Below are 51,679 nucleotides of genomic sequence, written 5' to 3' on the forward strand. Positions count from 1 at the left end.
CAGCTGTCGGCAAGTCTCCTGGGTCCGCAACGCCGCCAGGCCAGGCATTCGATGCTGGAGTGCGTCGGTCGCCAGTACGGCCGATCGTGGAAGACGACGGCGTGGCAATGGTAGAAATGGAAGTGAGGGTATGCGGCGCGCCGGTATGACGGCGAAGGCATGGAGGTCAGGCGGTGATTTTGAGATGCTGACCAGGCTCAGGGGCCTGCGTCTTGAAGGTCATGCAATCTGGTTGCGGGTTGCAGGTTGCGGATTGAGCGTCGACGGTTGCGGGTCGAGCGGAGGCAGGGAGGACATTGCCAAGGTGAGGCACAAAAGCAAAAACCCCACTATCGATCGATAGTGGGGTTATGCAGAATACTAGCCTGACGATGACCTACTTTCACACTGGTTGCAGCACTATCATCGGCGCGAAGTCGTTTCACGGTCCTGTTCGGGATGGGAAGGGGTGGTACCAACTTGCTATAGTCATCAGGCATAACTTGTAAAACTGCGCGCTCTCTGATGAGCAGCGTGCAATTCAATCTGGGAAGAAGTAAAGAGTGTGTAGTCTGGGTGGACTACTGGGTGTGATGCACAAAGGGCAAACACGATTTTGCTAAACTCGTCTATAACAGAACTAATGTTATAGGAACAAGCCGCACGGGCAATTAGTATCAGTTAGCTTAACGCATTACTGCGCTTCCACACCTGACCTATCAACGTCCTGGTCTCGAACGACCCTTTAGGGGAATCTAGTTCCCGGGAAGTCTCATCTCAAGGCGAGTTTCCCGCTTAGATGCTTTCAGCGGTTATCTCTTCCGAACTTAGCTACTCGGCAATGCCACTGGCGTGACAACCGATACACCAGAGGTTCGTCCACTCCGGTCCTCTCGTACTAGGAGCAGCCCCCTTCAAACTTCCAACGCCCACGGCAGATAGGGACCAAACTGTCTCACGACGTTTTAAACCCAGCTCACGTACCACTTTAAATGGCGAACAGCCATACCCTTGGGACCGGCTACAGCCCCAGGATGTGATGAGCCGACATCGAGGTGCCAAACTCCCCCGTCGATATGAACTCTTGGGAGGAATCAGCCTGTTATCCCCAGAGTACCTTTTATCCGTTGAGCGATGGCCCTTCCATACAGAACCACCGGATCACTATGTCCTACTTTCGTACCTGCTCGACTTGTCAGTCTCGCAGTTAAGCACGCTTATGCCATTGCACTATTAGCACGATGTCCGACCGTACCTAGCGTACCTTCGAACTCCTCCGTTACACTTTGGGAGGAGACCGCCCCAGTCAAACTGCCTACCATACACTGTCCCCGATCCGGATAACGGACCAAGGTTAGAACCTCAAACAAACCAGGGTGGTATTTCAAGGTTGGCTCCACAAGAACTAGCGTCCCTGCTTCAAAGCCTCCCACCTATCCTACACAGATTGGTTCAAAGTCCAATGTAAAGCTACAGTAAAGGTTCATGGGGTCTTTCCGTCTAGCCGCGGGTAGATTGCATCATCACAAACATTTCAACTTCGCTGAGTCTCGGGAGGAGACAGTGTGGCCATCGTTACGCCATTCGTGCAGGTCGGAACTTACCCGACAAGGAATTTCGCTACCTTAGGACCGTTATAGTTACGGCCGCCGTTTACTGGGACTTCAATCAAGAGCTTGCACCCCATCATTTAATCTTCCAGCACCGGGCAGGCGTCACACCCTATACGTCCACTTTCGTGTTTGCAGAGTGCTGTGTTTTTATTAAACAGTCGCAGCCACCATTTTATTGCAACCCTTTCGTCCTTCTGGCGCAGGCCAGTCAAACTACTTGGGCGTACCTTATCCCGAAGTTACGGTACCAATTTGCCGAGTTCCTTCTCCCGAGTTCTCTCAAGCGCCTTAGAATACTCATCTCGCCCACCTGTGTCGGTTTGCGGTACGGTCTCGTTAGACTGAAGCTTAGAGGCTTTTCTTGGAACCACTTCCGATTGCTTCGCGAACAAGTTCGCTCGTCTCATGCCCTTGAATTACGCTGCCGGATTTGCCTAACAGCCTTCTTTGACACAAAAACCGGGACTTCCAACACCCGGACAACCTTCCGCGATCCGTCCCCCCATCGCATCTAACGACGGTGCAGGAATATTAACCTGCTTCCCATCAGCTACGCATCTCTGCCTCGCCTTAGGGGCCGACTCACCCTGCTCCGATGAACGTTGAACAGGAAACCTTGGGCTTACGGCGTGCGGGCTTTTCACCCGCATTATCGCTACTCATGTCAGCATTCGCACTTCTGATACCTCCAGCATCCTTTACAAGACACCTTCACAGGCTTACAGAACGCTCTCCTACCATATGCATTACTGCATATCCGCAGCTTCGGTGACTGGCTTAGCCCCGTTACATCTTCCGCGCAGGACGACTCGATCAGTGAGCTATTACGCTTTCTTTAAAGGATGGCTGCTTCTAAGCCAACCTCCTGACTGTTTTAGCCTTCCCACTTCGTTTTCCACTTAGCCAATCTTTGGGACCTTAGCTGGCGGTCTGGGTTGTTTCCCTCTTGACGTCGGACGTTAGCACCCGGCGTCTGTCTCCCAAGCTCGCACTCATCGGTATTCGGAGTTTGCAATGGTTTGGTAAGTCGCGATGACCCCCTAGCCATAACAGTGCTCTACCCCCGATGGTGATACTTGAGGCACTACCTAAATAGTTTTCGGAGAGAACCAGCTATTTCCAAGTTTGTTTAGCCTTTCACCCCTATCCACAGCTCATCCCCTAATTTTTCAACATTAGTGGGTTCGGTCCTCCAGTGCGTGTTACCGCACCTTCAACCTGGCCATGGATAGATCACTTGGTTTCGGGTCTACACCCAGCGACTGAACGCCCTATTCGGACTCGATTTCTCTACGCCTTCCCTATACGGTTAAGCTTGCCACTGAATGTAAGTCGCTGACCCATTATACAAAAGGTACGCAGTCACCCCTTGCGAGGCTCCTACTGTTTGTATGCACACGGTTTCAGGATCTATTTCACTCCCCTTCCGGGGTTCTTTTCGCCTTTCCCTCACGGTACTGGTTCACTATCGGTCGATTACGAGTATTTAGCCTTGGAGGATGGTCCCCCCATATTCAGACAGGATTTCACGTGTCCCGCCCTACTTGTCGCAAGCCTAGTTCCACACTAATGATTTCGTGTAAGGGGCTATCACCCTCTATGGCCGGACTTTCCATTCCGTTCCACTATCAAAAATGCTAAATCTTGCAGGCTGGTCCCATTTCGCTCGCCACTACTCTGGGAATCTCGGTTGATTTCTTTTCCTGTAGCTACTTAGATGTTTCAGTTCGCCACGTTCGCTTCACACACCTATGTATTCAGTGAGTGATACCCTTGCGGGTGGGTTTCCCCATTCGGAAATCTGCGGATCAAAGCTTGTTTGCTAGCTCCCCGCAGCTTATCGCAAGCTACTACGTCCTTCGTCGCCTGTAATCGCCAAGGCATCCACCATGTGCACTTATTCGCTTGTTCCTATAACGTTAGCCTCTGTTGCCAGAGCGTCATAGAAAAATTTGAGTTTAGCGTTTGCCGTATTGCCAAAGTAAGTCTTCTAATTGCTAAGATCACTTCGTAATACATTGATTGATACAATCACACCCATTTTTGACGTTCACAAGAACCGAGGTCCTGGTGATTGTCTTAAATGAATCTTTACTTCTTCCAGATTGTTAAAGAACAAAAACAGCCATTGATCGTAAAAGACCAAACCTAAATCCTGGCATCTTGCGATGCAGACTTAGGTTTGATGTCTTGGTGGAGGTTGACGGGATCGAACCGACGACCCCCTGCTTGCAAAGCAGGTGCTCTCCCAGCTGAGCTAAACCCCCGAAAAACGTTGGTGGGTCTGGTTGGGCTCGAACCAACGACCCCCGCGTTATCAACACGGTGCTCTAACCAGCTGAGCTACAGACCCGCTTGGATCAGTATGGTAGCAAGTCAACGCTGCCTGACCGTGCATCTACCAAATAACTGTTCTTTGATTGACAGCCGATAAGTGTGGACGCTTAACTTCAGCGCACTCTAGAAAGGAGGTGATCCAGCCGCACCTTCCGATACGGCTACCTTGTTACGACTTCACCCCAGTCACGAATCCTACCGTGGTAAGCGCCCTCCTTGCGGTTAGGCTACCCACTTCTGGTAAAACCCGCTCCCATGGTGTGACGGGCGGTGTGTACAAGACCCGGGAACGTATTCACCGCGACATGCTGATCCGCGATTACTAGCGATTCCAACTTCATGTAGTCGAGTTGCAGACTACAATCCGGACTACGATACACTTTCTGGGATTAGCTCCCCCTCGCGGGTTGGCGGCCCTCTGTATGTACCATTGTATGACGTGTGAAGCCCTACCCATAAGGGCCATGAGGACTTGACGTCATCCCCACCTTCCTCCGGTTTGTCACCGGCAGTCTCATTAGAGTGCCCTTTCGTAGCAACTAATGACAAGGGTTGCGCTCGTTGCGGGACTTAACCCAACATCTCACGACACGAGCTGACGACAGCCATGCAGCACCTGTGTGATGGTTCTCTTTCGAGCACTCCCAAATCTCTTCGGGATTCCATCCATGTCAAGGGTAGGTAAGGTTTTTCGCGTTGCATCGAATTAATCCACATCATCCACCGCTTGTGCGGGTCCCCGTCAATTCCTTTGAGTTTTAATCTTGCGACCGTACTCCCCAGGCGGTCTACTTCACGCGTTAGCTGCGTTACCAAGTCAATTAAGACCCGACAACTAGTAGACATCGTTTAGGGCGTGGACTACCAGGGTATCTAATCCTGTTTGCTCCCCACGCTTTCGTGCATGAGCGTCAGTGTTATCCCAGGGGGCTGCCTTCGCCATCGGTATTCCTCCACATATCTACGCATTTCACTGCTACACGTGGAATTCTACCCCCCTCTGACACACTCTAGCCATGCAGTCACAAATGCAATTCCCAGGTTGAGCCCGGGGATTTCACATCTGTCTTACATAACCGCCTGCGCACGCTTTACGCCCAGTAATTCCGATTAACGCTTGCACCCTACGTATTACCGCGGCTGCTGGCACGTAGTTAGCCGGTGCTTATTCTTCAGGTACCGTCATTAGTCGAGGATATTAGCCTCAACCGTTTCTTCCCTGACAAAAGAGCTTTACAACCCGAAGGCCTTCTTCACTCACGCGGCATTGCTGGATCAGGGTTGCCCCCATTGTCCAAAATTCCCCACTGCTGCCTCCCGTAGGAGTCTGGGCCGTGTCTCAGTCCCAGTGTGGCTGGTCGTCCTCTCAGACCAGCTACTGATCGTCGCCTTGGTGAGCTTTTACCCCACCAACTAGCTAATCAGATATCGGCCGCTCCAGGAGCATGAGGTCTTGCGATCCCCCACTTTCATCCGTAGATCGTATGCGGTATTAGCTAATCTTTCGACTAGTTATCCCCCACTCTAGGGCACGTTCCGATATATTACTCACCCGTTCGCCACTCGCCATCAGGAGCAAGCTCCTATGCTGCCGTTCGACTTGCATGTGTAAGGCATGCCGCCAGCGTTCAATCTGAGCCAGGATCAAACTCTTTAGTTTAATCACTGTTTTGTGCCATTTCTGGCCACCCCGAAGGGTGTCGCTCTCTCAAAATACTGACAGGTAATTTCTTTCGAACTTACCTATATTTCTTGTGAGCATTTAATATTTAAAGTTTCCAGACCCGAAGGTCCGTCGCTTCCATTAAACGCCCACGCTTATCGGCTGTTAATTTTTAAAGATCTTTTCTGTCGCACTGCGAAGCTGTTGCCTCGCTTGCGTCACTGACAAATCGTTTTGTTTGTCAGCAGCAGAGAAACGAGATTATGAAGTTGTTTCTGAATCGCGTCAACTACTTTTTTCCGCTTTTCTTACATCGCTTGTCAGTGCTTGTGACTTCCGCTCCTGACTTGCCCTGTAAAAACCACTTCGTTCTCACCTGCTTTCGCTCGCAACCTTCGCTTCGTTCTTCACTCCGCTTTCTGCGTTGCGTCAGCAGGGGGCGAACTATAGCAACGCCGCATAGGCCGCGCAAGTACTTTTTGAACCAAACTGCAAAATAATTTAGCGCGCCGTGAATGGCTGCCTGGCCAGCAGTCTACATCGCGGTACAGCCAGCATGAGTATCCTGGACTGACTCAACCGCAAACGCCAAAAGACCAGATGCCCGCCCCTCGCGGGGCGGGCATCATTAAAGCCAAGCTATCTATATATGAATTGAATCGGGCATTGGATAAAAGTGGACGGCGCCGCCGAACAGCAAATCAGGCAGCGTCCGTCCTAGCCCGCTTTCTCATTAACTGCTCTTTACAGTGAGGTCGCTCTTGACGTCCTTGACGCCTTCAACGCCGGCGGCCAGTTGCAACGCGTGCTGCCCGGCTTCGGCGCTAGGCACCGATCCCCGTAGCGTCACGATACCGGCCTTGGTGGTCACTTTGATCTTGGTGGCCGAGACCTGCTTGTCCTCGACCAGGGCCGCCTTTACCTTGGCGGTGATAACGGAGTCGTCGACATAGGCGCCAGCGGTCTGCGCCGACCTGGAGCTGGAGTCGCTACTATTGGACGAGTCTGCGGCCTGGGCCAGCGGCGCCGCCATCAGGGCGGTCGCGAGGGATGCGGCAAGCAGCTTGGCAGTCAGTTTGGTCTTTTCCATGGCGTTCTCCTTATCTAGCAAAGAATAAACATGGGCAGCACAATCGCGGCCGATGGCTTCTCCTTCGCAAGGGCCGTGCCAGGCGAAAAAAACTTATAACTTTCAATGACTTGCCAATCCCTCCCTGCCCAAGGCCTTCAATGTAGACGCCAATATGGTCGATTTACGTCGGGTATCAGCGACACCACGCCATCGATGCACATATAAGTAATTGATTCCAAAGGGATCATTCCTGTCGCTCGACAACGACGCCTTCCTCGCCGCCGCGGAACATGCGGGGATCGAGGCCGTTCTTCTGCAGCAGTCGATAGAACTCGGTGCGATTGCGGTCGGCCAGGCGCGCCGCGTCGGAAACATTACCATCGGTCAACTTCAGCAGCCGGATCAGGTAGTCGCGCTCGAATTTCTGCTTGGCTTCGGCATAGCGTAGCCGGTCCAGCGCCGGCACCTGCAACGCCCGCTGCACCAGCGAGGCCGGAATCAACGCGCCCGTCGACAGCGCACACACCTGTTCGACCACGTTGTAGAGCTGGCGCACGTTGCCGGGCCATTGCGCCAGGCTCAGCATCTCCAGCGCGTCCGGCGCAAATCCGGTCAGGCGCTTGGCATACCTGGCGGCAATGGTCTTGAGGAAATGGTTGGCCAGCAGCGCGATGTCCTCGCGTCGCTCGCCAAGCGACGGTAGCTGCAGCGTCACGACATTGAGCCGGTAATACAGGTCTTCGCGGAATTGGCCGTCGACCATGGCGACCTCCAGGTCACGGTGCGTGGCCGAGATGATGCGAACATCGACCTCGCGCGCCTGGTTGGAGCCGACCTGGCGTACGCTTCTTTCCTGCAGCACCCGCAGCAGCTTGACCTGCAGCGGCACCGGCATGTCACCGATCTCGTCCAGGAACAGGGTGCCACCATCGGCCGCCTGGAACAGGCCGTCGCGATGCTCCACGGCGCCGGTGAAGGCGCCCCGCACGTGGCCGAACAGCTCCGACTCCAGCAATTGCTCGGGGATGGCGCCACAGTTGAGCGCCACGAACGGCTTGGCCGCACGCGGACTGGCGCGGTGGATCGCGCGCGCCAGCAGTTCCTTGCCGGTGCCGCTGTCACCACGGATCATGATGCTGGCGTCGGACGCCGCCACCAGGCGTGCCTCGGCCAGCAATTCGGCCACCCGCTGGCTGCGACTGACGATGTCGGCGCGCCAGGCCTGGTCGTCCCCTTCCACGGCCGGCGCCGACAGGCTCAATGCCTGGGCGATCTTGTCGAGCAGCACGGCACTGTCGAACGGTTTGGTCAGGTAGGCGAAAGCGCCTCGGGTGGTGGCGTCGACGGCATCGGGAATGGTGCCGTGGGCGGTCAGCAGTATGACCGGCAAGGTCGGCTGGCGGCTGCGGATCTCGTCGAACAGGGCCAGGCCGTCCATGCCCGGCAAGCGTACATCGGTAATCACCAGCGCCGGCAAGGTGATGGCCAGTTGCGCCAGCGCCGCTTCGCTGCTGCCCACTCCCACTACCCGATAGCCGGCTGCATTGAGTCGCAGCGTCAGCAGGCGCAGCAGGTCGGGGTCGTCGTCGACCAGCAGAAGGGGCGAGAACTGCGTGTTGTTTTCCATCGTGGCTCCAGTGCGGAACGGAGCCGACGCCAGCTCACTTGCCTGCGGCGGGCAAGCTCCGTTCGATGTTTTTGAGGGCTTCGAGCTTTTCGTTGAGCAGGTCCACCTTGCGTTGTGCATCGCGCGCCTGCCCGGCAGACTTCTCGGCGTTGTCGGCCACGCGGCGCAGATCGCTATAGTGGCCCACCAGCAATTGGACGAACGGCTTGAGCTTGTCTGCTTCGACGCTGTTGTCGGCCATCACGTTCCATAACTGGGCCTCGGCACGCGCCAGGTCGATCGGATCGCGGGTGGCCGCCAGCAACATGGCGCGCCGTACGGCATTGGCCGGACCGCTGGGGTTGGCATTGGCGCGCTGCAGTTCGCGCGCCACTTCGGCGGCCGACATCTTCCTGACCTGGATGCCATAGGCCAGCAATTCATCGACATTGCTGGGCGAGTGGATCAACTTGATCGTCGCTACCGGCGGCTCCGCCGGCGGTGTCGTGCAGGCCGCCAGCAACACCAGCGCACCAACGGCCGCCGCTCGCAGCGGGCGCTCAATCTTGTTTTTCATCGGGTAACTCTATTCTGAAATGGGCGCCGCCCTCTCGCGGCACCAACTGCACGCGCCCGCCGTGCGCATGGACATATTCGCGCACCACCGACAGGCCGATGCCATTGCCGCGCCGCGCGCCGGACGGCTGGTGCAGGCCCTGGTAGAACGGCTCGAAGATGCGCGCGGTATCGGTAGGCGCCACGCCCGGCCCCTGGTCGATGCATTCTACCCGGACCGTGCCCGACACATCGGCCAGCAGGAAACGGATGAATCCACCCTCTGGACTGAAACGCACGGCGTTGGACAACAGGTTGGCCAGTGCGATGGCCATTTTTTCCGGGTCCACCTGCACCATGCGCGCGCTGCCGTCGACCTCGACCTTCAGGTCCCGCGCCAGCCACTGCAGGCGCTGGTCGTCGATCACCTTGTGCAGCAACGCCCGCAGGTCCACCGGCACCGGATGCAGGCGCTGGGCGTCGAACGCCAATTCGTTATAGCGCAGCAGGTCTTCGATCTGGGTCTGCAGCGACTGGGTATTGTGGCGCAGGATGCGGGCGATTTCGCGCTGGTTGTCCGAAAGCTGCCCGGCCACTCCGTCGTCGAGCAGGGCGGCGCCCTCGCAAAGCGCTGCCAGCGGCGTTTTCAGTTCATGCGATACGTGGCGCAGGAAGCGCGACTTCTCGGCCTCGAGATCGGCCAGGCGCAGGCGCAACCAGTCCAGCTGCTGTCCCAGGCGGCGAATGTCGGCCGGGCCCCGGACATCGATGGGCTGGTCGAAGCGGTTATCGCCCAGGCGCCCGATGGCATGCTCCAGCCGCGCCAGCGGGCGCGACAACCACAGCCCGAAACAGAATGCCAGCAGTACCGCCAGCAGGATCGCGCCCACTACCTGCAGCGTGAGCATGCGGCGCTGCTGTTCGAGCGCGGTCGACAGGGCATTGTTGCGGCGGTCGACTTCGCGCCGGCTCTCCAGTGCCAACCGGTCATTGAGCGCAGGCAGGCGGGAGAAGTCCTGGAACAGCTTCAATTGCTCGCCCTTGTCGCGACGTTGCTCGGATTCGAGCACCGCCGACGCCTCGTCCACATAGAGCGTCCACTGGCCATACAGCTCGCGCGGCGCCATCGGCAGGGCGTCGGAGAGTTCATTGATGGCGCCGCGCGCCTGGTCGCGCGCCTCGACGAAGCGATCATGGAACACCTCGTCGTCCAGCACCAGGTATTGGCGGGCGCTGCGTTCCATGGCCACCGTGCGCTCGGCCAGACGTTGCGCAGCCTCGGTCAGTTGCACCGCCTGGCGGGCGGTCTGGCTGCTGTTGCTGGCCATGCGTTCCAGCGTGAACAGCGCGTGGATCGAGGTGGCACTGAGCAGGGCAGCAATCAACAGGAAGGCAGCAAGCAATAATTGCCTGAACGACAAGCCCAGGTACCCCGGCTTCTGCTGCGGTGTCGAATTCAGGTGTTCGATGGCATTGTGCATGCGCTTGGTCCGGCAGTCGTCAGGCGGGATGCTGCTCTGGCCCGACAAAATCCAGTAGCGTCAGGGCCACCACCTTGGTGGCACGCCGCAGGTCTTCCAGCGCCAGGTTCTCGTCGGCCTGCTTGGCATTGGATTCCATCAGCGTACGCGGGCCGGCGCCAAACAGCACCACCGGGATGCCATGCTCGCCGTACAGGCGGGCATCGGTATAGAGCGCCGAACCAAAGGTGGTCAGGGTCTCGCCCATGACGTCATTGGCATGCCGCAACAGGCTCTCGACCAGGCGCTCGTGGCCCGGCAGCGGGCGCAGCGCCCTCGCCAGCAGCAGCCGCCGGATCTCGACCCGGATACCGGGCAGGTCGGCCACTGCCTGTTCGATCAGGCCACGCACACCGGCCTCGACCTCGGTCGGATCTTCTTCGGGAATCATGCGGCGGTCCATCTTCAGCACCACCTTGCCCGGCACCACGTTGGTGTTGGTGCCGCCATCGATACGGCCTACGATCATGGTCGGGTGGGTGATGCCGGGGATCGCCGAGCGGATTTCCTTGAGGCCCGGCAATGCGCCATAGATGGCATTGAGAATGGCGTTGGCCGCCTGCAACGCATCGTGCCCGGTCTCGGGCATCGAGCCGTGGGTGGCACGGCCGTGCACCGTCACCTCGAACTGCAGGCAGGCATTGTGCGCGGTCACCACGTTGTAGCTGAAGCCGGCCGCCAGCACGTAGTCCGGCCTGGTCAGCTTCTGCTCCAGCAGCCATCCCGGGCCCAGCAGGCCGCCGAATTCCTCGTCGTAGGTGAAATGCAGTTCCAGCGCGCCGCGCAAATCGATACCGAGCGACTCAAGCGCGCGCACGGCAAAGATATAGCTGGCGAAATCGCCCTTGGACACGGCGGTGGCGCGCCCGTAGATACGACCGTCGGCAATCTCGCCGCCGTACGGATCATGGGTCCAGCCGTCACCCGGCGGCACCACGTCGCCGTGCGCGTTGAGGGCCACGGTGGGGCCGCCGTCGGCATACGGGCGTCGCACGATCAGGTTGGTCACGCTTTGCATGCCGTAGTCCACCACCTGCTGCTGCGGCACCACGTGTTTTTCGGCATGCCAGCCCCAGCGCCGGACCAGTTCAGCCACCGCATCGGCATGCGGTGCATTGTTGCCCGGCGGCGTGTCGGTAGGAATCCGGACCAGTTGCTGCAACACCCCGACTTCTTCATCGAAATGCTGATCGATCCATGCGCACAGGCGCTCCGACAACTGCTGATTGGCCATTCCCACTCCGTCTCGATAAAAGCGCGCCGGCCACGCCAGCGCAAAACAGCATGATAACGTACCGGCTTGCCAGCAGGGCAATGGCCAGCGTGGCCGGCGTTTCCCCGCTATCATGGGAGCCGGCCGCCAGCCGCCGCGGCCACGTCGTCTCACCACTATCACTATATAAGAGCATCCGGCCGCGCTGGCCTGCCAGCGGCCCGGGTCGCTCCCCTTGCCAATCTCACATGTCTTCGCTGCCTTCATCCACCGACGTCCCCCGCCCCTCCCCCCAACTGGTCGTGGCCGGCGACGGCCTGCCGCCGGACCAGCGTGGCCGGGCGATCCTGACCCTGTTGATCGCGGTCGGGCTGGCCACGCTGGACACCGCCATTGCCAATACCGCCCTGCCCGCCATGGCGCTCGACCTCAATACCACGCCGGCAGCGTCGGTATGGATCGTGACGTCCTACCAGTTGGCCATGATGGTGTCGTTGCTGCCACTGGCGGCATTGGGCGAGATCGTCGGCTATCGGCGTATCTATATATGGGGCCTGGTGCTGTTTACGGTGGCATCGCTATTGTGCGCCGTGGCCTGGTCGCTGCCGTCGCTGGTCGTGGCGCGCTTCCTGCAGGGGCTGGGCGGGGCCGGCATCATGAGCGTCAACACCGCCCTGATCCGTTTCATCTACCCGACCCGCTCGCTGGGCCGCGGCGTCGGGCTCAATACGCTGATCGTAGCCGTCGCCTTTACCGTCGGCCCCAGCGTGGCCTCGGCCATCCTGGCCATCGCTCCGTGGCCGTGGTTGTTTGCAGTCAACGTTCCATTGGGCATCATCGCAGTGGTCCTGGCCATACCGTCGCTGCCGCATACCGCCTTGTCGGCCTATTCGTTCGACGTACGCAGCGCCGTGCTCAATGCCGCCACCTTCGGCTTGCTGATCCTGGCCATCGGCGAAGGGGCGCACCAGGCCCAGGGCCATGTCGTCGGCCTGGAGCTGGCGGCAGCCTTGGTCTGCGGCGCGTTCCTGCTGCGCCGCGAGCTGCGCCACCCGGCCCCCATGATGCCGGTCGACCTGTTTCGCCATCCCATGTTTTCGCTCTCGGCAGTCACCGCCGTATGCTCGTTCGCTGCCCAGGGCCTGGCATTCGTGTCGCTGCCCTTCTTCTTCCATCACGACCTTGGTCGCAGCCAGGTCGAGATCGGCCTGCTGATGACGCCATGGCCGGTGGCCGTGGCGATCATGGCGCCGATCGCAGGCCGTATGTCGGACCGCTATCCGGTGGGCATCCTGGGCGGGGTCGGGCTGGCGATGCTGTGCACGGGCTTGCTCACCATGACTTTCATGCCGGCCGCCCCCACGGTCTGGGATATCTGCTGGCGCATGCTGATCTGCGGCATGGGCTTCGGGTTCTTCCAGTCGCCCAACCTGAAGGCACTGATGACCAGCGCGCCGCCTCATCGCAGCGGCGGCGCCTCGGGTATCGTCGCCACCGCGCGCCTGCTGGGCCAGAGCATCGGCGCCTCGCTGGTAGCACTGTGCTTTAACCTCTCCGAAACGCACGGTTCGCGTTTTGCACTGGGCTTCGGCGCAGCCTTCGCCGGGCTGGCCTGCCTGGCCAGCTTCCTGCGCTTGCTCACCAGCAACCCGTATGCGGCGCCGCTGAAAAAATAGGCGCCGCAGCGGATCGGCGAGCAACATCGACGGCGGCTCAAAGGCCGCCGTTGCGCATCCCGGCGTCAGCCAGCAGTCAGGAACGTGCAAGAAAACATCAGAAGTCTTCCCCTGCATAACTATTCGTCGCCGCCGCATCAAATTTAAGTGCCGGCGCACTGCCGCGCCTGTCTCAAACAAAAAACATTCTGCTACGATGGACTCGTTTTATTAAGACCGGCTGTAGGCGAAAGTGCTGCGACAGGCGTTGCTTCACACAGGGGTCATTGAAGCCGATTTGCGGCGGGGCACGACAACACCGGGCATGAGACCTGGTGCATCAGATATGTTGAAATCGATCGCCACCGAACAATTGCGTCTGGGCATGTACGTCCACTCCATTCCCGGAGCGTGGATCAATCACCCATTCTGGCGCAAGTCATTCAAGCTGGAAAACCTCGAGGACCTGCAGGCCCTGCGCGCCAGTCCTATCCGCGAAATCCTGATCGATACGGCCAAGGGCCGCGACGTCACCCCCGAACACGCCGTCGATGATGACGTGCATGACGACCAGGGCAGCGATGAGGCCCCGGTCAACGTCGTCGAGGCCCCTGCCGTGCATGGCACTGCCCCGCGCAAACCGGTGGTGCGCACCGATACGGCCCAGGAACGCGAGCGTGCCGCGCGCATCATCTCGTCCTCCAAGTCGACCGTGCTCCACATGTTCGCCGAAGCGCGCATGGGCAAGACCGTGGACGTCAAGGACGCGGTGGGGCTGGTGTCCGAGATCACCGCCTCGGTCTCACGCAACGCCGACGCCCTGATCAGCCTGGCGCGCCTGAAGACAACCGACGACTACACCTACATGCATTCGGTGGCCGTATGCGCGATGATGATTTCGCTGGCGCACCAGATGGGCCTGTCGCACGAGCAGGCCAAGCAGGCCGGCATGGCCGGCCTGTTGCACGACGTGGGCAAGATGTCGGTGCCGCTGGATATCCTCAACAAACCCGCCAAGCTGACCGACGAGGAATTCGCATCGGTGCGTTCGCACACCGTGGCCGGTCACGCGATCCTCCAACAGATCGACGGCATCGGCCAGGCCGCGCTCGACGTGTCGCTGCATCATCACGAAAAGATCGATGGCAGCGGCTATCCGTTCAACCTGAAGGCGGACCAGATCTCGATCATGGCCAAGATGGGTGCGGTGTGCGACGTGTACGACGCAATCACCTCCAACCGGCCCTACAAGGCGGGCTGGGATCCGGCCAGGTCGATTCGCCACATGGCAGGCAGCGCCGGCCATTTCGACGCCAGCACCATGGAAGCCTTCGTCAAGGCCATCGGCATCTACCCCACCGGGTCCTGTGTGCTGATGCAGTCCGGGCGACTGGCGGTGGTGGTGGACCAGCGCCCCGACCAGCTGCTCACGCCACGGGTGAAGATGTTCTACTCGACCCTGACGAAGATGCCGCAACGGCCCGAGATCGTCGACCTGGCGCATGCCAACGACAAGATCGTCGCCTATGCGGACCCGGCCAAATGGGGCATACGAAACCTGCCCGACACCGAACTCTGATCAGTCGCGCTGGGTAAAGGCGGCGGTCGAGGCCAGCTCGTTGAGCAAGGCCACGGTGGCACAGCTCGAAACCAGGTACGGATTGAGTTCACTGCTGATCGAATACTTGAGCAGCAGCGAACGGTTGATCTTGTCGAGCCGGATGCCGCCCATGGTCCAGGACGAATACTGGCGCTCGTCGATGGCCTCGTAACCCAGCAGGATCAGGTCCTGGTGGCGCTCGTCCTGCATCAGTTGTCCATAGACGCGATTGACCTGGTCGCGCCCACCCTCGAGCACCTGCACGAATATCCGGTCGCTGTAGCACAGCACACCGGTGATGCCGTATTCGGGATTGCGCTTGCGCGCGCTGGCCAGGATGGCGTCTACCGTATCGGGTGCGATCGGCGCCTTGGCGCGGCTTGCATAGATAAGACGGACCAACATGCTTAACCTCGTTGACGTTGAGTAATCAGGGCCAGGAACTCGCGTCGCAAGTCTGGATTGCGCAGGAAGGAACCACGCATGACGCTGTTGATCATCTTCGAATCGACATCCTTGACGCCGCGCCAGTGCATGCAGAAATGATCGGCTTCCATCACGATGGCCAAGCCATCCGGCTGCAACTTCTGCATCAGCAGGTTGGCCGCCTGCGACACCGCCTCTTCCTGGATCTGCGGCCGGCTCATCACCCACTCCAGCAGGCGCGCATACTTGGACAGGCCGATCAGGTTGGAGTGCTCGTTGGGCATGACCCCGATCCATACCTTGCCCATGATCGGGCACAGGTGGTGCGAGCAGGCGCTGCGCACCGCGATCGGTCCCACGATCATCAATTCGTTGAGGCCTTCGATATTGGGAAACTCGGTGACCGCGGGCGGCGCCTGGTAGCGTCCGCGGAACACTTCGTTGAGATACATCTTGGCCACGCGCTTGGCGGTGTCCTGGGTGTTGTGATCGCTCTCGACATCGATCACCAGGCTTTCCAGCACGGCTGCCAGCTTGCCCTGCACCTCGGCCTGCAATTGCTCGAGCTCGCCCTCCTCGATGAAGGCGGCGATATTGTCGTTGGCATGAAAGCGGACGCCCGCCTTCTTGATGCGCGCGCGGATGCGGGCCGAGACAAGCTGGTCATGTACGCTGGGCTGGTTTTTTTCTGTCGCCATATCGGAAAGCGCGCAGCCATCGGCTGCGCTGGTATCGGTGAAATTGCCCCCATTATGCCCCGAAATGCCTCGCCGCCCTGAGCGCGGCGCGACGCGCTCAAGGGGCGCAGGCTTAACGACTGTTGATTTTTGTTTTCCGCCATTTACAAGCGATTAACGGCCGCTTACACGCTTGGCGACCATCATCGGAAAAACAAACTCGGGGGTGTCGTCATGCATATTCAAATTCGCCTGGCCGGCGCATGTGCCGTGGCGGCAACGCTGTGCGCCTGCTATAGCCCGGCCCCAATGGTCAACGGTCCCACCAGCGTACGCCCGGCGTATCCTGTAGCCAACGTCGAGAACAACGGCGCCATCTTCCGTGTCAGCAGCGCACAGCTGTTCGAGGAACCGACCAGCTACAACGTCGGCGACATCATCAAGATCGACATCTCCGAATCGATCAGCGGCAGCAACAAGTCGGCCACCACCAACACCCGCGACAGCAGCCTGACGCAAAAGGGCCCCGGGTCCTCGGCGCCGCTGGCCGGACTGTTCGGCTCGCTCTACACCGCCGATTTCTCGGCCTCGGGCAGCAACTCGTTCAAGGGATCGGGCCAGACCGAGAATTCCAACACCGTCAGCGGCACGCTGATGGTGTCCATCGTCGAGGTCCTGCCCAATCGCAACCTGGTGGTGGCGGGCGAGAAACGCATCGGCCTCAACAACAACGTCAACACGCTGCGCTTCTCCGGCGTCGTGCGCACGCGCGACATCCGCGGCGGCATCGTGGCCTCGGCCAACGTCGCCGACGCCCGCCTGGAACAGGTCGGTGGCGGCACCATTGCCGATGCCAACGCCGATGGCGGTTTCTTCAAGCGCCTGCTGACAATCTGGTAAGCGCCACCGGCAGCCGCAGGCAACGAAAAACGGCAACCGAGGTTGCCGTTTTCTGGTTCCGGTGCCGGATGCCGGTCGGCCTGATCAAAAGCCGCCGCCGGCCTGCGATGGAGTGCGCGAACTGTCGGCGATCACCTCGGCATTGGAGGGCAGCAGCGCATCGACCAACGGCCCCAGTTTTTCGTTGGTCGTGGCCCATTTGTCCTGGGCGAACGAACCCAGGCGATACTGTGCCGAGCCCATCACCCGCCCATCGCGCCGCAAGGTCAGCGAGACATACGTGAGGTAAGGCGTATAGGCGTCCGAAAAGACCTTGGTATCCCATTTGACGAAGCCGGTGTAGGTCATCGTCACGGGGCAGCCGACCGATTGCGTGCCGGCATCGTAGACCCGGCTTTGCACGCCACGGCGCATCAGTTCGTTTTGCAACGCCGGCACGAAATCACTCATGGCCACGGCGCCGTTCCACTCGATGCACACTTCGCGGATCGCGTTGCGGTCGTAGATCACCGCATTCTGCGGAGGATTGGGTGTCAACGAGCGTACCCCGGAGGCGGCATAGCCGATCAGGTTGGCCGCCTGCACCAATGGGTCCGACGGCATGACGACGCACGCCGACAAGGACGATGCAAACAAGGATGCAATGATGATGGTGCGCACGACGCCCCCTCCAGGCTACTCACCGTTTCATCATAGCCGCGCCGCATATCTCGTTACTTTTGTTTTACCTGTATTTACGCTGGGAGCGAGGCGACTTTACAGCCGCCTCAGATGACCCGCAGCGGCCCCAGGTCGTCACTCTCGATCTCGGTGCGCTCGCCGGCAATGCGGTCGGCCAGGATACGGCTGGCGCCACAGGCCGTGGTCCAGCCGTTGGAGCCGTGCCCGGCGTTGAGCCACAGGTTGGCATAGCGCGTGGCACCGATGAGCGGTGCGCCGTCGGGTGTCATCGGACGCAGCCCTGCCCAGTATTGGACCCGCGCCATGTCGGCACCCTGTGGGTAAAGATTGTTCAGCGATTTCAGCGCGGTGGCGCAATCGCGTGGCCTCACCCGGGTGTCCCAGCTGCCGATCTCGGCCGTGCCGGCGGCGCGGATATGGTCGCCCATGCGGGTGATGGCCACCTTGTAGTACTCGTCCATGACGCCACTGCGCGGCGCCCCCGCGGGGTCGCTGACCGGCACCGTGATGGCATAACCCTTGACCGGATAGATCGGCAGGTCCAACCCGAGCGGTCGCAGCATCGGCACCGAGGCGCTGGCGCAGGCCACCACATACGCGTCGGCCTGCAATACGCCGGCGCTGGTGCGCACTCCCGTCACCTGGCCACCTGCCACCTCGATGGCGTCGACCGTGGTCGAGAGCCGGAACCGCACCCCTTGCGTGCCCAGCCAGTCGGCCAGCGCCCGCGCGAACAGGGGACAATTGCCGGTCTCGTCCAGCGGCAGCAACAGGCCGCCTTTCAATTCCTTGCGCGCGGCATGCAGGCCCGGGTCGAACGCCACGCAGGCATCGGCATCGAGCAACTCGAACGGCACCCCGGCCTCGGCCAATACCCGGGTCGACAAGCCGGCGTTGTCCACCCCTTCCTGGGTGCGGAACAGTTGCAGGTTGCCGCCGGTGGTCTGCTCGTAGCGAATGTCCAGGCGCTCCCGGATCTGCTTCAACTGGGTATGGCTGTAACGCGCCAGGCGCCCCATGCGCGCCTTGTTGAGGGCATAACGCTCGGGCGTGCATTGCGCCAGGAAGCGCCGCAGCCAGCGCCATTGATGCGTGTCCAGGCGCGGCGTCAGGCGCAGCGCCGATTCGATGCCCAACCAGCTCTGCACGGTCCATTTGAGCGACTTGCCAGGCATCCCGGGCGCGGCCCATGGGGTGGCGTAGGATGGGCATACATGGCCGGCGTTGCCCACGCTGGTCTCGGCGGCGACTTCGGCGCGCCGTTCGACGACGGTCACCTCGTGACCGCGTTCGCGGAGGAAATAAGCGGTGGTGACGCCGACGATGCCGGCGCCCAGCACGATGATACGCATGGAAATTCCAGGACAGGATTAAAGGGTGAGGCCGCCGTCGACATGCCAGACCTGGCCCGTCACGTAGGAGGCCGCCGGGCTCAGCAGGAAGGCGACCACATTGGCGACCTCCTGCGGCTGGCCCAGGCGTTGCAAGGGAATACGATCGAGCGCCGCCTGCCAGGCGGCCGGGTCGATGGCCGACTTGGCCGGGTCGCTCTTTTGCACGTAGCCAGGCGCGACCGCATTGACGGTGACGGCAAACGGCGCCATCTGCACCGCCAGCGACTTGACCAGGGCCTCGATACCGGCCTTGGCCGCAGCCGATGCCGGGAAGCCCGATTCGCCCAGGCGAAAGACGTGCGCCACGAATGAACTCAGCGCCACTACCCGGCCGCTGCCCGAGGCCTGCAGCAGCTCGCGGCACGCCGTGCTCAGGCGAAAGAAACCCGACAGCAGGGCGTCGAGCGAACGCGACCAGTCGGCCTCGCCCAGCTCGCCGATGCGCTTGCGATCGGCAAAGCCGGCATTGGCCACCAGCGCGTCGAGGCGGCCGAACCGATCCAGTGCGGTGTCGCGCAGCAACCCCGCCGTGGCCGGTTCGGCCAGCTCGCCGAAGGCCAGCACGCACCGCGCGCCGCGTTCGCCGCAGATGCGGGCCACGTCCTGCAGCTGCGGCGAATCAGCGCGCGCATGCAGTACCAGCGACGTCGTGCCGGCGGCCACGGTGGTGGCAATGGCCGCGCCGATGCCGCGCGCAGCCCCCGTGATCAGGATCACGCGATGCGGGTCGCCGGACGTGGGGAAAGCAGAAACCTGGTTCATGAGCGCAGTCTGGAAGTAGGGGCCAATCCCGGCCCATGAGAGGACCGGCGCGCCGCCCGCACGATGCGTTGCGGCGCCCGCGCTATTTTAGCCAAAGCCCACGCCACCGGGGGGTTCGCCGCACGCCGGCATGGCCGCGTGCAACGGTTCTCCATTACAATTGCCGGGTTCGCGGGTCGCCGATATAAAAGATATGCCATCCCCCTCTCCACGCTGCGGCATGGATCATGCTTGGACTTCCCGCCCCCCCTCCGCATCGGACCAGGCTTCTGGTCCACATTGAATCGAATTGAAGGAAAACCGCAGATGTATCAATGGGACTTCGGCTCGCTCTGGCAATTCCGGAGCATCATCGGCATCGGCTTTGCCTATACGCTCAGCTATACCGTGGCCGTCATCGCGCTGGGCCTGCTGATCGGCCTGCTGGTGGGCCTTGGCCGCCTGTCGTCCAACCCGTTCGTGTCGGGACCGCTGCGCGCCTATGTCGAAGTGTTTCGCTGCACCCCCGTGCTGGTGCAGCTGGTGTGGTTCTACTACGCGCTGCCGGTATTGCTGGGTATCGAGATGTCGGCCGGCGTGGCCGCGGCCCTGTCGCTGTCGCTGTATGGCGGCGCGTTCTACTCGGAAATCATTCGCGGCGGCATCGTCTCGATCGACGTGGGCCAATCCGAAGCCGGCTGGGCGCTGGGCATGACCCGCCTGCAACTGATGCGTCGCGTGATCCTGCCGCAGGCCTTCAAGCGCATGACGCCACCACTGGTGAACCAGTCCATCATGCAACTCAAGAATACCTCGCTGCTGTCGGTACTGGCAGTTCCCGACCTGCTGTACCAGGGCCAGATCATCGCCCACGAGACCTATCGCCCGCTGGAAATCTACACCATGGTGGCGATCATCTATTTCCTGATCCTGCTGCCGGCCACCATCTGGGCCAAGCGGCTCGAGACGCGCCTGTCGGCGCAGCACGGTTGAGGAGCCCGCCATGATATCCGCCCCCGCCATGATCCAGATCAGCAACCTCAAGAAGTCCTTCGGCGAGCACGTGGTGCTCAAGGACATTTCCATCCAGATTCCCCGCGGCAGCGTGGTGGCCATGATCGGACCGTCGGGTTCGGGCAAGTCGACCCTGCTGCGCTGCCTGAACCTGCTGACCGTGCCCGACCTGGGCTCGGTGCGCATCGGCGAGCAGCATTTCGAGTTCGACGGCAAGAAGTCGCGCCTGCCACGCGACCGCGAGCTGGCCGGCTATCGCGCCCGCACCGGCATGGTGTTCCAGCACTTCAACCTGTTCCCGCACATGACGGCGCTGGAAAACGTGATGGAAGGCATGCTCACCGTGCTGCGCACGCCCAAGGCCGAGGCCCGCAGCCAGGCACTGGCGCTGTTGCACAAGGTTGGCCTGGCCGACCGCGCCGACATGTATCCGCAAAAGCTCTCCGGCGGCCAGAAGCAACGCGTGGCCATCGCCCGCGCCCTGGCCATGCGCCCGGACGTGATGCTGTTCGACGAAGCCACTTCGGCACTCGACCCCGAACTGGTAGGCGAGGTACTCAATGTCATCCGCGCCCTGGCCGCCGATGGCATGACCATGATCCTGGTGACCCACGAGGTCGCCTTTGCACGTGAGGTCGCCGACCAGGTGGTGTTCATGCGCGATGGCGTGGTGGTCGAGGCGGGGCCACCGGCGCAGGTCATCGACAATCCGCAGCAGGCCGCCACGCGGGCGTTCCTGGCGCGCTTCAACGGCTGAAGCACGGCCCATGAAGACGCGGCTCGATACCCTCGACGAGACCGACCGCAACCTGATTGCGCTGCTGCAGCTGTCGGCCCGCGACAGCGTGGCCAACCTGGCCCGCAAGCTGGGCGTGGCGCGTACCACGGTGGTGGCGCGCCTGGCGCGGCTGGAACAGAACGGGATCATCGCCGGCTACACCGTCAAGCTGGGCCAGGAAGTGACCGACAACGCACTGCGCGCCTATGTCGGCATCACCATCGAGCCCAAGGCCGCACGCGACGTGCTCAAGCAGTTCAGGCGCATGCCCGAGATCGAACTGCTGTGTTCGGTCTCGGGCGAATTCGACTACGTCGCCTGGCTGCGCGCCAGCTCGGCCGAACGGCTCGATCAAATTCTGGACGAAATCGGCCAGATCGATGGCGTGTCCCGCACCACGACCTCGATCGTACTGTCGCGCAAGATCGAGCGTTGACCCCCACATCAAGAATATTCCTATAGAAATAGATGGATAGCGCCCCTAGCATGACGCCATACCTATTTCGTACGAGAGGTTATGAAGAACCAGACCAGCGTGATGGCCCATGCACCGAAGGGTCGGCTGCGCTTTTTTCTCCCCGGCCTCATCGCCCTGCTGAGCGGCTCGGCATTTGCGCAGTGCTCTGGCGATAGCCGCACCGTCAATCTGCCGCTGCCGGCAACCATCACCCCTGCCAGCAATGCCCCTGTCGGCACCGTGCTCACCAGTTGGATACAGAGCGACCCGGTTACCAATTACTTGTATTGTTACGCCAATCCGTCTAACGGTGTGATGGCGGATTTTTCGTGGTCGAGTATCTCGAATGTGCGGATCTGGTCTCCCGACATGGGAACCGAGATCAGGGTGTGGGAAACCACTGTCGCCGGCATCGGCGTGGCACTGATCCATCGCTGGTATAACGGCAATTGCAGATGGTCGAACTGGGAGGACGCCGAGACTGGTGGCGCGTGCAGCGGGCATATACCAGTGGGCAGCCAGGTCAAGGTAGCGCTGGTCAAGACCGGACCGGTGAGGGCTGGCAGGATCCAGAACATGACCGTCATGCGGGCCGTTCCGATCGGTGGGTATAATCTCCGCCCCATCTCATGGCAACGCATCTCGTTCGTGATCGGCGGGATCAATATCGTGGCGCCGACCTGCAGGGTCACGACCACTTCGGTAGCGGTCCAGCTTGCGCCTGTCAATGGGCTGTCGGCAAGCACGTTTACTGGCCATGACAGTAGCAGTACTCCGGTTCCGTTCGAATTGAAGCTGACATGCGGCAACAATCCCACCCGGCTTGGCATCACCTTCACCGATACCAGCAATCCTGCCAACGCCGGCACGACGCTGCCGTTGTCCGCCAGTTCATCGGCCAGGGGCCTGGGTGTACAGATTCTCCACAAGAATGCGCCGGTCCGTTACGGCTACGACTCGTCCAGGCCAGGCACACCGGGGCAGATCACGCTGGACTTGCGCAACGGTGGCCAACAAGTCGTCATGCCACTTGCCGCGCGGTATATACAGACCGGGCCTGCGGTGACTCCCGGTAGCGCCAATGCGCAGGCATCATTCACCATCTCGTATCAGTGAGGCGCTCTGCACCGACCGGACCTAGCCCACTCTACGGCTTGCTTATTGCCGCAGCCGACGCGCAGGCGTCCTCTACTTTCTCCCACCGGTAACAAGGTGCATGGGCCAGACACGCAGGGTCAAAAAAAGCGACACTCTTCCAAGGCGTGACCAGGATCGAATCGCCGGCCCCCAGTTCGGATGGGTTCGGCCATGTTGCAAGGCTGAGTGTCGCGCGCGCCGATACGTGTCGGCAGGCATCGGCTGAATCCACGATGCGGCGCGAAAACGCATGGGACTGAGACAGCGACCGCCATCACAGGGCATTGCACACCCAAAGATCTTTGAGAGTTTTCCTATAGCGCCGCATTGATAGGCCTATTAGGCTCGGAGCATACCAATCTCGAATTTCAACCATGCCAATCATAAAAAATCCAAGCGAATACCTAGCGCGATTCGCGATATGGTTGGTATTGATTGCCGCGTCCATGACAGGCGATGCTGTCGCGGCTTCAGCCCAATACCCCTGCACCGTGTATGCCCGCACGGTCACGTTGAAGATGCCGGACTCAGTGCGGATCCCGGCCGACGCGATCGTTGGTACCGTGCTAACGCCGTGGGTCACCAGCTCGAATACGGTGGTACACGTTCTCTGCGAGAAACCCTTCGTCGAGGCCAGCGGCATGGCCGCTGAGGTCGGCGCCGGCTTACAGAACTCGGGCCTTACCGTGATCCCGCCCTCCACGGGCCAACCTGTCATCGTATGGAATACCGGCATCCCGGGAATCGGAGTGGCGATGGTGGGTTACTTTCATTTCAACAATTGTCCATCAACCAGAGGAATGGGCATGTCACCTGCCGGGATTTCGGCTACCTGCGATGGCGCAGTTACACGACAGCACACCCTGATGGCGCTCCGGGTGGCACTGGTCAAGACCGGCTCGATCCAGTCGGGCGTCATCACTGAACAGTTGTTGGCATCGGCCAGGGAAATCTCCCGCCCGTCCAGCGCCGCACCCTTTGTCACTAATTCACCGCTACGTATCACGTACGTGCTAGGCTCGACCAACATCGTCGGGTCGACTTGCGCGGTGACCATACCGTCCCAGTCAGTAAAACTGAGTCCGGGCACAGGCCTGCCGCTGGCCAATTTCACTGGCCGCGACACGACCTCTGCGCAAGTACCATTTTCATTGCGCTTGAACTGCAGCGGCATAGGCAACCGGGTGGGCGTCACCTTCACCGACGTTCGCAATCGGGGCAATACCGGCAACAGATTGCCACTGGACGACAGCTCCACTGCTTCTGGGCTGGGCGTCCAGATTCTGAACGGCGGGCGACCGGTGGGTTTCGGGCCGGATGATGCACGGCCCGGCAACACCAACCAGATCGTGTTGCAGGAGGTATCGGGCAATTCAAATGTCGACCTGCCCTTTACCGCGCGCTATATCCAGACCGCTGACAAGGTGATGCCCGGCACTGCCAATGCAATCGCGTCCTTCACCTTCTCCTACCAGTAACCGCACCGGCAGGCCACACCCGTCCCAGGATAAAAAAAAGCCTGTCGGTGACGACAGGCTTTTTTGCACGACGACCATGCGCAACGTTATAGCGGGATCTGCGGCGGCACGTCTTCCGGCTTCACACCCGACAGCTTCTGCAGGTTGCCCAGCACGGTCGGCTTGATCTTGCCAGCAGTACGCTCGGCCACGATCCACTTGTTGATGGTCTCGACCCAGGCCTTGTCCTCTTCCTTGGGCACGCCGATGTTGGTGGAAGTGGCTTCCAGCGGCATCGGCACATACATCTTGCCCAGCGCCGGATTCTTCTTCAACACGTTCAGCGACAGCAGCCACACCAGCACCTGCGCATCGATGCGGCCGGTCTGCAGGGCCAGCGTGACGTCGTCGGCCTTTTCCAGGCGCACGATGGTGGCGTTGGGGCAGACGCGCGAAATCATCTGGTCGTGCGACGAGCCGATGTCGACACCGATCTTCACTTCGGGCTTGTTGAGTTCGGCCCAGGTCTTGTATTCCTTCTTGGAGACGATGGTGAACGCGTTCTGGAACAGCGGCTCCGAGAAACCGATCACTTCGCGCCGCGCCGGGGTCGGGTTCATGCCGAAGAAGACGTCGATCTTGCGCGTCTGCAGGTCCAGCACCGAGTTGCCCCAGGTGGTCTCTGTGATGTCGAGCTTGGCATTGAGGCTGGCCGCCAGGCTCTTGGCGAAGTCGATCATGAAACCGTTCCACTCACCGCTGGCCAGGTCCTTGTTGTAGTAAGGCGCTTGACCGCGCACGGCGCCGATACGCAGGATCTTGGTGCGCTGGATACGCGCGAAGGTGGCTTCGGTCGAACCCGGGGCAGTCGCCTGGGCGAATACATTCGGGAAGGCGGACACGGCGGCGAGGCCGGCGACATTGGCGATGAAACTGCGGCGGTTGGTCATGGTTCTCCCTGTTGGCGGATGGCGCTGTGGCGCGCTTGATGAATATGTCCGGCGTGTGACCGGACGTCGCCGACGATTTTAGCCCAGCACAGCGGCCAAAGGCGCTGGCCGCTTGATGAAATTCATTGGCCGGGGAACGATGGCACTCCATCATCCCGAGTGGCGGGAAATCCTGCGGATGACGATATGTATCGAGTTGCACATCAAATTGACGATAAATACGACATCACGACGTCAATATTGGTCTTTTTATCGTGCTCGCTCCTCCCTAGAATGCCAACAGGAACGATACCAAAGGGAGCTGCCATGAAGATCATGTTACTGGGCGCCGGCCATATCGGGCTGGCCATTGCACGCCGCCTGCACGACAGCGCAGACCATCAGGTGACGGTGGCCGACCGTGATCGGCTGGCACTGGCGCCATTGCAGCAGCTGGGTATCGCGACCATGACGCTCGAGCTCGACGATGCGCATCGACTGCGGCAAGTGCTGGCGCAGCACGATGCGCTCATCAATGCACTGCCCTACCACATGGCCATTGTGGTGGCCGAGGCCGCCCGCGACAGTGGCACCCATTACTTCGATCTTACCGAGGACGTGCGCGCCACGCGCCGCATCATGCAACTGGCGCACGAGGCCGGGACGGCCTTCATGCCGCAATGCGGACTGGCGCCGGGCTTCGTGGGCATTGCCGCGCATCACCTGGCGCAAGGCTTCGACGATATCGTCGAAATCAAGATGCGGGTCGGCGCGCTGCCGCAATACCCCACCAACGAAATCAAGTACAACCTGACCTGGAGCGTCGATGGCCTGGTCAATGAATATTGCCATCCGTGCGAGGCCATCCGCGACGGCGTGCTGCAGGAACTGCAGCCAATGGAAGGGCTGGAGCATTTCTCGATCGATGGTGTCGAGTACGAGGCCTTCAATACGTCCGGCGGGCTGGGCACCTTGTGCAGTACCCTGGCCGGGCGCACCAGCAACCTCGACTACAAATCGGTGCGCTATCCAGGGCATCGCGCGCGACTGCACTTCCTGCTGCACGAGTTGCGCCTGAAGGAACGCCCGCAACTGCTCAAGGACATCCTGCGTGCCGCCGTGCCGGCCACGCTGCAGGACGTGGTACTGGTGTTCGTCACCGTCAGCGGCCACAGCAGGGGCCAGTATGTGCAGCGGGTGTTCAGTCGCAAGGTCTTTGCCAGTGCCGACGAGAGCGCGATCCAGATCACCACGGCCGCCGGCGTGTGCGCCGCAGTCGACCTGTTCGCCGCCGGCAGGCTGCCGCAGCGCGGCTTCATCGCCCAGGAGCGCATTGCCCTGCCCGAGCTGCTGGCCAACCGCTTCGGGCGCGTCTATGCAGAGCGGGAGTACACTGGCGGCATCGCATCCCAGGGAGACCCGCATGACACCAGAGGCAACCGGCCGGCAGCGCTTGCAGCATGACGATACCGCAGTGACGGGCTCGGGCCTGATCCGGCTGCTGGGCGCACACCGCTCGCCGCAGCAGATCGACTTCCTGCTGCGCGCACTGCATGTCCCGCCCTCTACGCTGGCCCCGGCAGGCGAGCACGCCAGTCGGCTCGAACTGGCGCAGGCGCTCAACATGCTGCTGTTCGAAAAGCTGTTGGGCGAGGTACCCGATGCCGCCGCCTATGTGGCCGACGCCATGGCCACCGGAACCCGCATGCACTTCGATCACGGCGCGCTGCGCACGGTGCTGGGCGATCACACCGGGCTGTTGCCGCCGGGCGTGGAGGTGATCGTGCGCATATTGCGACCGCTGGGTTATGTCCGCAACGGCTTGTATCCGCTGGAACGCCTGCGCATGACCGGGCATACCTACGGCCACGCCGATGCGCCCGAGGACATCGCCCAGTTCTTCGTCAGCGAACTGCATGTCGAGCGCTTCTCGCCCGAATTCCAGGCCGCCGTCGCACGCGTGGTCGGTACCTCGATCGATCCGCTCGATGACGACGCCAAGGCCCTGCTGGCGCAATTGGAGCAAGCCGGACACTTGCCCATGGCAGCGGCCCAGGGCTTGCTGCCGGCCCTGCTGTCGTGCTTCGAGCGCCAGCACGAATTGCCGACCCTGGCCGACTACGAACTGCTGCGCGCCGAATCGGCCGAAATGGCCTGGATCGCAACCGAAGGCAATGTCTTCAACCATGCCACCGACCGCGTGGCCGACGTCGAACAGGTGGCCCGCCAGCAGCGCGACCTGGGCCGCCCGATGAAGGACAAGATCGAGGTCTCGCGCAACGGTCGCGTCAGGCAGACCGCCTATCGCGCCTGCACGGTGGTGCGCCCGATGCGCAACGAGCAAGGCCAGGTAGTGCAGAAATCGGTGCCCGGTTCGTTCTACGAGTTCATCTCGCGTGCCCGGTATATCGACGAGCATGGTGTCGAGCGGCTCGACCTGAGCTTCGACAGCGGCAATGCGCAAGGCATCTTCAAGATGACCGCCCAGTCCTCGCTTTAACAGTCAGCCAATCCGGGTAAATCCGGGTAAGAAGCGGCCCACCTCCGGTGCATCGGCCTTACGCTGTGACCCTGCATTTCGGTTCCGTATGGCAATAGTGCCGCGACCTTTTTGCAGCATCATGGGCGAGAGGGGGGGTCTCATGCAAACCACGCAATCGTTGCGCCGCCATCGCGTCGGCGGGCTGCTGGCAGTGTGCGCACTGGCGATGTCGGGCTGCGCCAGTTTCACCGACATCAGCACCGACGAGCGGGAGCTCTACATGGTCAGCGCCACCGGCGTGAGCTATACCATGTCGATTCCGGCCTTGACCGCGGCGGCCAGGGAAAAAGCCGATGAATTCTGTGGCCGGCAGCAGATGAATGCCGACCTGCGCCAGCTGGTGCGCGGCTGGCGCCCGATGCAGGTCGAACTGTACTTCCGCTGCCAGGCCAAGGGGGTGAGCCTGCAGGCGCTGCTGAACTGAGCCCGATCAGGCGCGCGGCAGGGCACGCTCGCGCAGTACGCTGCCATCGGCGGCGAAACCATCGGCCAGCCTGAATTCGCTCACGCCCAGCGATGCCAGCGACTCGGCGGCATCCCACAATGGTTCCTGCAGGTCGCCATCGATCAATTGCGATGCGCTAGCCAGCAGCGCATCGGCACGCCGCAGCTGCACCTGCAGGATGGCGTCGCCGGCATCCTCGCCGATGGCCATGATGGCGCGCGCATCGGCCGCCGCCGCGCTCGATACGGCCAGCCCCTGCTCCAGTTCGGACAGCATCTGCAGCATGCGATATTCGGCATTGCCGGCTTGCTTGGCGCCATGGAACAGATCCTGGTACAGGAAGTGCAGTTGGCATGCGTCGGCATGGCTGCTGCCGGTCAGGCACTGGCGCATCAACGCCGACTGGTCGGCGGCCCAGGCCCTGAAGCGCTCTGCGCGCTGTTCGAAATAGGCGTCGGCGGCCGCCTCGTCGGTGGGTATTACATAGAACGGGTCGTCCAGCTGCTTGAGCGCAAAACCGAGCAGGAAACGCAATTCCAGCACTTCGTCATCGGTACCGAAACCGGCTTCGGGCCAGCCCCGCATGCTGCGCTCGATGGCCGGCACGCTCATCACCTTGCGGTCGGTCAGCGAGGCGAACGCGTCGCGGTTCATCGCCTCGAGTTCGCTGTAGCTGATTGCATCGATCTCCTGCGGGTGGTACAGGTGGTGCACCAGCACCACGCGGGCTCGCTCGCTCTCCAGTCCGGCGCGCTGCAGGCTCAGGCGCAAGGTATCGAAACTGTCGCCATCGGCCAGCACGCGCGAAGCTTGCAGGCCGCCCCTGGTGCGCACCAGCAACGGGATCAGGAAGGCGTTGATCTCGAGTTCGGTATCGCCCCGGCGCAACAGCAGCATGTCGGCCGCATCTTCCACCGTCTGGCGCAGCAGAGCGTGGCCGCGCTCGTCCTCGAAGCGCAGTTGCTCCAGCGCCTCGTAGAGCGTTTCATCGTCGCGCTGGCGCAGGCAATTGCGAATCATGCGCTCCAGCTCGGCCTGCCCTACCCGTTGGCCATCGGCGCCGACCGTCCCGGCGGCCACCGCCGTGGCCAGCGCGGCCAGCTGGCGTACCCGCTCCTCGTCCTGGTCCAAATCGCCGCTGGCGGCGTGCGCGTTTTGCTGGCGCCGGCGCGAGGCGTCGGTGGCCACATGGGTGAGCGGCTTGTCGCGGGCGGGGCCGGCCGGCTTAGGGGCAGGTTTTGCGGCAGGCTTTGGAGCAGGCTTGGCGATCGGGCGCTTGGGTTTATTCATGATCTTTCTCGTTCAATTCACAGTCGGTGTCGAGCGCGTCGGGGCCGTGACCAGCACCATGCCGGCCAGGGCTACGGCGAAGGCCGCTCCCTGCAGCCAGCTCAGGCGCTCGCCCAGCACCACCACGCCGACGACGGCGGTGCTGATGGGAAGCATCACGGTAAATACGCCGGCCCGGCCGGCCGGCACTACCTTCAGGCCTGTCATCCACAGCCAGACCGTCCATACGCTGGCCGCCAATCCATAGAAAAGCAGCAGCGCCCAGATGTCCAGCGTGACGGCGACGAAGTCGAAATGCAGCGCCAGGTATACACCCATGGGTGTCATCAGCAACAGGCCCCACAGGTTGATGATGGCACTGATCCGCTTCGGGCTCAGGACCGACGTCAGCTTCTTGCCGATGACCGCATAGGCGGCCTCGCACAGTACGGCGCCCATGACGAACAGGTTGCCGATCCAGGCGTCGTGAGGTGCGGTCACGCCCGCATGGGGTGGCTTGGCCAGCGACAGCATGCCGATACCCAGCACGCCGCAGGCGATCGCGCCCCATACGCGCGGCCCTATCCTTTCCTTGAGGAAGATCCAGCTCATCAGCGCCACCACCGCCGGGATGGCCGACATGATCACCCCGGCCGATACGGCGCTGGTCATCGAGACCCCGGTGATCATGCAGATGCTGAACAGGAAGTTGCCCAGGAATGACTCCAGGAACAGCAGCCAGCGCGACTGCGACGATAGCGCCAGTTCGCCGGGCGGTTTCTTCAACCAGCGCAGCATGGCCACGGCGCCGATGCCGAAACGCAGCCAGGCCAGCAGGAACAACGGCAAGGCAGCCACCAGGGGCTTGCTCAGCGCCACGTAGGCGCCCACCAACGACATGCTCAGGATCAGGCAGGCGTAGCCGGCCGGGCGGCTGGGGGTAAAGCTCATGCTTTCCTTGGTCTGGGTTGGCGGAAATTCGGACAGGGCCGTATTTTAATCGACGCCCGTGCCTGCGGTTGGCACGCCATGCCGCGACCATCCCATGGCCAGGCACGCCGAACACCCCGCACAGGCGGCCGGGCCCAGGCCATGCGACTGGCACAAAAAAGGGGCCCGCCAGGCGAGCCCCTAAAAAAGGTCCAAACTGCAAAACACAAGCACGACGTTGTCCGGACCAGCCAAACCAGATAAGAGGGCCTCGCCCGCTCAGGACCCGCCCGGCGCACGGCCGTGTCGATCCACTCCCCGGCCCAGCGACCGGGCGGTCTGGCCGGCGATGCCGTAGTCGGTGTTGGGAATGTCCTTGAGGATGACGCGCACCTCGGCGCGCTCGATGCCCACCGTATCGACGGCGGCATCGGTGAGCGCGGCGATCAAGCGCTCCTTTTGCAACTCGGTGCGACCGGCGATGAAAGTGACCTGGATGATGGACATGGCTACTCCTGTCCCGCCGCGATTGCCGCGACCGTCTTGCCACCGATGCCGAACTGCGTGGCCGGCACCTCGGTGAGCCACACCCGCACCGAGTCGATCGGCGCGCCGATGGCCTCGACGGTGGCTTGCGTCAGGGCGCCCACCAGCGCCTCCTTTTGCTGGTCGCTATAACCTTCGACCACGAACATCTCGATATTGGGCATGCTGGCTCCAGCCATCCTCGGTGCGGCAGATCTTATGCGGCGCCTGGGGATAAATCAAATTCATGCAATGCATCGGCTCTATAAGTCCCGCCGATTCCATACCGCAACGGCATCGGCAACGCCCGAGGCGAGCTCCGTCGTCCGTGCCGCCATGCCGACATTGCATGCCGCCGACCCGCATGCCAGCGCATACTGGGTCATCGATGGCCATTTTCCAGCAAGGACTCCCATGCCCTCTTCCACTGCCCCTGCCGCACGTCGTTCCTACGGCGTCATCGGCGGGCTCGGCCCCCTGGCCAGTGCCGATGTGTTCTTCAAGCTGATGCGCTCGATCGCCGGACGCAACATGGCCGACAGCGCCGACGTCGTATTCGAGCAGCATCCGTTCAAGGGCAATCACTCCAGCACCAGCGCCACCACCGAACGCAAGCTGTACGTGTTCGACTTGATCCGTGCCTTCGAGCAACGCCACATCGATGTGATCGTATTGCCCTGCTTTCTCAGCCATACCTTCCTCGATGAGCTCAGCGCCAACACCACGCTGCCCATCGTCGACTTGATGGCGGCGCTGGCGCTGCATGTGCGCAGCCAGTATCCGCACGCCCGGCGCATCGGCGTACTGGCCTCGGACTTCACCCGTGAGGCGCGCCTGTTCGAACGCTACTTTGCGGCGCCCGGGTTCGAGGTGGTATATCCGCGCCCCCATGAGGGGCGCAACCTGGTCAGCGAGGCAGTCTATGGCGAACAGGGCATCAAGCGTGGCCAGCTCGACGGCGCGCCACTGGCGCTGCTGCGCCAGGCGGCGCACGACCTGGCCGCGCAGCAGGTGGACCTGATCCTGCCCGGCCTGACCGAGGTGGCATTGGTGGCGCATGCGCTGGGCACGCTGCCGGCACCGCTGGTCGACAGCAACCAGGTCTATGCCGATCACATCGCGGCCAGCCACGACCACCTCGCCACCCGGCCTTTCAAGCTGGGCGTGGTGGGCGGCGTGGGGCCGGCGGCCACGGTCGACTTCATGCAGAAGATCGTGCGCAATACACCGGCGGCACGCGACCAGGATCACATCAAGCTGCACGTCGAGCAGAACCCGCAGATTCCCGACCGTACCGAGAACCTGGTCGGCGACGGGCTCGACCCCACCATCGCCCTGTACGCCACCTGCAAGAAGCTGGAAGACGGCGGCGCCGACCTGATCGCCATTCCCTGCAATACGGCGCATGCCTATGTCGAGCGTATCCAGGGTAGCCTGGCCATACCCATCGTCAATATGCTCACCGTGACGGCCGAGGCCATCCGCACCCGGTTTGCGCAGCTGACCCGGGTCGGCCTGCTGGCTACCTCGGGCACCATCGGCAGCGGCGTGTACCAGCGCGAACTGGCCGCGCACGGGCTGGCGCAACTGGTCCCGTCCCCGGCCATGCAGCAACGGGTAATGAATGCGATCTATGGTCCCCAGGGGGTCAAGGCCGGTTTCACACAAGGCCAATGCCAGGACGACATCCGCGCCGCGCTCGACGACCTGGTGCAGCAAGGCGCCGAGGTGATCATCCTGGGCTGCACCGAGCTGCCCTTGCTGCTGCCCTCGGGCCCGTGGGCGCACCAGGGCGGATCGACCCTGACACTGGTGGACCCGACCGAAACGCTGGCGCGCCGTTGCGTGGCCTACGCCAGCGCGACGCGTCACTGAGCCGCGTGCGAGCCCGGCAAGGCGCCGGTCGCAGCATGCGCACCATCAGGTCGATGCGGCTACCAGGCTGCGAGGATGCCGCCCTTGAACTCGGTCTCGATGAAGCGCTTCACTTCGTCCGACTGGTAAGCCTGTACCAACTTGGGCAGCCACGCCTGGTCGCGGTCCTTTTCGCGCACGGCGATGACGCAGGCATACGGGCTCTCGCCGCCTTCGACAAGCAGGCTATCGCGCGCCGGATTGAGACCGGCCTTGGCGGCAAAGTCGGCGTTGACGGCCGAAGCGTCGAGGTCATCGAGGGTGCGCGGCAACTGGGCGGCGTCGATCTCGACGAATTTCCACTTCCTGGCGTTCTCGGCGATGTCGATGGGGGTGGCATTGACACCGGTTAGCGGATCGATGCCAGCGCGCAGCTTGATGAGGCCGTGCTTTTGCAGCAACAGCAGGACCCGGCTCTCGTTGGCAGGATCGTTGGGGATCCCGATCCGGGCACCGCTGGGAATGTCGGCCAGGGCCCGATACTTCCTGGAGTAGATAGCCATCGGTCCGATCATGGTATTGCCGGTGCCGTAGATCTTGTAGCCGCGCGCCTTGACCTGGGCATTGAGGAAGGGACGATGCTGGTAGCTGTTGGCGTCGAGTTCGCCTGCATCCAGCGCGGCATTGGGCTGGATGTAGTCGTTGAACTCGATGATCTGGATCCTGTAGCCAGGGTTATTGCGCTCGAAGACGCGCTTGGCCGCTTCGAATATCTGCGCATGCGGACCACTGGTCACGCCGACCTTCAACACCTTGTCCGCAGCCAGTGCCGGGCCGGCCGCCATCATTGCCACTGCCAACGCCGCGACCAGCCCCCTGGCGCTGCGTGCGATCCCGCGAATGTCCATCGATGCCCTCCCGGCTTTGAAGAAAGAGCATCAATGTATCGGCCAGGCAGCGGCGGCGGAACGAATCTTTTCCGTCTTGGTTATGTGTACGCCGACTAAGCGCGCAGCAATTCCGGTTCTTCGGTGGGCAGCGCCGGGGCCGGCGCGCCGGGCACCGCGGCGATCAGCGAGCGGGTGTACGGATGCTGCGCATGGCGCCAGATCGACTGGTGGTCGCCGCGCTCGACGATGCGGCCATCATTCATCACCAGTACCTGGTCGGCGATGTAGCGCACCACCGACAGGTCGTGCGAGATGAACAGGTAGGCCAGGCCGAATTCGCGGCGCAGGTCGACCAGCAAATTCAGGATCTGCGCCTGCACCGACACGTCCAGCGCCGACACCGGCTCGTCGCAGATCACCAGCGATGGCTTCAGGATCAGCGCCCGGGCAATGCCGATACGCTGCCGCTGGCCGCCCGAGAATTGATGGGGATAACGTTGCAATGCGCTCTGCGGCAGGCCCACCAGATCGATCATCGATGCGATGCGACGCTGGCGTTCGTGACGCTCGCCGAGCGCATGGATCACCAGCGCCTGGTCCAGTATCTGGGCGACCGACTGGCGTGGATTGAGGCTGGCGTACGGGTCCTGGAAGATCATCTGTACCTGGCGCCGGTGTGCTCGCAAGGCACGCCGATCGAGCCGCGCGATGTCGACGCCGCCCAGCACGATGCGCCCATCGGCGACGTCGGCCAGGCGCACGATGGCGCGTGACAACGTGGATTTGCCGCAACCCGATTCGCCCACCAGCCCCACGGTCTGGCCCGGCGCGATATCGAACGACACGCCCCGCACCGCATGCACCGATCCGCGCGGCATGTCGTAGCGCACCTGCAGGTCCTGCACCGACAGCAGCGGCGACTCGGCCAGCTCTGCGCGCGGCGCCAGCGCCTGCGGATGCTCGCGCGGGCTGAGCGTGAACTGGCGCTGGCCGTCGGCGTCGATCGTGGTGCGGATCTCGGGCAGGCGTTGCTGGCGATAATGGATCTCCTGCTCCATGCGCAGCGACGCACCCAGCAGGCCACGGGTGTAGGGGTGCCTGGGATGGGCGAACAGTTCGCTGCTGGCGCCCTGCTCGACCTTGGTCCCGTCGAACATCACCGCCACCCGGTCGGCCCATTGCTCGACCACGCCCAGGTCGTGCGTGATCAACAGCACCGCCATGGAAAGCTCGCGACGCAATTGGTCCAGCAGCGCAAGAATCTGCGCCTGTATGGTCACGTCCAGGGCGGTGGTGGGTTCGTCGGCCACCAGCAGGCGCGGCCGGTTGGCCACGGCCATGGCGATCATCACGCGCTGGCGCTGCCCACCGGACAGCTGGTGCGGGAAATCGTCGATGCGCAGCTGGGGCTGCGGGATGCGTACCAGCGCCAGCAGCTCGATGGCGCGTGCGCGGGCAGCCGATGGCGACAGGTCCTGATGCAGGCGGATCGCCTCGATCACCTGCTGGCCGATGGACAGCACCGGGTTGAGCGAGGTCATCGGCTCCTGGAAGATCATCGAGATGGCATTGCCGCGCAAGGCGGCCAGTTGCGATCCGGACAACCGCAACAGGTCGCGCCCCTCGAAGTGGATCTGGCCCGTCACCTGCGCACTGGGCGGCAGCAAGCCCAGCAGCGACAGCGCGGTGGTCGACTTGCCGCACCCCGATTCGCCCACCAGCGCCAGCATCTCGCCGGGAGCGATCGCCAGGTCGAGGTGGCGCACCGCGTCGTGGCCGGGAAACGAGATGCTGAGGTCGCGCAATTCAAGCAGCGGCGGCATGGTGGCTCCTAGGCGGTGACGCCGGCACGAAAACTTGCGCCCACATGTTGCGCCGGCAAGGTGGCCTGGCCACCAAAGAGTTTTTCGCGCAGGCTGCCATCGGCGTAGTCACGCTTGTACGAACCTCGCTCCTGCAGCACCGGGATCACCAGATCGATGAAATCCTCGAAGCTCTCCGGGCTTACCGTGCGGGTCAGGTTGAAGCCATCGATGCCGGTATCGGCCATCCATGCTTCGAGCTGGTCGGCCACCTGGGTGGGTGAGCCGACGATGGTGGCGTAACGCCCGCCCAGTTCCATCTGCTGCAACAGCTTGCGCTTGGTCCAGTTCAGTTCCGGATTGGTCACGGTCTTGACCAGCGACTCGATGGAGTTGGTCTTGGCCGCTCGAATCGGCTCGTCCAGGTCGTATTGCGAGAAATCGATCCCGGTGCCCGCGGAGAAATGCGCCAGGCCGGCCTCGGGGCTGGCGTAGCGGGCATATTCGCGATACTTCTCCTGGGCCAGTTGCTCGGTGGCGGCGGTCACCACCGTAAGCCCCATGAAGATCTTGATGGCATGCGGATCACGGCCCTCGCGCTCGGCCCCCGCGCGCACCTGCTGCACCAGCTTGCCGGCGGCCTCGCGCGTCTGGCTGGAGATGAAGACGCATTCGGCGTGGCGCGCACCGAAGGCCTGGCCGCGCCCGGACGAGCCAGCCTGGTACAGCACCGGGGTGCGCTGCGGTGACGGCTCGCACAGGTGTATGCCTTCGACCTGGTAGTAGTCGCCGCTATGCCTGATCTTGTGTACCCGCGCCGGATCGGCATACATCCGGTTGGCACGGTCGCGCACCACGGCGCCGTCTTCCCAGCTGCCTTCCCACAATTTGTAGACCACTTCCATGAACTCGTCGGCGCGATCGTAGCGCTGGTCGTGCTCGAGCTGCTCGGTCAGGCCCATGGCGCGCGCGGCGCTGTCGAGATAGCCGGTGACGATGTTCCAGCCGACGCGCCCGCGGCTGAGGTGGTCCAGGGTCGACATGCGTCGCGCAAACAGGAACGGCGCCTCGTAGGTCAGGTTGGCGGTGACGCCAAAGCCCAGGTGGCGGGTCGCCGCCGCCATGGCCGACACCAGCAGCAGCGGGTCGTTGACCGGCAGCTGGATCGACTCGCGCAGGGTGATGTCGGGCGATCCCTGGTAGATATCGTAGACACCGACGATATCGGCCAGGAACAGGCCGTCGAACTTGCCGCGTTCGAGCAGCTGCGCCAGCTGCGTCCAGTAGCCGACGTCGGTGTAGTCCTGCGAACGGTCGCGTGGATGGGTCCACAGGCCATGGTTGATGTGGTTCACGCAGTTCATGTTGAACGCGTTGAGGCGAATCTCTTTCTTGCTCATGCCAGTTCCCGGTATTGCGGCTCGAGCTGCACGTCGAGTGCTTCGTTGAAGCGGGCGAAGAAGGCGCACAGTGCAGCGCGCAGGGTAAGCTCGACGATCTGCGATTCGTCGAAATGTTCGCGCAGGCGCGCCACCAGGCTGTCGCCCACACGCTGGCGCGTTACCGCCAGGGCATAGTCGCGCACCAGTCGTTCGAGCGGCGCCAGGCCGGGCACGTCGGCCTCGAGAATGCGCTCGACGGTCTGCGGCGCGACGTGTTCTGCCTGCAGCTTGGGCGCATGGTGCGATACGCAGTAGCTGCATTCGTTGGCCTTGGACGCCGTCACCAGCACGATCTCGAGATGCAGCCTGGAGATATTGCCTTCGGCGCCGAGGCCCAGCAGCAAGCCGTAGATATGCTCGATCGAGGCTGGCTTGTGGGCCAGCACGCCGAGCATGTTGCCGAACGCACCGTAGTGGTTCTCGACCTGCTCGAAGATGCTGCGGGCCGGACCTGCCGGCAATTGATTCGACAGGAGCGTGGATACGCGTGCCATGGGTGTTCTCCTATTGTCTGTGGCGTGGGTCGAGCACGTCGGCCAGGCCGTCGCCCAGAAGATTGAGCGCCAGCACCGTGATCACGATGGCGATGCCGGGAAAGGTAGCGATGGTCCAGTCGGTGCGCAGCACCTCGCGGCCGGCGCCGACCATGTTGCCCCAGCTGGCCACGTTGGGGTCGCCCAGCCCGAGGAAGGCCAGGCTGGATTCGGTGAGGATGGCGGTAGCCACCATCAGCGAGGTCGATACCAGGATCGGCGTGAGCGCGTTGGGCAATATTTCGCGCAGGATGATGCGGGCGTCGCCCGCGCCCAGTGCCACGCTGGCCTGCACCATTTCACCGTGGCGCAGGCGCAGAACCTCGGCGCGCACCAGTCGCGCCAGGCTGGGCCAGGCGGTCACGCCGATGGCCAATGCGATGCTCGACAGGCTCGGTTGGACCACCGCCACGATGGCCAGCGCAAACAGGAACGATGGGATGGTCTGGAAGAATTCGGTGACGCGCATCAGCACCGCATCGGCGCGACCACCGTAGTAACCGGCCAGCACACCACCCGATATGCCCACCAGCAGTGCCACTGCCGTCGACACCAGGGCAATGGTCAGCGAAGCACGGGCGCCATGCAGGATGCCAGCCAGCAGGTCGCGTCCCATCATGTCGGTGCCCAGCCAATAGGCGGGGTCGGTGCCGGCATGGATGAAGGGCTCGGCCACCATGTCCAGCGGGTCGCCGGGAAACAGCACCGGTGCCAGTAGCGCCATGGCCAGCACCAGCGACAGCAGCGAGCTGCCGGCCAGCGCCGAGGGTGAGCGCAGCAGGCGGCGCAGCCAGTGGCCAGGCGCGGCCAGCGGGCGGCTCGGTACTCCGGAGTCGACCTGGCCTGCCGCGCGCGGCGCGGCGCGGGTGCTGGAGAATTTGCTCATGTCCGGGTCCTCATGCCAGGCGAATGCGCGGGTCCAGCCGCACGTAGACGGCGTCGACGATCCAGTTGACCACGATCACCACCACCGAGCTGCACAGCAAGATGCCGAGCAACAAGTTGAAATCGCGCTGGAACAGCGCCTCGAAGGCCAGCCGCCCCAGCCCGGGCCACGAGAACACGGTCTCGACCAGCACCGCACCGCCGACGATGGAGCTGGCCTGCACGCCCAGCATCGTCACCAGCGGCAAGAGCGCGTTGCGCAATACGTGGGCCATCAGCACCCGCGGCGCACGCGCGCCCTTGGCCACGGCGGTGCGCACGAAGTCCTGGCGGCGCACCTCGATCATGGTGGCGCGCATGAGTCGCGTATAGACCGCCATGTAGAACAGGCCCAGCGTGACGGCCGGTAGCACCAGGTGGCGCGCCACGTCGAGCACATGGGCCAGGCCCGTGTAGCCGGCCTCGACGGTGAACATGCCGCCCACCGGCAGCCAGTCGAGCCATACCGAAAACACCACCACCAGCATCAGTCCGATCCAGAACAGGGGCGTGGCGAAGAACAGCAGCGCCAGGGTCGAGATGACCACGTCCGCCAGCCGGCCGGCACGATACGCCGCCAGCGCGCCCAACGCCGAGCCGGCGATGGCGGCAAAGGCGATGGCGCCACCCATGAGCAACAGCGTGGCCGGCAGCCGATCGGCAATCAACGAAACCACCGGCATGCCATGGCGGAACGAATAGCCGAGGTCGAACTGCAGCAGGTGCCACAGGTATCTGCCGAACTGCACCAGCAGTGGTTGGTCCAGGCCGAACTGCTGGCGCAATGCCGCCATGTACTCGGGCGTGGCCGCGCCGGCCTCGCCGGCCAGCACCTGGGCGGCGTCGCCGGGCGCCAGCCGCAGCAGGAAGAAATTGATCACGGTCACGCCCAGCACGACAGCCGCCAGTTGCAGCAGGCGGCGCGCTGCCCGGCGCGCTAGGCGGTGCGTTCGCAAGTTGTTCAATGCGGATAGGCGCATGGCGTGTCCTTGGCTATCAGCGGGCCGCAGCCGGAGCGCCGCCGGCCACCCGGGGGCCATTGTCGAACCAGGCGTTCTTCAGCGAGCTGTAGATCTGGTCGACGCCCGAGACGGTGTCCTTCAGGCTGGACGACTGCAACGTGAAGAAATGCAGTTCCAGCAATGGGATCGATGGCAGGTCTGTCTGCACCCGCTGCTGGAATTGCTTGAACAGCGCCACCCGTTCGGCCTGGTCGGCCGAGCCCTGGGCTTGCTGGATCAGGCGGTCGGCTTCGGGGCTGCGATAGCCCGAGGCGTTGGTCCAGGGGATGTTCTTGCCGATCGAATCGCTCCAGTAGGCGCGGGTGACGCCCACCAGCGGATCGGCAAAACCGGCGAACCACACCAGCGACAGGTCGTAGTCGCGCTCGCCATATACCCGGCGGGTGAAACCGGGCGTATCCTGGGCCCGCACGGCGACCTCGATGCCGACCCGCTTGAGTGCGGCACGAACGAATTCGCCACTGCGCTTGAAGTCGTCGCCATACGGCAGGTAGTCGAGGTTGATGCGCAGGCGCACGCCATCGGCGCCACGCTTGAGTCCGGCCTGGTCAAGCAGCGACTCGGCCTTCTTCGGATCGAAGCCGTACTGCGGCACATCGGCGGCATGGAACTGCTTGAGGGTGGACACCACGGGACTGGTGGCGGGCTTGCCGAAGCCGTACCACACCACCTTGTTGAAGGCGTCGCGGTCGATGGCGTAGGCCAGCGCCTGGCGTACCCGCACATCCTTGAAGTACGGCTTGTCGAGGTTGACGTCGACGAACAGCCAGGGCGAGATCCAGTCGTAGCCGCGCGTCTCCAGTTTCAACGCGGGCAGCTTGGCCAGCCGCTCGGCGTCCTTCAACGGCACCGGCGAGAACGGCGCGTATTGCACTTCACCTTTTTCCAGCGCGGCGGCGCGAGCGCCGGCGTCGGGCACGATCTTGAACACGATGCGATCCAGGTAGGGCTTGCCACGGTCCCAATAGTCAGGGTTGCGCTCGAGCGTGATGTAGTTGCCGCGACTCCACTGCTTGAACACGAACGGCCCGGTGCCGACCGGCTTGTTGTTGTACGGATTATTGAGAATGTCGGTGCCTTCGTAGAGATGCTTGGGCAACACCTGGGCACCGTTGCTGTTGAGCGAACTCAATACCGCCAGCGAGGGCTCGCTGAAATGGATCACCACCGTGTGCTCGTCGGGGGTATCGGTCGAGCTCACCTTGCTGAAGATGATCTGGTTGCGCGGGTGGATCTTCTTCCACACGTTTTCCAGCGTCCATTTGACATCGGCCGACGTGAACGGCTTGCCATCGTGCCATTTCACGCCATGGCGCAAGTGGAAGGTCAGGGTCTTGCTGTCCTTGGAGACTTCCCAGCGCTCGGCCAGGGCCGGTCGCAACTTGAAGTCGTTGTCGTATTCCACCAGGCCATCGAACACGTTGGCGCTGAAGAAACCGGTGGGCGAGGCGGTATTGAGCGCCGAGGTGAGGATCACCGGCTCCGGCTGCAGGATGGCGGTAAGCGTGCCGCCCGGGGTGGCGGCCTGGGCACCGATACCGGTGGCCAGCGCGGCGCCAGCCAGCAGGGTGCGAAACAGGATGCGTTTGAACATGTGCGCTTTCGTCGGAGGAGGCGTTATTGGGCAAGCCAGGCGTTCTTCAGGGAACCCTGCGACTGGTCACCCTGCTCGGTGATGCCGTGCAGGCGCGGCGAATGAATGGTGAAGAAGTGCAACTCGATCAGTGGCAGCGTCGGCAGCTCGGCCTGGGTGATCTGCTGGAAGCGCTTGAACAATGCGATGCGTTCGGCTTGCGTGGCCGCGCCCTGGGTCTGCTCGATGATCTGATCGACCTCGGCATTGCGATAGCCGGAGCTGTTGGTCCAGGGCACGTTCTTGCCGATCCAGCCCGACCAGTACATGCGGGTCAATCCGATCTGCGGATCGGGGAACGAGGCGTTCCAGGTCAAGGCGGTATCGAAATCGCGGTCGCCATAGACGCGCTTGGTGAAGGCGGCTGTATCCTGGCTGCGGATGTTGACCTCGATGCCGACCCGCTTGAGCGACTGTTTCAGGTACTCGGCACTGCGCCGGTAGTCGTCGCCGTAGGGCAGGTAGTCGTTGCCGATGGCAAAGCGCACGCCGTCGGCGCCGCGCTTGAAGCCGGCTTCGTCGAGCAGCGCCTCGGCCTTCCTGGTGTCGTAGCCATAGCGCGGCACGCCGGGGTCGAAGAACTGGGCCAGCGTGGTCGGCACGATCGACACCGCCGGCTTGCCGTAGCCATACCAGACCACCTTGTTCAAGCCTTCCAGGTTGGCGGCATGGGCGATGGCGCGCCGTACCCGCACATCCTTGAGATACTTGTTGTCGAGGTTGAAGTCGAGGTACAGCACCGGCGAAGACCACTGGTAGCCATTGGTCTCGACCTTGACCTTGCCCGACTGCGCCAGGCGCTGGGCCTCCTTTGGCGGCACCGGGCTGAACACCGCGTATTGCGCTTGGCCATTCTCGAGCAGGGCGGCGCGCGCGCCGGCGTCCGGCACTACCTTGAAGATGATGCGGTCGAGGTAGGGCTTGCCGCGATCCCAGTAGTCCGGATTGCGCTCCAGCGTGATGTAGTTGCCCTTGTTCCATTCCTTGAACACGAAGGCGCCAGTGCCCACCGGCTTGTTGTTATTGGGATTGTCGAGCACGTCGCTACCCTCATAGAGGTGCTTGGGCAGGACCGGTGCACCCCACGAATTGAGCGTAGACAACAATGCCAGCGACGGCTTGGTGAAGCGGAACACGGCCGTCAGCGGGTCGGGTGTATCGACCTGGGCCAGGTTGACCAGGATCGCCTTGTTGCGCGGATGCAGGGTCTTCCACACATTCTCGACCGACCACTTGACGTCGGCCGAGGTGAACGGCTTGCCGTCATGCCACTTCACGCCGGACCGCAGGTGGAACGTGATGGCCAGGCCATCCTTGGAGACCTCCCAGCGCTGCGCCAGCTGGCCATGCGGCTTGAGTTCGTTGTCGTAGCTGAGCAGGCCGTCATAGACATTGGTGGCAATGAGCGAGGTCGGCTGGGCGGTATTGACGGCGCCGGTCAACGTCACCGGTTCGGGCTGCACGATGGCCAGCAGGGTACCGCCCTGCCTGGGTGCGGGGTCGGCCGCCTGCGCGGCGCCGGCCAGCAGGGCCGGCAGGATCAGGCTGGCCAGGCACGCAGCCGGGCGGGAGATGAATCGATTTTGCATGTCTCGTGATGATCGGATGTGGCCGCAGGCGCGGCGCGACGTCCACCGCGCGGGGCGCCGTGGACGGTGCGAGGGACAACGGGCAATCGGCAATGGGCAATGGGCAATGGGCAATGGGTCAGGCGAACCGCTTCAACATCGCCCTGCGAATGCTCGCCGGTCCATCACAGCGCACCGTGCCGAGGTGGCTTCCTGTCGTTGAGGTAGTAGTTGCCGATGGCGTGGTACTTCCAGCGCACCGGATCGTGCAAGGTATGGGTGCGCGCGTTGCGCCAGTGGCGGTCGAAGTTGTGCTCGGCCAGGGTCGACTGCGATCCGGCCAGTTCGAACAGCTTGCTGCCGGCGGCCAGGGACACGTCGTTAGTCAGCACCCGCGCCTCGGCTACCGCGATCGAGGCCGCCGCCACGCTGTCTTCGGTGGGATCGGCGGCGGCCGCGTCGACGTAGCGACCGGCGCGCTGCAGCAGCGCTTCGGCCGCGTGCAACTGTATCGTCAGGTCGCCGACTTCACGAATCGTCAACGGGTCGTCGCCGGCGCGTTCGACGCCGCTGTCGATCCAGGGCCGCGAGCGGGTCCGGACGAATTCGATCAGGTCGCCATAGGCGCCGCGCGCGATGCCGAGATCGATGGCGGCATGCTGGATCTGCGCCATCGGCCCGATCTGGGTCGGGCGTGAAAAGGCCGATGAAAAGCCGATCACCGCATCGGCCGGCACATGCACGTTCTCGAACACGGCGCTGCCGCTGCCGGTGGTGCGCTGGCCAAACCCGGACCAGTCGTCGATGATGGTCAGGCCCGGCGCATGACGCGGCACGATGGCCAGTTGCTGCACGCCAGCCTCATCGATGACCGAGGTGGGCACCCAGTCGGCATAGAGCGCGCCGGTGGCGTAGAACTTGCGCCCGTTGATGCGATAGCCCGGGCCGTCCGGGTCGCGCGCCAGGCTGGTCTTGCGATCGTGCGAGGTACGCGTGCCCAGTTCGGCCAGCGCATTGCCCAGGCGGTCGCCCTGCAGCACGCGCTCGAAGAAGAAGCGCTTCTGCGACTCGTTGCCGTTGACCCGGATCAGCTCGACCGCATAGAAATGGTTTTGCGGAATCTGGCCGATCGAGCCGTCGGCGGCCGAGATGATGGCGATCACTTCGGCCAGGGTGCCATAGGCGACACCGGCGCCGCCGTACTCGCGCGGCACCGTGATGCCCCACAGGCCGGAGCGCACATAACGCTCCAGTTCATCCCAGGGCAACTTGCGCTCGCGGTCACGCAGCGCCGCCTCGACGGCGAACTCGGCGGCCAGCTTGTGGGCCACCGAGATGGCTTCGGCATCGTCGCGGATGCGAGCCACGATGCGCGGTGCGGAAGCGGTATGGGATGCGTTGCTGGCGGTGGCGGTCTGCGTCATGGTCTGGTTGTAAAGCAATGGATCGAAAAGGAATCGGTGGCAACTTCAACTCCACGAATGGCGCGGCGGCGCCACACCGTTGAGGACATGGTTGCCGACGGCGTGATACTTCCAGCGCACCGGGTCGTGCAAGGTATGCACCCGCGCATTGCGCCAATGGCGGTCCAGGTTGTGGGCAGCCAGGGTAGCTTGCGAGCCGGCCAGCTCGAACAGCTTCTCGGCGGCGTGCAGCGCTAGTTCGGTCGACCACACCTTGGCCTCGGCCACCACCACCGAAGCCTGCGCCATCTGTTCGAAGCTGATGGTCTCGGGCAGGTCGTCGATGAATCGGGCGGCCCGTTCGAGCAGCGCATCGCTGGCGTGCAGGCGCACCTTGAGGGCACCGATCGCGGCGATGACGTACGGGTCGTCGCCGGCACGTTCGACGCCGCTATCGGCATAGGCACGGGAGCGGGTGCGCACGAATTCGATGGCATCACCTACGGCGGCGTGCGCGATGCCGACGTCGATGGCGGCCTGGATCAGTTGCGACACCGGGCCGATGTCATTGGGTTGCTGCAGGATGTCCTTGACGTGCAGCACCTGCGACGCCGGCACCCGCACCCGGTCGAACACCACGCTGCCGCTGGCGGTGGTGCGCTGGCCGAAGCTGGACCAGTCATCCACCACCCGCAGGCCGGGCGCATCGGCGCGGTTGTAGACGAACAGGGGGCTGCCGTCGTCGGCGACGGCGCGGCTGGGGATCCAGTGTGCATACAGGGCGCCGGTCGAGTAGAACCGGGTGCCGCTCAACAGGTAGCTGCCGTCGCCCGCCGTGCGGTCGAGCTCGGCACGGGTCCGGACATCGAGCACGTTCTTGCCGTTGCGTTCGGGTCCGGCATTGCCAAAGCGCGCGCCGTCCAGGACCTGGTCGAAGAAGAACCGCTTCTGGGCATCGCTGCCGGCCGTGGCGATGACGTTGAGGTTGCCGAAATGGTTCTGGGGAATCTGGCCGATCGACGGGTCGGCCGCGGAAATGATCTTGAATACTTCTGCGATCGTCACCCACGATGCTCCCAATCCGCCATAGGCGCGTGGCACGCTGATGGCCCACAGACCACTCTGCGAAAAACGCTCGATTTCATGCACCGGCAGGCGCCGGTCACGATCGCGCTCGGCGGCCTCGACGGCAAATTCGGCCGCCAATTCGCGGGCCCGCTGCAGCGCTTCGGCCTGGCTGGCGATGCGATGGGCACGACGGCCGCCCAGGCGGGCGGCCTGGCGCACGTGCGTGGCTTCGATCTGCGCGGACATGACTCGATGTTCCTTCCTTGGACAGGCCCGGTCGGCCTTGGGGAGGATCATTAGAGCCCAGCACTCATCTTTTACGAACTAAGCATTCCGCATGTGCTTGCTTGGATTTCTCATGCTGCATTTATTGCAGATCGATATGCGCCTGGCGAACTTGCCGGTTTGCAGTAAACTCGAGCCGCGCAGCCATCAATCAATAAGTAAATGCGCAGGGCATCACCTCATCATTCCAATTCCAACAAGAGAGAGACAACATGTTTCGAACCGATCGCGCTCCCGATCTCAAGACCGTCCTGATTGCCTCCGGCGTGGTGCTGACCCTGGCCATGGGGGTACGTCACGGCCTGGGATTCTGGCTGCAGCCGATCTCGCAGACGCACGGCTGGACGCGCGAGACCTTCTCGCTGGCACTGGCGTTGCAGAACCTGCTGTGGGGCGCCTTCGGCCCGTTCGCCGGCATGGCGTGCGACCGCATCGGCACGGCGCGGGTGATCGTGCTGGGCGCCTTCCTGTACGCCGCCGGCCTGCTGTGGATGGCATTGGTGCCGCAGCCGGCGCTGTTCGTGATCGGCTCGGGCGTGCTGATCGGCGCGGCGTTGGCCTGCACCGCCTTCGGCGCCGTGTCGGGCATCGTCGGGCGCAGCGCGCCACCCGAGAAGCGCTCCTGGGCGTTCGGCATCTCGTCGGCGGCGGGCTCGTTCGGACAGTTCCTGATGATGCCGGTGGAGCAGCAACTGATTTCGATATCGGGTTGGCAACACGCGTTCTTCTGGCTCGCCGGGCTGGTGTTGATGCTGATGCTGCCGATGGCCTGGCGCCTCAAGGAACCGCCACCGGTGGCCAATGCGTCCGGACAGAGTATCGGCCAAGCCATCGGCGAGGCGTTCGGCCATCGCTCGTTCATCCTGTTGCTGTCGGGCTACTTCGTGTGCGGCTTCCAGGTCGTGTTCATCGGCGCCCACCTGCCGTCCTACCTCAAGGACAAGGGCATCATGAATCCCAATGTGGCGGTGCTGGCGCTGGCGCTGATCGGCCTGTTCAATATCTTCGGTTCGTACTACGCCGGCAAGCTGGGCGGCATGCTGCCCAAGCGCTACCTGCTGGCCACCATCTATGGCTTGCGCACGGTGACCATCGGGCTGTTCCTGGCGGCGCCGCTGTCGGCCTGGTCGGTGTACCTGTTCGCCGCCGCCATGGGCCTGCTGTGGCTGTCGACCGTGCCCCTGACCAACGGGATCGTGGCCGGCATCTTCGGGGTCAGGTACCTGTCGATGCTGTCGGGCTTCGTCTTCTTTTCGCACCAGGTGGGCAGCTTCCTGGGGGTCTGGCTGGGCGGCTGGCTGTTCACCCGCCAAGGCAGCTACGACACGGTGTGGGCCATCACGCTGGCGCTGGGCGTGTTCGCCGCATTGATCAACCTGCCGGTGCGCGAGCAGGCCATTGCCCGCGCACCGGCGGCGGCGCCATGATGCGCCGCCCGATCGTCACGGTGCTGGTGGCCACGACACTGGCGGCGATCTTCGCAGCCTATCTTCGGCCGGACTTCGTGCTCGACCTGGCCAATCGCATCATGCTGTGTTTCTGAACGGGTAGAATGGCGCAATCAACCATAGCGGCACCCGCCTCACCGATTCAATCCATGCTCAGCCTGACCGATCTCGAAGAAGCCATCAACTACTGGCGCCTGCAACGCCCCGCCACCGGCGAGGAATGCGCCCTCTCGCCGGAGGTCAATGCCCTGGCCGGCCTGTATGCGATGATGATCTTCGAGCGCCGCAGCGAAGTGGCCATGGATGCGCTGCAACCGCAGGCGCGGCAATTGGTGCAGTCATGGCAGGCAACACGTCGCTGAGCGGCGTGCCTTACCATCCCGGCTGAACGTTTGCGTCGGGTCCGCGTCTGTTTTGTATTGCACACAAAAAGGCAGGTCCATGCGCAAGCTTCCCGAGCATTCCCCCGCTGGTCGCAAGCCGGTGTCGCCGGCCACCGCACGTTCGCCCCGGCTGTCGCCCGGCACCCGCCCGCAGGTGGCGCTGGTGCTGCAGGGTGGCGGCGCGTTGGGGGCTTACCAGGCCGGGGTCTACCAGGCGCTGCATGAAAACGGCTTGAGCCCGGACTGGGTGGTGGGCACCTCCATCGGCGCCATCAATGCCGCCATCATCGCCGGCAACCCACCCGAGAGCCGCGTCGAACGCCTGCGCCAGTTCTGGGACACGGTGTCCCATCCGGACCTGTTCGACCTGACCCAGGTACCCGATGGCCTGCGCCTGTGGTCGACCCGGTTGACCACGCTGGACACCTTCGTGCGCGGTGCGCCGGGCTTCTTCCGTCCGCGCCCGTTCAATCCGTTCGCGCTGGGCCTGGCGGTACCGGCCGAGGACGCCAGTTTCTACAGTACGGCCGAGCTGGAGCAGACCCTGCTGCGCCTGGTCGATTTCGATTACCTGAACCAGGCCGATGGCATGCGGCTGACCGTCAGTGCCGTGCGCGTGACCTGCGGCACGCTGGCCAAGTTCGATTCGGCCAACGGCCGCATCGGCGCCGAGCACATCATGGCCAGCGGCGCCCTGCCCCCGGCGTTTGCTCCGGTACGCATCGATGGCGAGCTCTACTGGGATGGCGGGCTGTATTCCAATACCCCGCTGGAAGCCGTGCTGGGCGATGAACCGCGCGCCGATACGCTGTGCCTGATGGTCGACCTGTGGCATGCCGACGGCCCCGAGCCGACCACGCTGGAAGAAGTCCAGACGCGCGAAAAGGATGTCACCTTCGCCTCGCGCTCGCAGCGTCACATCGAGGCCTACCTGAAGCAACACCATCTGCGCCGCGCCGCCCATGCACTGTACCAGCGCCTGCCGAGCGAGCTGCTCAGCGCGGCCGATCGCAAGATGATGGCCGAGCTGGGTGCCGACACCACCATCCATATCGTGCGCCTGCCCTATGCCGGGCGCGACTGGAACATGGCCTCCAAGGACGCCAACTTCGCCCGCGGCTCGGTCGCCTGGCGCTGGGAGCAGGGTTACCAGGATGGGCTGCGTGGCATCGAGGTCAGCGCGGCCTGTGAATTCGAATCCGACCAGGCGGGCATCGTGGTGCACGACCTGCCGGAGGGAACCAGCAGCACGAAAGCGACCGAACGTTCGTCCTGAAACCGCTGCAGGCCGCGCCAGTGGCGGCGTGGCGTAAAGCAGACGGGTCTTCAGTTGAATTGTGCGGCGCACAAATTTCACTTGATTTCACCAAAGAAGGGCATAAAATAGGGATTGTTGCGGCGCACAAATCACGATGATCTGCTGATGTCTGATCCAATGCCGCTCCCGCGCCGGCTCGGCATATTGCATTACGGCTCATCCACACAAAGGAGATAACATGTTTTCGTTTCAAGATCAGTTTTCCGCCGCCACCAAATCCAACCTGCAGGCACAGCTGGACCTGATCAATACCCTGACCGCGAAGGCCTTCGAGGGCGTCGAGAAAATCGTTGAACTGAACCTGTCGGCCACCCGTGCCTCGCTGGAAGAAGCCACCGCCGTGGCGCGCCAGCTGGCGTCGGCCAAGGACCCGCAGGAAGCGCTGTCGCTGGCGTCGGCCCAGGCCCAGCCGGGCGCCGAGAAGGCAGCAGCCTATGGTCGTCACCTGGCCACCATCGTCTCGACCACCCAGGCCGAATTCACCCGTGCCGCAGAAGCGCAGATTGCCGAGAACACCCGCAAGGTCAGCGCCTTGATCGATGAACTGAGCAAGAATGCGCCGCCGGGTTCGGAACAGGCCGTGTCGCTGCTCAAGGCGGCGCTGTCCAACGCCAATGCCGGCTACGAACAGTTGACCAAGAACAGCAAGCAAGCCGTCGAGGCACTGGAAGCCAACCTCAGCAACGCGACCCGCCAGTTCACGGCCGCCGCCGAGAAGGCGACCGGCGCGACCCGCGCCAAGAAGTAAGCATCGCTGCCGCAGGGCCGATAAAAAAAAGACCGCCGGGTGCAACCCCGGCGGTCTTTTTTCTTATGCGGCGCTGTTTCAGTGACGGCCGATGATGTCCAGTGCCAACGCCTCGGCCACGCGAATGCCGTCGATGGCAGCCGACATGATGCCGCCGGCATACCCGGCGCCTTCGCCGGCCGGATAGAGCCCGGCGGTATTGAGGCTCTGCAGGGTCTGGTCGTCGCGCTTGATGCGGATCGGCGACGAGGTGCGGGTCTCGATGCCGGTCAGGACCGCATCGTGCATCGAGTAGCCACGGATCTGCTTGTCGAAGGCCGGCAATGCTTCGCGGATGGCGGTGATGGCATAGTCCGGCAGCGCTGCGTTGAGGTCGCCCAGCTTGACGCCGGGCTTGTACGACGGCGTGACGCTGCCGAGCGCAGTGGAAGGACGGTTGGCGATGAAGTCGCCCACCAGTTGCCCCGGCGCATCGTAGTTGCCGCCACCCAGCTCATAGGCGCGGCTTTCCCATTCGCGCTGGAAGGCGATGCCGGCCAGCGGATGACCGGGGTAGTCGCTGGGCGAGATGCCGACCACGATGCCGCTGTTGGCATTGCGCTCGTTGCGCGAGTACTGGCTCATGCCGTTGGTGACCACGCGTCCCGGCTCGGACGTGGCGGCCACCACGGTCCCGCCCGGGCACATGCAGAAGCTGTACACCGAGCGACCGTTGCTGGCATGGTGCACCAGCTTGTAGTCGGCCGCGCCAAGGATGGGGTGGCCGGCGCTGGGCCCGAAGCGGCACTTGTCGATCAACGACTGGGGATGTTCCGCGCGAAATCCGATCGAGAAGGGCTTGGCCTCGATATAGACGCCGCGCCGGTAGAGCATCTCGAACGTATCGCGGGCGCTGTGGCCGACCGCCAGCACCACATGGTCGGCGGCCAGCTGTTGGCCGTTGGACAGGGTGACGCCGCGAATCCGGCCGTCTTCGATCAGCACGTCATCGACCCGTTGCTCGAAACGGAACTCGCCACCCAGGCGCACGATCTTCTCGCGCATCAGCTCGATCATCTTGACCAGGCGGAAGGTGCCGATGTGCGGCTTGCTGGCATACATGATCTCGGGTGGCGCATCGGCCGCCACGAATTCGGTCAGTACCTTGCGTCCGTAGTGCTTGGGATCCTTGATCTGGCTGTAGAGCTTGCCGTCGGAGAAGGTCCCGGCGCCGCCCTCGCCGAACTGCACGTTCGATTCGGGCTGCAACTGGCGTTGGCGCCACAGGCCCCAGGTGTCCTTGGTGCGTTCGCGCACGGTCTTGCCGCGTTCGAGCACGATCGGGTTGAAGCCCATTTCGGCCAGCAACAGCGCGGCGAACAGGCCGCACGGGCCAAACCCGATGACCAGCGGACGCTTGTCCAGTCCGGCCGGCGCCGTGCCCACATAGTGGTAGCCGGTGTCGGGTGTGGCAACGATGTTGTGCTTGCCCTGGTGGCGCGCCAGCACGGCGGCCTCGTCGCGCAGTTCGACATCGATGGTATAGGTCAGGATGACGGCCGACTTCTTGCGGGCGTCGTAGCTGCGGCGAAACAGGGTGAACCCCAGCAACTGGTCGGCGCCGATGGCGAGCCGTTCGAGGATGGCGGCCGTGAGGTCTTCTTCCGAGTGTTCGAGGGGGAGCTGGAGTTCATTGATGCGCAGCATTGCGGGACTTTCCGTGGGACTGGTTTGGCATGGCTGCAGTGGCAGCCGAAAGGCGACATTCTACTCCAGCCGGCGCCCACCAAATCGGGCCGGATCCACCGCTGCGACCAGTTCGCGCGGCAACGGCAGCGGTTCGCGCTCGAGCATGCAAGCCAACAGCTCGGCCATCAACGGCGCCCAGATCAATCCCCGCGAAGCGTATCCCAGCAGGCCTTGCACGCCGCCCCCCTGCTCCATCGGCAGCGCTCCCACCAGCGGCAGCCGGTCGGGAGCGATGCAGCGAAAACCGACCCGCCCGGCGGCCAGGGTGGCTGGCGCCGGCACGTCGTAATGCGCGGCAAGCTGCGGCAGCATGTTGTTCAACCGCTGCAGGTTTTCGGCATGGCTGGCCGGCCGCAGTGCCGGGTCCTGGTCGCGGTCATAGCTGGCACCGATGCACAACTGGCCCTGGTAGGCGCGCGTCAGGTAGCCATCCCCGCACATGGCCACCGGCAGCACCGGGAAATCCGCCGCCAGATGGGTGACCTGGCCGCGCACCGCCTGCAGCGGCAGGGCGG

The 51,679-nt window shown here is 63.1% G+C and carries 43 protein-coding genes, 2 tRNA genes and 3 rRNA genes; 16 read left to right on the plus strand and 32 right to left on the minus strand.

Going from position 1 to position 51,679, the window contains the following annotated elements:
- Positions 1-363: 363 nt before the first annotated feature.
- From rrf to PMI40_RS03080, 10 genes are all read right to left on the minus strand, one after another.
- Positions 364-476, minus strand: a 5S ribosomal RNA gene (rrf, locus tag PMI40_RS03035).
- Positions 477-629: 153 nt separating this feature from the next.
- A 23S ribosomal RNA gene (locus PMI40_RS03040) occupies positions 630-3,503 on the minus strand.
- Between the two features lie 280 nt (positions 3,504-3,783).
- Positions 3,784-3,859: transfer RNA gene (locus PMI40_RS03045), tRNA-Ala, on the minus strand.
- A 9-nt stretch (positions 3,860-3,868) separates the two neighbouring features.
- Positions 3,869-3,945: transfer RNA gene (locus PMI40_RS03050), tRNA-Ile, on the minus strand.
- A 111-nt stretch (positions 3,946-4,056) separates the two neighbouring features.
- A 16S ribosomal RNA gene (locus tag PMI40_RS03055) occupies positions 4,057-5,589 on the minus strand.
- Together the 16S, 23S and 5S rRNA genes with 2 tRNA genes alongside form the textbook arrangement of a ribosomal RNA operon.
- A gap of 736 nt (positions 5,590-6,325) precedes the next feature.
- Positions 6,326-6,682: a BON domain-containing protein gene (locus PMI40_RS03060; RefSeq protein ID WP_008111991.1), complete on the minus strand. Its 357-nt coding sequence runs from the start codon at positions 6,680-6,682 to the stop codon at positions 6,326-6,328.
- A gap of 226 nt (positions 6,683-6,908) precedes the next feature.
- A complete protein-coding gene (locus tag PMI40_RS03065) occupies positions 6,909-8,291 on the minus strand; it encodes a sigma 54-interacting transcriptional regulator (RefSeq protein ID WP_008111994.1) in 1,383 nt (460 codons plus the stop codon).
- A gap of 34 nt (positions 8,292-8,325) precedes the next feature.
- Positions 8,326-8,847 carry a hypothetical protein gene (locus PMI40_RS03070; RefSeq protein WP_008111995.1) on the minus strand — a complete coding sequence of 174 codons (522 nt, stop codon included), beginning with the start codon at positions 8,845-8,847 and terminating at the stop codon, positions 8,326-8,328.
- Entirely contained in the window at positions 8,831-10,306 is a 1,476-nt protein-coding gene (locus PMI40_RS03075) for an ATP-binding protein (RefSeq protein WP_008111997.1), read from the minus strand. The genes PMI40_RS03070 and PMI40_RS03075 overlap by 17 nt, the downstream gene beginning before the upstream one ends.
- A gap of 19 nt (positions 10,307-10,325) precedes the next feature.
- Entirely contained in the window at positions 10,326-11,579 is a 1,254-nt protein-coding gene (locus PMI40_RS03080; protein WP_008111999.1) for a M20/M25/M40 family metallo-hydrolase, read from the minus strand.
- A gap of 227 nt (positions 11,580-11,806) precedes the next feature.
- On the opposite strand from PMI40_RS03080, the gene PMI40_RS03085 reads away from it, so the two are divergent.
- Complete coding sequence (locus PMI40_RS03085) at positions 11,807-13,234, plus strand: MFS transporter (RefSeq protein WP_008112000.1); 1,428 nt, start codon at positions 11,807-11,809, stop codon at positions 13,232-13,234.
- 325 nt (positions 13,235-13,559) lie between these two features.
- On the plus strand, positions 13,560-14,792 hold the full coding sequence (locus PMI40_RS03090) for an HD-GYP domain-containing protein (protein WP_008112002.1): 1,233 nt from the start codon (positions 13,560-13,562) through the stop codon (positions 14,790-14,792).
- Here the strand turns inward: PMI40_RS03090 and PMI40_RS03095 are convergent, their stop codons facing one another.
- A complete protein-coding gene (locus PMI40_RS03095; RefSeq protein WP_008112004.1) occupies positions 14,793-15,218 on the minus strand; it encodes a BLUF domain-containing protein in 426 nt (141 codons plus the stop codon).
- Between the two features lie 2 nt (positions 15,219-15,220).
- The gene (gene folE, locus PMI40_RS03100; protein ID WP_008112006.1) at positions 15,221-15,937 is read right to left on the minus strand and encodes a GTP cyclohydrolase I; all 717 of its coding nucleotides are present in this window, start codon (positions 15,935-15,937) and stop codon (positions 15,221-15,223) included.
- Positions 15,938-16,150: 213 nt separating this feature from the next.
- On the opposite strand from folE, the gene PMI40_RS03105 reads away from it, so the two are divergent.
- The gene (locus tag PMI40_RS03105; RefSeq protein ID WP_008112007.1) at positions 16,151-16,816 is read left to right on the plus strand and encodes a flagellar basal body L-ring protein FlgH; all 666 of its coding nucleotides are present in this window, start codon (positions 16,151-16,153) and stop codon (positions 16,814-16,816) included.
- Between the two features lie 84 nt (positions 16,817-16,900).
- Here PMI40_RS03105 and PMI40_RS03110 read toward each other — a convergent pair whose 3' ends face one another.
- The 3 genes from PMI40_RS03110 to PMI40_RS03120 all read right to left on the minus strand — a co-directional run bounded on the left by PMI40_RS03110 (position 16,901) and on the right by PMI40_RS03120 (position 19,653).
- Positions 16,901-17,476, minus strand: a complete 576-nt coding sequence (locus tag PMI40_RS03110; RefSeq protein WP_008112010.1) for a hypothetical protein — start codon at positions 17,474-17,476, stop codon at positions 16,901-16,903.
- Positions 17,477-17,583: 107 nt separating this feature from the next.
- Positions 17,584-18,849 (minus strand): D-amino acid dehydrogenase, encoded by a 1,266-nt coding sequence (locus tag PMI40_RS03115; RefSeq protein ID WP_008112011.1) that lies wholly within the window; start codon positions 18,847-18,849, stop codon positions 17,584-17,586.
- 18 nt (positions 18,850-18,867) lie between these two features.
- Positions 18,868-19,653 carry an SDR family NAD(P)-dependent oxidoreductase gene (locus PMI40_RS03120; protein ID WP_008112012.1) on the minus strand — a complete coding sequence of 262 codons (786 nt, stop codon included), beginning with the start codon at positions 19,651-19,653 and terminating at the stop codon, positions 18,868-18,870.
- 306 nt (positions 19,654-19,959) lie between these two features.
- Between PMI40_RS03120 and PMI40_RS03125 the strand changes: the two genes are divergently transcribed.
- From PMI40_RS03125 to PMI40_RS23160, 5 genes are all read left to right on the plus strand, one after another.
- Positions 19,960-20,625 carry an amino acid ABC transporter permease gene (locus PMI40_RS03125; protein ID WP_008112013.1) on the plus strand — a complete coding sequence of 222 codons (666 nt, stop codon included), beginning with the start codon at positions 19,960-19,962 and terminating at the stop codon, positions 20,623-20,625.
- A gap of 10 nt (positions 20,626-20,635) precedes the next feature.
- Positions 20,636-21,403, plus strand: coding sequence for an amino acid ABC transporter ATP-binding protein (locus PMI40_RS03130; RefSeq protein ID WP_008112014.1), 768 nt, complete (start codon positions 20,636-20,638; stop codon positions 21,401-21,403).
- Positions 21,404-21,413: 10 nt separating this feature from the next.
- Positions 21,414-21,860 (plus strand): Lrp/AsnC family transcriptional regulator, encoded by a 447-nt coding sequence (locus PMI40_RS03135; RefSeq protein WP_008112015.1) that lies wholly within the window; start codon positions 21,414-21,416, stop codon positions 21,858-21,860.
- Between the two features lie 81 nt (positions 21,861-21,941).
- Positions 21,942-22,997 (plus strand): fimbrial protein, encoded by a 1,056-nt coding sequence (locus PMI40_RS22850; protein ID WP_008112016.1) that lies wholly within the window; start codon positions 21,942-21,944, stop codon positions 22,995-22,997.
- 395 nt (positions 22,998-23,392) lie between these two features.
- Positions 23,393-24,496 (plus strand): fimbrial protein, encoded by a 1,104-nt coding sequence (locus PMI40_RS23160; protein ID WP_008112017.1) that lies wholly within the window; start codon positions 23,393-23,395, stop codon positions 24,494-24,496.
- An 86-nt stretch (positions 24,497-24,582) separates the two neighbouring features.
- Here PMI40_RS23160 and PMI40_RS03160 read toward each other — a convergent pair whose 3' ends face one another.
- Positions 24,583-25,425, minus strand: a complete 843-nt coding sequence (locus PMI40_RS03160; protein WP_008112018.1) for a transporter substrate-binding domain-containing protein — start codon at positions 25,423-25,425, stop codon at positions 24,583-24,585.
- A gap of 306 nt (positions 25,426-25,731) precedes the next feature.
- Here PMI40_RS03160 and PMI40_RS03165 point away from each other — a divergent pair, with 306 nt between their 5' ends.
- The 3 genes from PMI40_RS03165 to PMI40_RS03175 all read left to right on the plus strand — a co-directional run bounded on the left by PMI40_RS03165 (position 25,732) and on the right by PMI40_RS03175 (position 28,370).
- Complete coding sequence (locus PMI40_RS03165) at positions 25,732-26,868, plus strand: saccharopine dehydrogenase family protein (protein ID WP_008112019.1); 1,137 nt, start codon at positions 25,732-25,734, stop codon at positions 26,866-26,868.
- A complete protein-coding gene (locus tag PMI40_RS03170; RefSeq protein WP_008112021.1) occupies positions 26,828-27,904 on the plus strand; it encodes a DUF1338 domain-containing protein in 1,077 nt (358 codons plus the stop codon). The genes PMI40_RS03165 and PMI40_RS03170 overlap by 41 nt, the downstream gene beginning before the upstream one ends.
- Positions 27,905-28,046: 142 nt before the next feature.
- Positions 28,047-28,370, plus strand: a complete 324-nt coding sequence (locus tag PMI40_RS03175; RefSeq protein WP_008112022.1) for a hypothetical protein — start codon at positions 28,047-28,049, stop codon at positions 28,368-28,370.
- A gap of 6 nt (positions 28,371-28,376) precedes the next feature.
- On the opposite strand, the gene PMI40_RS03180 is transcribed toward PMI40_RS03175, so the two are convergent.
- From PMI40_RS03180 to PMI40_RS24220, 4 genes are all read right to left on the minus strand, one after another.
- Positions 28,377-29,681, minus strand: a complete 1,305-nt coding sequence (locus tag PMI40_RS03180) for a DUF2863 family protein (RefSeq protein WP_008112025.1) — start codon at positions 29,679-29,681, stop codon at positions 28,377-28,379.
- 12 nt (positions 29,682-29,693) lie between these two features.
- On the minus strand, positions 29,694-30,611 hold the full coding sequence (locus PMI40_RS03185) for a DMT family transporter (RefSeq protein WP_008112027.1): 918 nt from the start codon (positions 30,609-30,611) through the stop codon (positions 29,694-29,696).
- Between the two features lie 258 nt (positions 30,612-30,869).
- Positions 30,870-31,097, minus strand: a complete 228-nt coding sequence (locus PMI40_RS24215; protein ID WP_008112029.1) for a tautomerase family protein — start codon at positions 31,095-31,097, stop codon at positions 30,870-30,872.
- Between the two features lie 2 nt (positions 31,098-31,099).
- Positions 31,100-31,300: a tautomerase family protein gene (locus PMI40_RS24220; RefSeq protein ID WP_008112030.1), complete on the minus strand. Its 201-nt coding sequence runs from the start codon at positions 31,298-31,300 to the stop codon at positions 31,100-31,102.
- A 229-nt stretch (positions 31,301-31,529) separates the two neighbouring features.
- Here PMI40_RS24220 and PMI40_RS03200 point away from each other — a divergent pair, with 229 nt between their 5' ends.
- Complete coding sequence (locus tag PMI40_RS03200) at positions 31,530-32,990, plus strand: amino acid racemase (protein ID WP_008112032.1); 1,461 nt, start codon at positions 31,530-31,532, stop codon at positions 32,988-32,990.
- Positions 32,991-33,049: 59 nt separating this feature from the next.
- Here the strand turns inward: PMI40_RS03200 and PMI40_RS03205 are convergent, their stop codons facing one another.
- The 10 genes from PMI40_RS03205 to PMI40_RS03250 all read right to left on the minus strand — a co-directional run bounded on the left by PMI40_RS03205 (position 33,050) and on the right by PMI40_RS03250 (position 45,500).
- Positions 33,050-33,877, minus strand: a complete 828-nt coding sequence (locus PMI40_RS03205) for a MetQ/NlpA family ABC transporter substrate-binding protein (protein ID WP_008112033.1) — start codon at positions 33,875-33,877, stop codon at positions 33,050-33,052.
- Positions 33,878-33,972: 95 nt separating this feature from the next.
- Positions 33,973-35,682: an ABC transporter ATP-binding protein gene (locus tag PMI40_RS03210; RefSeq protein WP_008112035.1), complete on the minus strand. Its 1,710-nt coding sequence runs from the start codon at positions 35,680-35,682 to the stop codon at positions 33,973-33,975.
- Positions 35,683-35,690: 8 nt separating this feature from the next.
- Positions 35,691-37,061 (minus strand): LLM class flavin-dependent oxidoreductase, encoded by a 1,371-nt coding sequence (locus PMI40_RS03215; RefSeq protein WP_008112038.1) that lies wholly within the window; start codon positions 37,059-37,061, stop codon positions 35,691-35,693.
- Positions 37,058-37,597 (minus strand): carboxymuconolactone decarboxylase family protein, encoded by a 540-nt coding sequence (locus tag PMI40_RS03220; protein WP_008112040.1) that lies wholly within the window; start codon positions 37,595-37,597, stop codon positions 37,058-37,060. The genes PMI40_RS03215 and PMI40_RS03220 overlap by 4 nt, the downstream gene beginning before the upstream one ends.
- Positions 37,598-37,607: 10 nt before the next feature.
- The gene (locus PMI40_RS03225; protein ID WP_008112042.1) at positions 37,608-38,522 is read right to left on the minus strand and encodes an ABC transporter permease; all 915 of its coding nucleotides are present in this window, start codon (positions 38,520-38,522) and stop codon (positions 37,608-37,610) included.
- A gap of 10 nt (positions 38,523-38,532) precedes the next feature.
- On the minus strand, positions 38,533-39,540 hold the full coding sequence (locus PMI40_RS03230) for an ABC transporter permease (protein WP_008112044.1): 1,008 nt from the start codon (positions 39,538-39,540) through the stop codon (positions 38,533-38,535).
- A gap of 16 nt (positions 39,541-39,556) precedes the next feature.
- Positions 39,557-41,176, minus strand: a complete 1,620-nt coding sequence (locus tag PMI40_RS03235) for an ABC transporter substrate-binding protein (protein ID WP_008112047.1) — start codon at positions 41,174-41,176, stop codon at positions 39,557-39,559.
- A 23-nt stretch (positions 41,177-41,199) separates the two neighbouring features.
- Positions 41,200-42,804 carry an ABC transporter substrate-binding protein gene (locus tag PMI40_RS03240; RefSeq protein ID WP_008112049.1) on the minus strand — a complete coding sequence of 535 codons (1,605 nt, stop codon included), beginning with the start codon at positions 42,802-42,804 and terminating at the stop codon, positions 41,200-41,202.
- 164 nt (positions 42,805-42,968) lie between these two features.
- Entirely contained in the window at positions 42,969-44,207 is a 1,239-nt protein-coding gene (locus PMI40_RS03245; RefSeq protein ID WP_008112051.1) for an SfnB family sulfur acquisition oxidoreductase, read from the minus strand.
- Between the two features lie 45 nt (positions 44,208-44,252).
- Positions 44,253-45,500, minus strand: a complete 1,248-nt coding sequence (locus tag PMI40_RS03250) for an SfnB family sulfur acquisition oxidoreductase (RefSeq protein ID WP_008112053.1) — start codon at positions 45,498-45,500, stop codon at positions 44,253-44,255.
- A gap of 251 nt (positions 45,501-45,751) precedes the next feature.
- On the opposite strand from PMI40_RS03250, the gene PMI40_RS03255 reads away from it, so the two are divergent.
- From PMI40_RS03255 to phaP, 4 genes are all read left to right on the plus strand, one after another.
- Positions 45,752-46,966, plus strand: a complete 1,215-nt coding sequence (locus tag PMI40_RS03255) for an MFS transporter (protein WP_008112055.1) — start codon at positions 45,752-45,754, stop codon at positions 46,964-46,966.
- Positions 46,967-47,136: 170 nt separating this feature from the next.
- Positions 47,137-47,349, plus strand: coding sequence for a DUF3717 domain-containing protein (locus PMI40_RS03260; RefSeq protein WP_008112060.1), 213 nt, complete (start codon positions 47,137-47,139; stop codon positions 47,347-47,349).
- A gap of 79 nt (positions 47,350-47,428) precedes the next feature.
- The gene (locus PMI40_RS03265) at positions 47,429-48,646 is read left to right on the plus strand and encodes a patatin-like phospholipase family protein (protein ID WP_008112061.1); all 1,218 of its coding nucleotides are present in this window, start codon (positions 47,429-47,431) and stop codon (positions 48,644-48,646) included.
- Between the two features lie 220 nt (positions 48,647-48,866).
- Complete coding sequence (gene phaP / locus PMI40_RS03270; protein ID WP_008112063.1) at positions 48,867-49,436, plus strand: TIGR01841 family phasin; 570 nt, start codon at positions 48,867-48,869, stop codon at positions 49,434-49,436.
- A 78-nt stretch (positions 49,437-49,514) separates the two neighbouring features.
- Here phaP and PMI40_RS03275 read toward each other — a convergent pair whose 3' ends face one another.
- Together PMI40_RS03275 and PMI40_RS03280 are read right to left on the minus strand one after the other, a co-directional pair.
- Positions 49,515-51,122, minus strand: coding sequence for an NAD(P)/FAD-dependent oxidoreductase (locus PMI40_RS03275; RefSeq protein WP_008112066.1), 1,608 nt, complete (start codon positions 51,120-51,122; stop codon positions 49,515-49,517).
- A gap of 60 nt (positions 51,123-51,182) precedes the next feature.
- Positions 51,183-51,679, minus strand: a 497-nt coding sequence (locus PMI40_RS03280; RefSeq protein WP_008112068.1) for an FAD-dependent oxidoreductase, incomplete at its 5' end; no start/stop codon positions are given.

It is taken from the genome of Herbaspirillum sp. YR522 (assembly GCF_000282575.1).
Taxonomy (GTDB): Bacteria; Pseudomonadota; Gammaproteobacteria; order Burkholderiales; family Burkholderiaceae_D; genus Herbaspirillum.

Bases quoted from the DNA above. Each gene is read 5' to 3' on its own strand.
- PMI40_RS03060 (WP_008111991.1), bottom strand. From the start codon at position 6,682: ATGGAAAAGACCAAACTGACTGCCAAGCTGCTTGCCGCATCCCTCGCG.
- PMI40_RS03065 (WP_008111994.1), bottom strand. From the start codon at position 8,291: ATGGAAAACAACACGCAGTTCTCGCCCCTTCTGCTGGTCGACGACGAC.
- PMI40_RS03070 (WP_008111995.1), bottom strand. From the start codon at position 8,847: ATGAAAAACAAGATTGAGCGCCCGCTGCGAGCGGCGGCCGTTGGTGCG.
- PMI40_RS03075 (WP_008111997.1), bottom strand. From the start codon at position 10,306: ATGCACAATGCCATCGAACACCTGAATTCGACACCGCAGCAGAAGCCG.
- PMI40_RS03080 (WP_008111999.1), bottom strand. From the start codon at position 11,579: ATGGCCAATCAGCAGTTGTCGGAGCGCCTGTGCGCATGGATCGATCAG.
- PMI40_RS03085 (WP_008112000.1), top strand. From the start codon at position 11,807: ATGTCTTCGCTGCCTTCATCCACCGACGTCCCCCGCCCCTCCCCCCAA.
- PMI40_RS03090 (WP_008112002.1), top strand. From the start codon at position 13,560: ATGTTGAAATCGATCGCCACCGAACAATTGCGTCTGGGCATGTACGTC.
- PMI40_RS03095 (WP_008112004.1), bottom strand. From the start codon at position 15,218: ATGTTGGTCCGTCTTATCTATGCAAGCCGCGCCAAGGCGCCGATCGCA.
- folE (WP_008112006.1), bottom strand. From the start codon at position 15,937: ATGGCGACAGAAAAAAACCAGCCCAGCGTACATGACCAGCTTGTCTCG.
- PMI40_RS03105 (WP_008112007.1), top strand. From the start codon at position 16,151: ATGCATATTCAAATTCGCCTGGCCGGCGCATGTGCCGTGGCGGCAACG.
- PMI40_RS03115 (WP_008112011.1), bottom strand. From the start codon at position 18,849: ATGCGTATCATCGTGCTGGGCGCCGGCATCGTCGGCGTCACCACCGCT.
- PMI40_RS03120 (WP_008112012.1), bottom strand. From the start codon at position 19,653: ATGAACCAGGTTTCTGCTTTCCCCACGTCCGGCGACCCGCATCGCGTG.
- PMI40_RS03125 (WP_008112013.1), top strand. From the start codon at position 19,960: ATGTATCAATGGGACTTCGGCTCGCTCTGGCAATTCCGGAGCATCATC.
- PMI40_RS03130 (WP_008112014.1), top strand. From the start codon at position 20,636: ATGATATCCGCCCCCGCCATGATCCAGATCAGCAACCTCAAGAAGTCC.
- PMI40_RS03135 (WP_008112015.1), top strand. From the start codon at position 21,414: ATGAAGACGCGGCTCGATACCCTCGACGAGACCGACCGCAACCTGATT.
- PMI40_RS22850 (WP_008112016.1), top strand. From the start codon at position 21,942: ATGAAGAACCAGACCAGCGTGATGGCCCATGCACCGAAGGGTCGGCTG.
- PMI40_RS23160 (WP_008112017.1), top strand. From the start codon at position 23,393: ATGCCAATCATAAAAAATCCAAGCGAATACCTAGCGCGATTCGCGATA.
- PMI40_RS03160 (WP_008112018.1), bottom strand. From the start codon at position 25,425: ATGACCAACCGCCGCAGTTTCATCGCCAATGTCGCCGGCCTCGCCGCC.
- PMI40_RS03165 (WP_008112019.1), top strand. From the start codon at position 25,732: ATGAAGATCATGTTACTGGGCGCCGGCCATATCGGGCTGGCCATTGCA.
- PMI40_RS03170 (WP_008112021.1), top strand. From the start codon at position 26,828: ATGACACCAGAGGCAACCGGCCGGCAGCGCTTGCAGCATGACGATACC.
- PMI40_RS03175 (WP_008112022.1), top strand. From the start codon at position 28,047: ATGCAAACCACGCAATCGTTGCGCCGCCATCGCGTCGGCGGGCTGCTG.
- PMI40_RS03180 (WP_008112025.1), bottom strand. From the start codon at position 29,681: ATGAATAAACCCAAGCGCCCGATCGCCAAGCCTGCTCCAAAGCCTGCC.
- PMI40_RS03185 (WP_008112027.1), bottom strand. From the start codon at position 30,611: ATGAGCTTTACCCCCAGCCGCCCGGCCGGCTACGCCTGCCTGATCCTG.
- PMI40_RS24215 (WP_008112029.1), bottom strand. From the start codon at position 31,097: ATGTCCATCATCCAGGTCACTTTCATCGCCGGTCGCACCGAGTTGCAA.
- PMI40_RS24220 (WP_008112030.1), bottom strand. From the start codon at position 31,300: ATGCCCAATATCGAGATGTTCGTGGTCGAAGGTTATAGCGACCAGCAA.
- PMI40_RS03200 (WP_008112032.1), top strand. From the start codon at position 31,530: ATGCCCTCTTCCACTGCCCCTGCCGCACGTCGTTCCTACGGCGTCATC.
- PMI40_RS03205 (WP_008112033.1), bottom strand. From the start codon at position 33,877: ATGGACATTCGCGGGATCGCACGCAGCGCCAGGGGGCTGGTCGCGGCG.
- PMI40_RS03210 (WP_008112035.1), bottom strand. From the start codon at position 35,682: ATGCCGCCGCTGCTTGAATTGCGCGACCTCAGCATCTCGTTTCCCGGC.
- PMI40_RS03215 (WP_008112038.1), bottom strand. From the start codon at position 37,061: ATGAGCAAGAAAGAGATTCGCCTCAACGCGTTCAACATGAACTGCGTG.
- PMI40_RS03220 (WP_008112040.1), bottom strand. From the start codon at position 37,597: ATGGCACGCGTATCCACGCTCCTGTCGAATCAATTGCCGGCAGGTCCG.
- PMI40_RS03225 (WP_008112042.1), bottom strand. From the start codon at position 38,522: ATGAGCAAATTCTCCAGCACCCGCGCCGCGCCGCGCGCGGCAGGCCAG.
- PMI40_RS03230 (WP_008112044.1), bottom strand. From the start codon at position 39,540: ATGCGCCTATCCGCATTGAACAACTTGCGAACGCACCGCCTAGCGCGC.
- PMI40_RS03235 (WP_008112047.1), bottom strand. From the start codon at position 41,176: ATGTTCAAACGCATCCTGTTTCGCACCCTGCTGGCTGGCGCCGCGCTG.
- PMI40_RS03240 (WP_008112049.1), bottom strand. From the start codon at position 42,804: ATGCAAAATCGATTCATCTCCCGCCCGGCTGCGTGCCTGGCCAGCCTG.
- PMI40_RS03245 (WP_008112051.1), bottom strand. From the start codon at position 44,207: ATGACGCAGACCGCCACCGCCAGCAACGCATCCCATACCGCTTCCGCA.
- PMI40_RS03250 (WP_008112053.1), bottom strand. From the start codon at position 45,500: ATGTCCGCGCAGATCGAAGCCACGCACGTGCGCCAGGCCGCCCGCCTG.
- PMI40_RS03255 (WP_008112055.1), top strand. From the start codon at position 45,752: ATGTTTCGAACCGATCGCGCTCCCGATCTCAAGACCGTCCTGATTGCC.
- PMI40_RS03260 (WP_008112060.1), top strand. From the start codon at position 47,137: ATGCTCAGCCTGACCGATCTCGAAGAAGCCATCAACTACTGGCGCCTG.
- PMI40_RS03265 (WP_008112061.1), top strand. From the start codon at position 47,429: ATGCGCAAGCTTCCCGAGCATTCCCCCGCTGGTCGCAAGCCGGTGTCG.
- phaP (WP_008112063.1), top strand. From the start codon at position 48,867: ATGTTTTCGTTTCAAGATCAGTTTTCCGCCGCCACCAAATCCAACCTG.
- PMI40_RS03275 (WP_008112066.1), bottom strand. From the start codon at position 51,122: ATGCTGCGCATCAATGAACTCCAGCTCCCCCTCGAACACTCGGAAGAA.